This is a genomic window from Sphingopyxis sp. SCN 67-31, assembly GCF_001725095.1.
This window is the reverse complement of sequence record NZ_MEFH01000012.1, coordinates 1-57671: the sequence shown is the minus strand read 5'-3', so window position 1 is coordinate 57671 and position 57671 is coordinate 1. Positions and strand designations below refer to the sequence as shown.

The 57671-nt window shown below is 63.0% G+C and carries 51 protein-coding genes and 4 pseudogenes (1 of these 55 running past the window's edge); 35 read left to right on the top strand and 20 right to left on the bottom strand.

What is annotated here, in order from left to right:
* On the bottom strand, positions 1-218 hold the 5' end (the start) of the coding sequence (locus tag ABS88_RS01295; protein WP_039858563.1) for a site-specific integrase. It extends 925 nt beyond the left edge of the window; the window shows 218 of its 1143 coding nt (coding positions 1-218); the start codon lies at positions 216-218; the stop codon falls past the left edge of the window.
* A 117-nt stretch (positions 219-335) separates the two neighbouring features.
* Between ABS88_RS01295 and ABS88_RS01290 the strand changes: the two genes are divergently transcribed.
* A complete protein-coding gene (locus ABS88_RS01290; RefSeq protein WP_007015471.1) occupies positions 336-1397 on the top strand; it encodes a hypothetical protein in 1062 nt (353 codons plus the stop codon).
* A 2255-nt stretch (positions 1398-3652) separates the two neighbouring features.
* On the opposite strand, the gene ABS88_RS01285 is transcribed toward ABS88_RS01290, so the two are convergent.
* The 3 genes from ABS88_RS01285 to ABS88_RS01275 form a co-directional block, all read right to left on the bottom strand.
* Positions 3653-4768: a replication initiator protein A gene (locus ABS88_RS01285; RefSeq protein ID WP_007015473.1), complete on the bottom strand. Its 1116-nt coding sequence runs from the start codon at positions 4766-4768 to the stop codon at positions 3653-3655.
* Between the two features lie 80 nt (positions 4769-4848).
* Positions 4849-5928 (bottom strand): ParB/RepB/Spo0J family partition protein, encoded by a 1080-nt coding sequence (locus tag ABS88_RS01280; protein WP_039858570.1) that lies wholly within the window; start codon positions 5926-5928, stop codon positions 4849-4851.
* Entirely contained in the window at positions 5925-7121 is a 1197-nt protein-coding gene (locus ABS88_RS01275) for an AAA family ATPase (RefSeq protein ID WP_007015475.1), read from the bottom strand. Before ABS88_RS01275 ends, ABS88_RS01280 begins: the two co-directional genes overlap by 4 nt.
* Positions 7122-7649: 528 nt before the next feature.
* Here ABS88_RS01275 and ABS88_RS01270 point away from each other — a divergent pair.
* The 4 genes from ABS88_RS01270 (at position 7650) to ABS88_RS01260 (ending at position 13936) form a co-directional block, all read left to right on the top strand.
* On the top strand, positions 7650-8495 hold the full coding sequence (locus tag ABS88_RS01270; protein ID WP_007015476.1) for a DUF7146 domain-containing protein: 846 nt from the start codon (positions 7650-7652) through the stop codon (positions 8493-8495).
* A 72-nt stretch (positions 8496-8567) separates the two neighbouring features.
* The gene (locus ABS88_RS25105) at positions 8568-8957 is read left to right on the top strand and encodes an alcohol dehydrogenase catalytic domain-containing protein (protein WP_443027893.1); all 390 of its coding nucleotides are present in this window, start codon (positions 8568-8570) and stop codon (positions 8955-8957) included.
* A complete protein-coding gene (locus ABS88_RS01265) occupies positions 8852-9574 on the top strand; it encodes an NADP-dependent oxidoreductase (RefSeq protein WP_200894566.1) in 723 nt (240 codons plus the stop codon). Before ABS88_RS25105 ends, ABS88_RS01265 begins: the two co-directional genes overlap by 106 nt.
* 150 nt (positions 9575-9724) lie before the next feature.
* Entirely contained in the window at positions 9725-13936 is a 4212-nt protein-coding gene (locus tag ABS88_RS01260) for a strawberry notch family protein (RefSeq protein WP_286748714.1), read from the top strand.
* Positions 13937-14149: 213 nt separating this feature from the next.
* Here the strand turns inward: ABS88_RS01260 and ABS88_RS01255 are convergent, their stop codons facing one another.
* Together ABS88_RS01255 and ABS88_RS01250 are read right to left on the bottom strand one after the other, a co-directional pair.
* Entirely contained in the window at positions 14150-15130 is a 981-nt protein-coding gene (locus ABS88_RS01255; RefSeq protein ID WP_286748729.1) for a hypothetical protein, read from the bottom strand.
* Between the two features lie 5 nt (positions 15131-15135).
* The gene (locus ABS88_RS01250; RefSeq protein WP_007015481.1) at positions 15136-17487 is read right to left on the bottom strand and encodes a phospholipase D-like domain-containing protein; all 2352 of its coding nucleotides are present in this window, start codon (positions 17485-17487) and stop codon (positions 15136-15138) included.
* A 187-nt stretch (positions 17488-17674) separates the two neighbouring features.
* Here ABS88_RS01250 and ABS88_RS01245 point away from each other — a divergent pair, with 187 nt between their 5' ends.
* From ABS88_RS01245 to ABS88_RS01235, 3 genes and pseudogenes are all read left to right on the top strand, one after another.
* Entirely contained in the window at positions 17675-19744 is a 2070-nt protein-coding gene (locus tag ABS88_RS01245) for a ParB/RepB/Spo0J family partition protein (protein ID WP_007015482.1), read from the top strand.
* 84 nt (positions 19745-19828) lie between these two features.
* Positions 19829-20380: pseudogene (locus tag ABS88_RS01240) on the top strand (ArdC-like ssDNA-binding domain-containing protein); the annotation flags it as partial.
* A gap of 131 nt (positions 20381-20511) precedes the next feature.
* The gene (locus ABS88_RS01235) at positions 20512-21480 is read left to right on the top strand and encodes an ArdC family protein (protein ID WP_126027411.1); all 969 of its coding nucleotides are present in this window, start codon (positions 20512-20514) and stop codon (positions 21478-21480) included.
* Here the strand turns inward: ABS88_RS01235 and ABS88_RS01230 are convergent.
* From ABS88_RS01230 to ABS88_RS01215, 4 genes are all read right to left on the bottom strand, one after another.
* Positions 21415-21768 (bottom strand): HTH domain-containing protein, encoded by a 354-nt coding sequence (locus ABS88_RS01230; RefSeq protein WP_241231418.1) that lies wholly within the window; start codon positions 21766-21768, stop codon positions 21415-21417. The genes ABS88_RS01235 and ABS88_RS01230 overlap by 66 nt on opposite strands.
* Positions 21747-23882: a hypothetical protein gene (locus ABS88_RS01225; protein WP_126027409.1), complete on the bottom strand. Its 2136-nt coding sequence runs from the start codon at positions 23880-23882 to the stop codon at positions 21747-21749. Before ABS88_RS01225 ends, ABS88_RS01230 begins: the two co-directional genes overlap by 22 nt.
* Positions 23879-25555 (bottom strand): hypothetical protein, encoded by a 1677-nt coding sequence (locus ABS88_RS01220; protein ID WP_286748711.1) that lies wholly within the window; start codon positions 25553-25555, stop codon positions 23879-23881. The genes ABS88_RS01225 and ABS88_RS01220 overlap by 4 nt, the downstream gene beginning before the upstream one ends.
* Before the next feature lie 107 nt (positions 25556-25662).
* Positions 25663-27180: a tyrosine-type recombinase/integrase gene (locus ABS88_RS01215; protein ID WP_353745033.1), complete on the bottom strand. Its 1518-nt coding sequence runs from the start codon at positions 27178-27180 to the stop codon at positions 25663-25665.
* A 73-nt stretch (positions 27181-27253) separates the two neighbouring features.
* Between ABS88_RS01215 and ABS88_RS01210 the strand changes: the two are divergent.
* The 4 genes and pseudogenes from ABS88_RS01210 to ABS88_RS01195 all read left to right on the top strand — a co-directional run.
* Positions 27254-27652: pseudogene (locus ABS88_RS01210) on the top strand (zincin-like metallopeptidase domain-containing protein); the annotation flags it as partial.
* A 35-nt stretch (positions 27653-27687) separates the two neighbouring features.
* Positions 27688-28299, top strand: coding sequence for a DUF6927 domain-containing protein (locus ABS88_RS01205; protein ID WP_007015484.1), 612 nt, complete (start codon positions 27688-27690; stop codon positions 28297-28299).
* A gap of 40 nt (positions 28300-28339) precedes the next feature.
* Positions 28340-28546, top strand: a complete 207-nt coding sequence (locus ABS88_RS01200) for a hypothetical protein (RefSeq protein ID WP_041565064.1) — start codon at positions 28340-28342, stop codon at positions 28544-28546.
* Positions 28543-29049 (top strand): thermonuclease family protein, encoded by a 507-nt coding sequence (locus tag ABS88_RS01195; protein ID WP_007015486.1) that lies wholly within the window; start codon positions 28543-28545, stop codon positions 29047-29049. Before ABS88_RS01200 ends, ABS88_RS01195 begins: the two co-directional genes overlap by 4 nt.
* 358 nt (positions 29050-29407) lie before the next feature.
* Here the strand turns inward: ABS88_RS01195 and ABS88_RS01190 are convergent, their stop codons facing one another.
* Positions 29408-29866, bottom strand: a complete 459-nt coding sequence (locus ABS88_RS01190; protein WP_007015487.1) for a GNAT family N-acetyltransferase — start codon at positions 29864-29866, stop codon at positions 29408-29410.
* Positions 29867-30067: 201 nt separating this feature from the next.
* Here ABS88_RS01190 and ABS88_RS24985 point away from each other — a divergent pair, with 201 nt between their 5' ends.
* Both ABS88_RS24985 and ABS88_RS24980 read left to right on the top strand, forming a co-directional pair.
* Positions 30068-30388 (top strand): M14 family metallopeptidase, encoded by a 321-nt coding sequence (locus ABS88_RS24985; protein WP_353745032.1) that lies wholly within the window; start codon positions 30068-30070, stop codon positions 30386-30388.
* Between the two features lie 149 nt (positions 30389-30537).
* Positions 30538-31101: a hypothetical protein gene (locus ABS88_RS24980; protein ID WP_007015489.1), complete on the top strand. Its 564-nt coding sequence runs from the start codon at positions 30538-30540 to the stop codon at positions 31099-31101.
* A 706-nt stretch (positions 31102-31807) separates the two neighbouring features.
* Here the strand turns inward: ABS88_RS24980 and ABS88_RS01180 are convergent.
* Together ABS88_RS01180 and ABS88_RS01170 are read right to left on the bottom strand one after the other, a co-directional pair.
* Positions 31808-31927: pseudogene (locus ABS88_RS01180) on the bottom strand (integrase); the annotation flags it as partial.
* Between the two features lie 746 nt (positions 31928-32673).
* Positions 32674-33168: a hypothetical protein gene (locus tag ABS88_RS01170; RefSeq protein WP_007015493.1), complete on the bottom strand. Its 495-nt coding sequence runs from the start codon at positions 33166-33168 to the stop codon at positions 32674-32676.
* Between the two features lie 29 nt (positions 33169-33197).
* Here ABS88_RS01170 and ABS88_RS01165 point away from each other — a divergent pair, with 29 nt between their 5' ends.
* From ABS88_RS01165 to ABS88_RS01155, 3 genes are all read left to right on the top strand, one after another.
* On the top strand, positions 33198-34232 hold the full coding sequence (locus ABS88_RS01165; protein ID WP_039858583.1) for a deazapurine DNA modification protein DpdA family protein: 1035 nt from the start codon (positions 33198-33200) through the stop codon (positions 34230-34232).
* Positions 34233-34295: 63 nt separating this feature from the next.
* Positions 34296-34550, top strand: a complete 255-nt coding sequence (locus ABS88_RS01160) for a type II toxin-antitoxin system Phd/YefM family antitoxin (protein ID WP_039858586.1) — start codon at positions 34296-34298, stop codon at positions 34548-34550.
* Between the two features lie 167 nt (positions 34551-34717).
* Positions 34718-35023 (top strand): hypothetical protein, encoded by a 306-nt coding sequence (locus ABS88_RS01155; protein ID WP_007015495.1) that lies wholly within the window; start codon positions 34718-34720, stop codon positions 35021-35023.
* A gap of 238 nt (positions 35024-35261) precedes the next feature.
* Here the strand turns inward: ABS88_RS01155 and ABS88_RS24975 are convergent, their stop codons facing one another.
* Positions 35262-35660: a hypothetical protein gene (locus ABS88_RS24975; RefSeq protein ID WP_007015496.1), complete on the bottom strand. Its 399-nt coding sequence runs from the start codon at positions 35658-35660 to the stop codon at positions 35262-35264.
* Between the two features lie 167 nt (positions 35661-35827).
* Here ABS88_RS24975 and ABS88_RS01145 point away from each other — a divergent pair, with 167 nt between their 5' ends.
* The 12 genes from ABS88_RS01145 to ABS88_RS01090 all read left to right on the top strand — a co-directional run bounded on the left by ABS88_RS01145 (position 35828) and on the right by ABS88_RS01090 (position 45436).
* The gene (locus ABS88_RS01145) at positions 35828-36472 is read left to right on the top strand and encodes a hypothetical protein (protein ID WP_007015497.1); all 645 of its coding nucleotides are present in this window, start codon (positions 35828-35830) and stop codon (positions 36470-36472) included.
* Between the two features lie 11 nt (positions 36473-36483).
* Complete coding sequence (locus ABS88_RS01140) at positions 36484-36936, top strand: hypothetical protein (protein ID WP_007015498.1); 453 nt, start codon at positions 36484-36486, stop codon at positions 36934-36936.
* Positions 36933-38267 carry a hypothetical protein gene (locus ABS88_RS01135; protein WP_007015499.1) on the top strand — a complete coding sequence of 445 codons (1335 nt, stop codon included), beginning with the start codon at positions 36933-36935 and terminating at the stop codon, positions 38265-38267. The genes ABS88_RS01140 and ABS88_RS01135 overlap by 4 nt, the downstream gene beginning before the upstream one ends.
* 98 nt (positions 38268-38365) lie before the next feature.
* A complete protein-coding gene (locus tag ABS88_RS01130) occupies positions 38366-38902 on the top strand; it encodes a hypothetical protein (protein ID WP_007015500.1) in 537 nt (178 codons plus the stop codon).
* Between the two features lie 28 nt (positions 38903-38930).
* On the top strand, positions 38931-39365 hold the full coding sequence (locus ABS88_RS01125; protein ID WP_007015501.1) for a DUF4262 domain-containing protein: 435 nt from the start codon (positions 38931-38933) through the stop codon (positions 39363-39365).
* A gap of 80 nt (positions 39366-39445) precedes the next feature.
* Positions 39446-39772: a hypothetical protein gene (locus ABS88_RS01120; RefSeq protein ID WP_007015502.1), complete on the top strand. Its 327-nt coding sequence runs from the start codon at positions 39446-39448 to the stop codon at positions 39770-39772.
* A 91-nt stretch (positions 39773-39863) separates the two neighbouring features.
* Complete coding sequence (locus tag ABS88_RS01115) at positions 39864-40157, top strand: hypothetical protein (RefSeq protein WP_007015503.1); 294 nt, start codon at positions 39864-39866, stop codon at positions 40155-40157.
* Between the two features lie 286 nt (positions 40158-40443).
* Complete coding sequence (locus ABS88_RS01110) at positions 40444-40716, top strand: type II toxin-antitoxin system Phd/YefM family antitoxin (protein WP_286748703.1); 273 nt, start codon at positions 40444-40446, stop codon at positions 40714-40716.
* Between the two features lie 467 nt (positions 40717-41183).
* Positions 41184-42023: an NYN domain-containing protein gene (locus tag ABS88_RS01105; protein WP_007015506.1), complete on the top strand. Its 840-nt coding sequence runs from the start codon at positions 41184-41186 to the stop codon at positions 42021-42023.
* Positions 42024-42124: 101 nt separating this feature from the next.
* On the top strand, positions 42125-43336 hold the full coding sequence (locus ABS88_RS01100; RefSeq protein ID WP_007015507.1) for a helicase HerA domain-containing protein: 1212 nt from the start codon (positions 42125-42127) through the stop codon (positions 43334-43336).
* Complete coding sequence (locus ABS88_RS01095) at positions 43333-44544, top strand: hypothetical protein (protein WP_041565063.1); 1212 nt, start codon at positions 43333-43335, stop codon at positions 44542-44544. Before ABS88_RS01100 ends, ABS88_RS01095 begins: the two co-directional genes overlap by 4 nt.
* Positions 44545-44632: 88 nt before the next feature.
* Positions 44633-45436, top strand: a complete 804-nt coding sequence (locus tag ABS88_RS01090) for an N-6 DNA methylase (RefSeq protein ID WP_007015509.1) — start codon at positions 44633-44635, stop codon at positions 45434-45436.
* Between the two features lie 426 nt (positions 45437-45862).
* Here the strand turns inward: ABS88_RS01090 and ABS88_RS01085 are convergent, their stop codons facing one another.
* Entirely contained in the window at positions 45863-46360 is a 498-nt protein-coding gene (locus ABS88_RS01085; protein WP_007015511.1) for a Ros/MucR family transcriptional regulator, read from the bottom strand.
* A gap of 262 nt (positions 46361-46622) precedes the next feature.
* Between ABS88_RS01085 and ABS88_RS01080 the strand changes: the two genes are divergently transcribed.
* From ABS88_RS01080 to ABS88_RS01070, 3 genes and pseudogenes are all read left to right on the top strand, one after another.
* A complete protein-coding gene (locus ABS88_RS01080; RefSeq protein WP_041565062.1) occupies positions 46623-47402 on the top strand; it encodes a Mom family adenine methylcarbamoylation protein in 780 nt (259 codons plus the stop codon).
* A 31-nt stretch (positions 47403-47433) separates the two neighbouring features.
* Positions 47434-47676, top strand: a complete 243-nt coding sequence (locus tag ABS88_RS01075) for a hypothetical protein (protein ID WP_007015513.1) — start codon at positions 47434-47436, stop codon at positions 47674-47676.
* Positions 47677-47773: 97 nt separating this feature from the next.
* Positions 47774-48148 (top strand): annotated as a pseudogene (locus ABS88_RS01070) (hypothetical protein); the annotation flags it as partial.
* 259 nt (positions 48149-48407) lie between these two features.
* Here the strand turns inward: ABS88_RS01070 and ABS88_RS01065 are convergent.
* From ABS88_RS01065 to yhhA, 5 genes are read right to left on the bottom strand one after another with little or no spacing between them, the layout of a single operon-like run.
* Positions 48408-49505, bottom strand: a complete 1098-nt coding sequence (locus tag ABS88_RS01065; protein ID WP_007015515.1) for a glycosyltransferase family 2 protein — start codon at positions 49503-49505, stop codon at positions 48408-48410.
* A gap of 32 nt (positions 49506-49537) precedes the next feature.
* Positions 49538-50029, bottom strand: coding sequence for a GNAT family N-acetyltransferase (locus ABS88_RS01060; protein ID WP_081474088.1), 492 nt, complete (start codon positions 50027-50029; stop codon positions 49538-49540).
* A complete protein-coding gene (locus tag ABS88_RS01055; RefSeq protein WP_007015517.1) occupies positions 50019-51026 on the bottom strand; it encodes a hypothetical protein in 1008 nt (335 codons plus the stop codon). The genes ABS88_RS01060 and ABS88_RS01055 overlap by 11 nt, the downstream gene beginning before the upstream one ends.
* Entirely contained in the window at positions 51026-53161 is a 2136-nt protein-coding gene (gene yhhB, locus ABS88_RS01050; protein WP_007015518.1) for a cyclophane-forming radical SAM/SPASM peptide maturase YhhB, read from the bottom strand. The genes ABS88_RS01055 and yhhB overlap by 1 nt, the downstream gene beginning before the upstream one ends.
* A 12-nt stretch (positions 53162-53173) precedes the next feature.
* A complete protein-coding gene (gene yhhA, locus ABS88_RS01045) occupies positions 53174-53356 on the bottom strand; it encodes a YhhA family cyclophane-containing RiPP (RefSeq protein ID WP_007015519.1) in 183 nt (60 codons plus the stop codon).
* A 749-nt stretch (positions 53357-54105) separates the two neighbouring features.
* Here yhhA and ABS88_RS01040 point away from each other — a divergent pair.
* The 3 genes from ABS88_RS01040 to ABS88_RS01030 all read left to right on the top strand — a co-directional run.
* Complete coding sequence (locus tag ABS88_RS01040; RefSeq protein WP_039858603.1) at positions 54106-55551, top strand: SMEK domain-containing protein; 1446 nt, start codon at positions 54106-54108, stop codon at positions 55549-55551.
* Positions 55548-56957 (top strand): argonaute/piwi family protein, encoded by a 1410-nt coding sequence (locus ABS88_RS01035; RefSeq protein WP_007015521.1) that lies wholly within the window; start codon positions 55548-55550, stop codon positions 56955-56957. Before ABS88_RS01040 ends, ABS88_RS01035 begins: the two co-directional genes overlap by 4 nt.
* A gap of 123 nt (positions 56958-57080) precedes the next feature.
* A partial coding sequence (locus tag ABS88_RS01030) for a site-specific integrase (protein WP_286748696.1) occupies positions 57081-57671 on the top strand: 591 nt, incomplete at its 3' end.

Below are 57671 nucleotides of genomic sequence, written 5' to 3'. Positions count from 1 at the left end.
CGGCGGCACCAGTCGCCCCAAACCTTCAGGTCCGAGCAGAAGGCGCGGCGCGTATTGTTGGACCAGCCCCGCACCGCGGCCGCAACCAGTTCTTGATCGAGGCGGATGCCGGCGCCGACCAGATCGCGCACGTCCTCGACGACTTGCGCCACCGACGGATCGGGCGGCGCGGCCGCCGGCGACGGCAGCGCCAGCGGTTCGGGCGGGTCAGTGGTCATGGGGACGAGGATTAGCGCGGTCACTTTCTAAAGTATAGGGTGTTGATAATGATCTATTATCAACACTGTGCGTCCCGGCATACTTTACCGAGAGATGATTTCAGTTCACTATTGGCTATGGAAAGCCGACCCGTCACCGCCCGCTACGGACCTGATTATACCCCGAAAATGGTCGCGGCGATAGCATCGTGTTCGACGGCGATCGGGCGGCTCGACGCCCGGTTTACCGTCAGTCCTGTAGCCAAACCGTGGGCGATACGCACCGCGTGGACCGGCTACGCGAAGGCGCTGCAACTGCAATCAGCCGAGGTCGAGGAAATCGACGTATTTTCGTGGGGCTGTGGCCTCAAAGTGCCCGGACGCCCTGCCCTTCCCAGCCATCTCGACCTGTTCGACCGCTTCGACCAATGGCGCGCGGCGCTCGACGATCCGGACACGCTGGCCTGGCGCGACCAGCTCCCGACCGCGATCGGGGAACCCGCGACGGCGGCCGAGCATCCGCCCCTTGTCCGCGCGCTCGACACCGTGCGCCAGCTCGCGCGGATCGACCACAGCATCAAGCCCTGGCTTGGCCTGCCCTTCGCGCTGCGCGACCGCGGGCTTGCCGCCACCCCCCTGCCCTGTCTCGCTGGCGGCGTGAAAGCGTTTCGGTTCAAGCGGACGATCAGCGACGAAGACTGGCACGCCGCGCTACGCGGCCTCGAGCATAGCGTCACTGCAAACTTGGAACGCCTGCACGATCTCGAGCGGCTCCATCGCGATGCGCAGCGCGCGATCGTTGCCGAATATCGACCGGGAGTCCTACCCGCGCTCGCGGCGCTCCTCCATCACCGGCCCCTGCTCTCGCCCCGATCGGTATCCGAGCTGCTGAGCATGAGCGTGGCCGGCGCCAGCAAGCTCCTCACCCGCGGTGTTGCCTGTGGTCTGCTCATCGAAATCACCCAGAGGCGCACATGGCGCGTGTTCCTGAGCACCGACCTCGCCGTCGAATTTGGCTATGCAGCGCCCAAGCGCGGCCGTCCCCGCAATGAACCCCCTTCCCTTCCCGCAAACCGGGGGCTGGCGGACGTGTTCGACGCTTTCGATCAGGAGATGGCGAATATCGACGAGCTTCTTCGACGTGGCGCGGGCGTTGCTTCGGCGATCGGGCGCGCCGGCGATGACTCGATCCCTGTTTGACCTCACCCACGTACCATCCCTCCTTTCAGACTAGCGTGAGATTGCCGTTCTTTCGGTTGATGCGACTGTAAAATGGGACGGCAAGTCGCAAAGCGCTGCGACGACCAGAGGGCGCGAGGCTCTCTTTCGGTCAGCGCGGGACTGGCGATCGGCCGACCTGCTGCGCATCGCCATCAAACTTGGCTGCGCATAGCCTGTCAGCGGACTGCGCAGGCGTCCCTCCCCTTCCCAGCATCGGCTTTCCACTGCTTCGAGAAATTCGACGTGGAGGTGCCTGTGATGATAGACCGGCACCAACTATGCCTGCTGCCAATTTGTGGGAAGTGGTTGCTGCTATGCGCGATGGCTGACCCCGCTACTTGGCGTGCATGCTCAGATCCGGCCTGTGACGGGTTATAAGTGTCGTTTCAGGCAGAATGCGCTCTGGTGATGCCTTGCCAGGAAGCCCGTACAGCGCGGTCTGGGGTACTTTGCTTCCCAAGGGACGTCGGGCGCTGGCAACGCGCTCAGCGGGCTCTGGGCGGCTTTTTGCGGCATTTCGTATTTTGTTCTGGTCTCTCAGCGCTGTTTCGGCGGAAGTACCTTGCGTTGTTCCCAGTGACAACCGGATCAAAATGTCCCTAAACGTTGCCAACGGGACGAGCAGCGGTCGGTGGTGATTGACCGGGGTCAGGTGCGCGGCGACGAGGCGCCGACGACGGCGGTGCGGCTCGACGGGGTTATGCAGTTAGAGGAGGCGGTCAATCCCTGCCCTTCTTTCGTCTTAGCTTTTCAAAGACAGGAAACGCCGCAGGCGCCGTTAATCTCTTTAGAGAATAGGATAAAAAGTTAGGCTGTGGATGAACATTCCGCGACTCGCCGAGTCAGTGCGAGTCGTAACCATAAGTCCGTTCCCGTTATACCGTTTCACCGTTCCTGAAATACCCTGCAAGCCGTTCCCGATGAACCGTGATTCGGTTCCTCATGTACCGTGCGCCGTTCCTGAAATACCGTGCCGAACTCTGCAGCAGGCAGGCCTGACCAACTCGGTAAAACGTGTTTTACTCAGCCCGAATCTGCCTGTTTTCCGTGGGTTCCGGCCACTTTGATCGTCTGGCGCTGAAAGTTGAGTGGGCGACATTGGGGGCGCTCTCCCAAGCTTCGACGTGCCCAATGGCGACTGCCTTAGCAAGTGGCGAATCCTCACACGACTCAACGACGGTCCTTTAGGAACGGATCGCTGGACTGCGGCGTCGTCGGGCGGCAGTGTCGGCGCATTCTCAAGCCGAACGGTCGCGGCCCCGCCATTCCGTGGCTCGTATTGTTGAGCTTTCGGCGATGGCGGCCACTTCTTGAACGGTACATTGGGAACGCATTCCCGGCGGGGCGATGGTCGCGAGGCGTGCATTTTGCACGAGACCCGCTTCCGCCCATTTGGAGCCGACACGGTATTTCAGGAACGGCACCAAATACAGCGAGGCCAGATCCTTCCCTCCCCTACGCCGTGTTCGTAAGAAGAGCCCCCTTACCGCTCGGATCCTGACACCGAATTCCTCTGCTCAGAGCTTGTACGGATCACGACGATCCGACGACGGCTCAATAGGAAGCTTGGCGGCTGCTTTCGCTGCGCGGTGTCGATATGGTGGGTGCCGGTGACATTGACGCTGTCTCACCGACATTTCCTGCGGGTTGGATTTCCGTAGGGCGGCATGCAGGGCCGCTATGGCAAGTGGACCTGGGTCAATGTGCGGTTCTGGCGTTGGCCGGGGCAAGGCGTCTGGGATGCCATGGTGCGGGACGCTGCTCGACCTTGAGCTTGCTGCCGAATGGAAACACAAGATCGACAACACGACCGCCTGTTACGAAGACCGCATGTCCTCCGCCGACGTGTGACGCACCTTGTGGACGCGACCTCGCCTACGTCGATCATCGCGAATTCGACACACGGCGTTCCGGCAAGGCTAATGTGATCAGGAATTCCGACCGACAGCACCGTTCCTCAAGTACCGTGCGGACGAGCTGCATGTCTGCATCGCCGGGTTGAAGGGCTGGTAAACAGGTCCGAGGCGGATGCTGTGCGGGCAAGGGCGGCCGCTAAAAGTCCGCCAATGCCTGCCTCACGGTCTTCCACCGACTGCCCATAAAACCATGTGCGTTGAGATCTGAACCACAACTCGTTACTTCAGGAACGCCCAGCTGGATGTTTGGCCTGGACGTGCCGCGCATTTACGAGCGTGTTCCTGAAGGACCGTTACGCTGGCGGGCGTGTACGTTGATCAGTTTACAGGGCGCTGCTTCGCGCAAAAGGTGGCGAAAATCTGCGTGATGTTCTTCGCATCAAACGCGATCTCGCGTTGACGCAAGAAGGTCCGGAAGTCGTCTCCCACGAGGCCATGGTCGCGTTGCGGGCTCGGCAGGTTGGCGCGGGCGATCGCACCAAATGCCGAATGTGAAATATGGCCGCTCGTGGGGAAGGAGATCGAGGCCTCCTCAGGTGCTTTAGCCTTGGCGACCGGAGGCGAAACCTGGGTGAGGGCAGGGGAGGGCTTACCCTCCTCGGACAGCTCGCGATCGCGCCGAATCATACGCAACAGCGGTTCGGCATCGTCACGCTGTTCGATCTCCAGCGAATAGCCCGGCAGATCGTTTTCCCGGGCGATCTTGGTCATTTCGAACTTGAAGCGCCGATAGTCGCCTTCTGCCCCTGACTTCTCGAAGAGCGTGGGCATTGAGATGGCGAAGCCATCCCTACCGGCCCCACCGGCATGCTTGCGCGCGACCCGATAGAGCCAGCGTTCGCGGCCGCCAGTCATCGAGAAATAGGCGGGGTCGATGGCGAGCACGCCGCCGTCCATCAGGACACCGTCGTAGAACCATTTAGCGAGTGTGATCCTCATCCCGCGGACAGTGCCCGAACGATCCTTGAGCTGGCTGTAGCTGTCGATCCAGGAGAAGGTGGTCTCGACAGCATCCCCCGAACGAATGTTCGTCTTCACCGTCGTCGATTGGAGACGGTCGAGCGCATTTCCCAGGAGATCGTAAGCGCGTCCGCCGACCTCGCGCTTGAGCGTCTTCAGCATATCGTACGGAACGACGTGCAGCGTCTGAGGGATATCGTTGGTACCCCGGCGCTTGTGCTCGATCAAAACCGACGCGCAGTAGATCAGGATATCGAGATCGTAGATGGTCGCCAGGCCATATTCCGAGTTCGCGGAGACGTGGACCGTGATCTTTCGATCGGGGCTTACATAGTCGATCGGCTTGAGCCGCTTGCGCTTGGACAGCGAGAAAAAGGGCCGCTCCATCGTCTCGCGCTGATCCCGGAGAGGAAGCGCAGTCAGCTGAGGGAGAAAGAGGTCTACCTGACCGTCTTCGCGGTGATCCTGTTGCATCTCGTGTCCCGTGGCGTCGGTAAAACGCATTTTACCGGGAGCCAACTAATTGAAAATAAACACTTAAATCAGATTTCTGCCTAATTCCGACTGAACTTCGCACTTTCAATGGCAGGGCGAAGCGCTTCGAGAATCTCCTCGACCGAAGCTGCGCCCTTTGGATTGATGTTGATGGTAATACCCTTAGCCCGTGTATCGGCGAGGATCTGGCCGATCTCCTTGCCTGAAGCGGCGGTGAGGGCGGGCTTGGCTCGGGGAGGGGGCATCTTCGACACCGCAGGCGTCGCCGCGGCTGCAGCCAGGCGCTCGCAAACCTTGATCCCCTCTATCTTGTCGCTCCCGGCATCCTTCAGCGCCTGCTGCTCCGCACGCAGCGCCACAGCCGCGGCGATGATCGCGTCGCGGTACTGCTCGTTCTTCAGCAACGGGGAGAGCCGCATGCCGTGCCGGACCTTGACGTCTCCAGGCTCAGCAAACGCTGCTACAACTTCGTCCGGCAACTCCGCTAGCTGGAGGAGGTTGTGGAGGTTCTGCTTGGGGATCGCCAAGCGATCGGCCATCTGCGTGCGCACGCCGTTGTAATAGGCATCTACGGCGTGCCTGTAATTGCGCGCCCGTTCGAGATCAGTGACGTCCTCGCGCTCGCGGTTTTCAAGATCTGCGAGCCGGAATGCGGCCTCATCGTCAAGCGTCTCGATACGAGCAACGAGCTCGATTTCGCTATGGTTGTTGGCATGTAGCCATGAAACCGAGAAATGGCGGCGGGTGCCGACGATCAACTCATAGGGATTGTCGGCGTTCGGCGTCCGCCGCACAACAACCGGCTCGCGGTTGGATCCTTCCTCCCGGATGGAGTCGATGAGCGACGCACAGCGTTCGTAGCTCAGAGCTGCATGATCGCGAGCGTTCCCCGGCCAGATAGAGCATTCCGAGGGCTTCAGACGGATCGTCGGGCGTTTGACGGTGCGTGCAATCTCGTCGAACGCAATACCGCGCCGCTCCAAAAAAGAGGGTGTGGACGGCTCGTCGACGGGCTTGTCGCGATCGACCAGCACTTCGGCGTCGACCGCCTCTGGCACGGAAGTCGGGGCAGGGGTCGTCCCGATGCTCTCGATGGCGCTCGCCAGTAGACTGCGACGCCTGCCCCCAGCGCTGCTCATGCCGCCTCCGTCAGTCTGTCGGTGCCGACCTGCGCCATCCGCGACGGCCACTGTTTGCAAATATCCTTTTCGATCTCGCGAAACACCATGTTGAGGTTGTCGCGGCACCGCGTGTAGGTCTGGTGTGATCCGTATGGCTTGTTAATCTCGTAGATCGACGACATCGACAGACCGGCATTCTTGATCTCTTCCGACAGGAGGATCGGCGTCGATAGCATCTGACCGGCGTAGGTTTTCTCCATGACCTGAAGCATCTGCGCTTCGTTGGTCCTGTTGGGCTGGAACATGGTGCAGACGACACGAATGAACCCGTAGTCGATCGAAGTATCGAACTTCGAGACGAGGTCCATCGCTTCCCGACAGGTCTGCATGAAATGGATCGTCGAAAGATAGTCGAGCTGCCGGGCCGGCACGGGGATCAGCAAGCCGTCCGCAGCCGTCAACGTGTTCACACCCAAAAAGCCCATGGCCGGGGGAGGATCGAGGATCACGACATCATAATCGTGCCGCACTTCTTCCAGGCCGATCCTCAACATCCTGAACGCGCCGGCAATGGCGGTCGGGCCTTCCTCGATGGTTGCGGTCAGTTCCCATTCGGTGTCCTGCAGGCCCAGGTTCGCCGGGCAGATATCGATATTGGGCCAGGCGGTCTTCTGGATCGTCTTTCGCAGCGAATCGGCTTCGTCGATACGCGGCGAGAGGAAGTTCGAGAGCGTATGCGTCTCGTCCACCAATGCCTCGAGATTGACGTCGAACATCACACTCATCGAGGCCTGGGGATCGCAATCGACCACGAGCACTCGGTAACCCCGCAGCGCCAGATAATCTGCGAGATGCTTGCCCGTCGTCGATTTGCTGACGCCGCCCTTGAAGTTCTGCACGGCGATCACGACGGCTCGTTCCGAGGGCAATTTGCCCATCTTGATGCCCAGCTTCTCGCGGATCGCGATCAAGTCCTCGACTGTGTAAAACCGGCGTCCATTGGCTGCCGTCTTGGGAGCGGGCAGTCGGCCACGCGCCTCCGCCTTGGAAAGCGCTTCCGGCGTTCGCCCGAGCAATTCAGCGGCGACGGTTGCCCCCATTGAAATGTTCAGCGTTTTGCGATCGGATGGATCGATAGCCGCTTGCCGCAGGACCGTCTTGGCATTCTCGCACGAGGTTATCATCGCATCGAGAATCTGACCCGACAGCATGGGCATGTCCCCTTCTTGAACCCAAACCGGCCACGGTTCGTGAAAATTACCGCATAATGGCCCCTAATCCCGGACAGCTATGCCAAATACAGGGTAGTTAGTCAAATAGGGCGGCAGGATCTGCGGCACTCAGGGACAGGCCTCCTTGTCGCCGCCGAGTCCCGGACCGTTCGGGAAGTATCATTTCACCTAGAAACCCTCCCGAAAATCAAGATGAGTCGCCCACCTGCACGCCATGCTCAAGGACTTATCCGCAAATATCGTCAGACTTGCACGCCCGGCCGACGCCAATCCAAAGCAACGCGAATCGCCTCAAAGTTTCTCCGCAGACACAGCGCACAGGGGAGGAGGATCTAAATCCACACCGACTCGGCACCAGCCAGGGCTATTCTTTGTCATCAAAAGATTTTGTGACACGCCTCATTGCACGGTCCGTTGGGCTTAGCTTTTCAATAGCATCCGAAATGATGCGCTAGAGGCCGGCCGAGGAGAAGGGGAGGGGGGACGAGGTTGTGAAAGGAGCCGATCATGGCCCTCACAGCCGAACGACCTTCCCAGCAACTCATCGATCTCGTTGGCGCACTTGGTGGCACCTGGCATGGAAGAACCGCGATGTGCCTGTGCCCGTCGCATTCCGACAGCACCCCAAGCCTGTCGATCCGCCAGGGTAATCGCGGCATCCTGGTGACCTGTTTCGCCGGGTGCGATCGAGAAGACATCCTGCGCGAACTCCGGCGCGTACCGATCCGCAATCATTTCAGCTACACCGATGTTTCGGCGGTCTCGTCCGGCAATGCAAACCGGCTATGGGATGACGCCCTTTCCCTCGAAGGTACGCTGGCGGAACGCTATCTCGCGTCGCGCTACCTTGCGCCGATGACCGAGGATCTCCGTTTCCATCCGCGATGCCCGTACCGGCCAAAGCCCTGGACAAGCTTCCACCCGGCTCTTCTTGTGGCGGTGCGAGAAGGGCGGCGCCTGACAGCCGTGCAGCGAATATTCCTCGATCCGACAACGGCGCGCTATCGCATGAAGCTCATGCTCGGTCGGCCGGCGGCGGGCGCGTGGCAGGGAGGAGGGCGGGGCGCCGCCGTCCTCGCACTCGCCGAAGGCTTCGAGACCGCGCGCGCCTTCACCATTCTCAATGCGCTTCCATGCTGGGCAAGTCTCGGAGCGAGGCGCCTTCACCAGATCCGGCTGCCGGAGCAACTTCAAACCCTCATCCTCGCCCAGGATAACGATGCGGAAGGCGCCCGCGCTGCCGACCAGGCCGAGCAGTTCTACGCTCGCCCGGGCCTCACGATTGAACGAATGCCGCCGCCGCGCGGCATCAAGGATTGGGCAAGGGTGCTCGAGAGACGCATGGCAGCATGAGGGGCCGTCACCCCTCCAACCTCTTGAAGGAGGAATCTATCAACGCCGGCCGATCTCAGGCATGATACGACCATGAAGGCCTTTATGCTGACAGGCTATGGGGGCCCCGAGGCGACAGTAGTTCGCGAGATTCCGCGTCCCGAACCCGGGCCGGGTGAAATCCTGGTTCGTGTGCATGCGGCCGGCCTAAATCCCGTCGACTTCAAGACGCGTGAGGGCATGCTGAAAATCGTCCAGCGCTATCCCTTGCCGATCACGATGGGAACGAACTTGCCGGCGTCGTCGAGACGTCCCCGACAGCCAGGACACAATTCGCTCCTGGTGATCGCGTCTTCGCGCGGATGCCCAAGGAATCCATGGGCGCGTTCGCAGACTACACCGTCGTGCCGGAAGGCCTTTTGGCCAGGATGCCCGCGACGCTTGATTTCGCTGTGGCCGCAGGCGTGCCACTTGCGGGCCTGACTGCGCTTCAGGCCCTTCGTGACGAATTGCAGCTCAGGCCGGGGAGCCGCGTGTTCATCCCCGGCGGTGCCGGAGGCGTCGGCACATTTGCCATCCAGATTGCCAGATGGCTCGGCGCCGAGGTTACGACCACGGCTTCAGAGCGGGGCAGGGCACTGGTCGAGCGCCTCGGTGCCGACGTCGTGATCGACTACACGTCACAGCGTTTCGAGGATCATGTGCGCGACATGGACGGTGTCTTCGACCTGATCGGCGGGGATACCCTCATGAAGTCGTTCCAGGTCGTGAAGCCTGGCGGGAAGGTCGTTTCGATCGCCGGCATGCCCGAACCGCAGACAGCAAGACAGGATCTCGGCGGGGGCTTTTTGCTCACCGCGCTGTTCTGGGCGGTGAGCTATCGGCTCCGCGCGCAGGCAAAGAAGCACGGCGTCACCTATCGATATCTGTTCATGCATCCGAGCGGACCTGAGCTTGCCGAACTCGGCGGCCTCATCGAAGAGAAGAAGCTCGAGCCTGTGATCGACCGCGTGTTTCCCTTCGCCGACATAGCGGACGCATTCGTGCATCTCGAATCCGGGCACGCGAAGGGCAAGATCGTGGTGCAGATGCCGGCCTGACGGGCTGGGACAGATTCCGGCGCTTCACACTATGGCTGTTCCGCTTCCAAGGCCCCTGCCCCAGAACATGGCCAACACAGCGCAATGAGAAGGGGAGGGGGGTCGGAGGATTGATGCTGCCGATGGGGCAGCCAGTCCGGAGACCCCACCATGTCCGATCTCTTCGATACCGCCACCGCGGCTGAACGCCGCGCGGCCGTCATTCTTGCCGATCGCCTGCGTGCGACCGACCCGATCACCCGCGCGGATCTCAACGCGGCAATGATCGAGGGTTTCGGGGGAACGGACGCCGATGGCTTCTGGACCCAGCGTGATAGCTTCGAGATCCTCGAACACGCGCTCGCGCACCATCTCCAGTTCGGCCCCTATCCCCTCCACTCGCTCGATGATGTCGGAGCCGCCTGCGATCTCCTTGACCGGCTGCCTACCCAGACCGTTCGCAGCGAGGACCAGATCGAATGGCAGCAATTCTCGACGCCCATCGATCTCGCCGCGGTCGCGGTTCTCCTCGCCAACATCCAGAGAGACGATGTCATCCTCGAGCCGAGCGCCGGCAACGGGCTCCTCGTGGCGCATTGCCGGGACTATGGCGCGCTCCAGCTCAACGAATATGCATCGGCTCGCCGGGCCCGCCTTGCAGACATTTTCCCGGACGCGGCCGTCACCGGCCACGACGGCGCCACGATCAACTCCAGCCTGGCGGCGGCAACGCGCCCCAGTCTGATCCTCATGAACCCGCCATTCTCGCGGTCGGTCGGGCTAGGCGCCGACGCCCACGCCGCCGTCCGCCATCTCCAGGCAGCGCTTCGCCGGCTGCGCGGCGGCGGCCGTCTGGTTGCGATCATGCCCGACTGGTTCGGTCCCAATGCGCGGATGCGTGATCTCTTCGAGACCACGCTGCGCGATGTCAGCGTGCGGACCTCGGTGCGACTCGAGAAATGCTATCTGAAGCATGGCACCAGCATCGCGGTCCGGCTGTTCGTGATCGACAAGGTCCCCGGCACGACCATTCCCGCGACGATCCAGCGCACCTCCATCCGCGAGCTCATCGGCGCGCTCACGATTCACGAGCGCGGGACCCTCGCAGCGCCATCGGCACCGGCTCCCAAGCGATCGAGCAGCCCCTCACTGTTCCGCGCCATGAAGAGCAATCGCGCGCAGCCGCGGCCCTATTACGTTCCGGTCCGCAACAACGTGCTGCCCGTCGACTACGCGCCGCTCGAGACGCCCGCGCCGCTGCTCGACCAGGTCGGCGTCTATCTTCCCTATCGCCCGAGCCGGATCACCTTCGACGCGGCCGGCGAACATCCGACCGCCCTGGTCGAATCCGTCGCGATGGGCTCGATCGCGGCGCCGATCCCGGCCTATGTGCCGCGGCTCCCCGAACGCACAGTCTCCGAACGTCTGCTGTCGGCCTCGCAGCTCGAAACCGTCGTCTATGCGGGACATGCTTGGGACCAGTTTCTGCCGGGGAAGTTCAGGCCCGCCAAGGAAGGTGTCGGGCTCGAGGAAGCGCAGGATGGCCGCGCCTATCGCATGGGCTATTTCCTCGGCGACGGCACCGGGGCGGGGAAGGGGCGGCAGGTTGCCGCGTGCATCCTCGACAGCTGGCTCGCCGGGCGCCGCCGGAACATCTGGATTTCGAAGAACGAGGCGCTGCTCGAAGACGCGCGCCGTGATTGGACTGCTCTCGGCGGTCTCGCGGCCGACATCCAGCCTCTCTCCAACTGGAAAATCGACCAGGCGATACCGCTGGAGCAGGGCGTGCTCTTCGTCACCTACCCGACGCTTCGTTCGGCACGCGGCGATCATAGCCGTCTCCAGCAGGTCATCGACTGGGCAGGCGACGACTTTGAAGGCGTGATCGGCTTCGACGAGGCGCACGAGATGGGCGGCGTCGCCGGCGGCGAAGGCGCGCTCGGCAAGAAGGAGGGCTCGCAGCAGGGCATCTCCGGCGTGCTGCTCCAGAATCATCTGCCCGGCGCGCGCGTCCTCTACGCCTCGGCAACCGGCGCCTCCGACGTCAATAACCTCGCCTATGCCGTGCGGCTGGGTCTGTGGGGGCCGGAAACCGCCTTCAGCAACCGCGAGCAGTTCATCTCGGGAATCCGCAAGGGCGGCATCGCCGCGATGGAGCTCGTCGCTCGCGACCTGAAGGCGCTCGGCCTCTACACCGCCCGCGCGCTGAGCTTTGCCGGCGTCGAATATGACATCCTGCGGCATGAACTGACGCGCGAGCAGATCGCGATCTACGACGCCTATGCCGACGCCTGGGGCATCATCCACCGCAACATGGAGCATGCCCTCGAATTGACGGCCGTGGTCGACGGGCTCGAAAATGCGACCCTCAACAGCGGCGCCAAGGCGTCGGCGCGCTCGCGGTTCGAGTCAACCAAGCAGCGCTTCTTCGGCCAACTCCTTCTCAGCATGAAGCTTCCGACCGTGATCGCGGCGGCGAAAGCCCATCTGGCAGCAGGGCAATCGGTGGTCCTCCAACTCGTGACCACCGCGGAATCGATCCTCAACCGGCGGTTGGGCGATCTCTCGCCCGACGAGCGCGCGACGCTGGAAATTGATTTGAGCCCCCGTGAGTACATTATCGACTACCTCGAGCGGGCTTTTCCGACCCGGCAAATGCAGGTCTTCAAGGACGACACTGGCACGCCGCGCTCATTGCCGATGGTGGGTGACGATGGGCATCCGGTCTACAATCCCGAGGCGGAAGCCGCGCGCGATGCTCTCATCGAGAAACTTTGCGCCATGCCGCCCATCATGTCCGCGCTGGACGCTCTGCTCGAGCATTTCGGCCACGACAATGTCGCCGAGGTCACCGGCCGCACCAAGCGCCTCATCACGGCAAGCGACGGCCGGCAGAAGCTTGAGAGCCGATCGGCCCGGACGAGCCAGGCCGAAGCCGCCGCGTTCATGGCCGGCAAGAAGCGCATGCTGGTCTTCTCCGACGCCGGCGGCACGGGCCGAAGCTACCATGCCTCGCTTGATGTTCTGAACCAGGAGCAGCGCGTCCACCTGTTGCTCGAACCCGGTTGGCGCGCCGATCGCGCGATCCAGGGCCTCGGCCGGACCCACCGCACGCATCAGGCGACCACGCCGCTGTTCCGCCCGGTGACGACCGACTGCAAGGGCGAGTTGCGCTTCACCAGCACGATCGCGCGGCGCCTCGACAGTCTCGGCGCGCTCACGCGCGGCCAGCGCCAGACGGGTGGGCAGGGGCTGTTCGACCCGGCCGACAACCTCGAAAGCGAATATGCCTGCGCGGCGCTCCTCTCCTGGTTCGACCTGCTCGCGGCCGGCAAGCTCTCAAGCACCACGCTCGACGACTTCCAGCATCGTACCGGCCTCGAGCTCTGCGACAAGGATGGCGTCCTCAAGGACGAGATGCCGCCGATCCAGCGCTGGCTCAATCGAATCCTCGCGCTGCCGATCGCGCTGCAGAACAGCATCTTCGACGAATTCCTGTCGCTGATCGAAACACGCGTCTCGGCCGCGCGCGAGGCAGGACGGCTCGACGTCGGCGTCGAGACGATCCTCGTCGACAAGGCCACGCTGATCGACGACGTCGTGCTGCGTACCGATCCACGCACCGGGGCCACCTCGCATCTCCTCACCATCGAGATAGCGCGGCGGCGCAACCCCGTGTCCCTCGAGCGCATCCTGCGCATTGCCGACGGCGACGGCAGCGCCGGCTTCATGATCAACCGCAAGTCGGGGAAGGCCGCGCTTCGGACCCGGGCGCGATCGCTCATGGAGGAGAAGGAGGGGACGCCCATTGCGCGCGTCGAGATGATGCGACCGACGCGCAACGAATATATGCGCGAGGACGACCTCTACGAGTCCTCCTGGGAGGAAGTCGACCGCGTGACGTTCAGCACCGAATGGACGAGGGAAGTCGAAATAGCCCGGGAAACCGTCGACAGCGAGACGATCCGGCTCGCGACGGGCCTGTTGCTGCCGATCTGGTCAGCCCTGCCGAGCGATCATATGGCGGTCAACCGCATCGTTGATGGGGAAGGGCAGTCCTGGCTGGGGCGCCTCGTGTTCGACGATCATGTGCCCCAGCTCTTCACCAAGCTCGGGATCGATCGTTCTGATACGCTCCCGCCCGACGCCATCGCCAAGGCAGTCTCGGCGGGGCGCAGCGTCGATGTCTCGCACCCGTTCCCGCTCACCATCAAGCGCTCGGTCGTCAACGGTTCGCAGCGGATCGAGCTGGTGGGTTGCCCACACGAGCGGCTGCCTTGGCTCAAGTCGATCGGCTGCTTCACCGAAGTGATCCAGTATCGCACGCGGGTTTTCGTACCGATGCCGTCGGCAGAGGCGATCCTCGGCCAGATGCTCGGTTAAGTGTCTGCCGAAGCCCGAATCGTCATTTGCAAAACACGGAAAAACTTCCAAAAAGCGGGCCGCAACACGCGGTGGCAGCTCGCAGAGACGTTGTCGGCGGTCCGTGCTCTGCCTGACCCGCGAGTGCCTTCGCCTCGAAAGTCCCCAGGCCGCGGGGACATGAGTTCGCGGATAACGACCAATCCCTTGCACGAAGATGACACTCCCGTCGATCTATAGTCGACCGCATTCGACGAGTAGGCTTGTAGCCGTTTCGAGGCGGTCGGGTGTCGGCTCTGGAGGATTGCCCTGGCGCGTCGTGCCCGGCGTGAGCGTCCATCCGCCCTCATCCATGACAATCCGCAAACGGAGGATCGTCTTGCCCCGATTGCGAGCGTCGGCCATGCGCATTCTGATGTCCTCGTAAGTCGCCTCCTCGTCCGCGAGATCCGCATAGGCAGCCTGGATCAGAGCGACGCCTTTCTGGCGGGCGGGCGCCGCGCGTTCGCCGCCGAGCCTGGTGAACATGGCCTTCGCTTCGGCCGCGCGAGGCTTGTCCATCGTCCAGAGTTTACCCCAGCGCTCGGCGTCCGCCCGCTTCACGCTGACGCTTCCGAAGCGATGGAACGCCTCGTGATCCAATTCCGCCTCGAAGCGCTTTTCGAAAGCGTCGAGCACCGGCTCGAGGGCGGGATCGGGCTGGAATATGCCAGCGGCGCCCTCGATCGGGATCAACCATCCCATCGTGCGCAGGCTCGGGCCGTAGTTCAGAGGCGATATGAAACCGGTGGAATAGCGTCGCATGTTACGCCGGGCTTCCCATTCCTCGCCGCCAAACCGATAGCGCACGGCATCCAGCATCGGGCGCATGGCCTGTGCTCCGGGTATGTCGGCTTTGGGATCGATCAGGAACTGGGACCAGGCGTAGATCGCCTCGATCCGGTCGACGAAATCGCGCATTTCCTCGGGCTGCGCGCTCTGTCGCCTTCCGCGCTCCAGGATATGGCGGACACGCCGCCAGGCCCAGGCCATCAGCGTATAGGGCCGGATGTGGCTTGCCACGTTGTTGAGGTCAGGGAGCACCCGGTCCATCAGGCCGAAATTGATCTGGCGCAGACCGAGCGGATCCACACCCCCCATGCCGATCTTGCTTCTGTCGACCGGACGGGGTTCGCCGGCGGTGCGTGCGACGTCGAGGAGTTCGTTCAGATCCATCACGATCAGCAATCCCGATTAAGCAGGATTCGGCCACAGCAGCTCGCCAATCCCCGCAGCCGCAGATCCTCTCCGGCCGCAAGGGGAAGCCTCATATTGCAACGAGGGCACGACGCTCTGAAGGTCTCGAGTATCATCAGCTTGGCGAACGACGCGGGATCGCGCAGCGCCCGGTCAAGACTGGGCCAGTGCGGCGACGAGCGAAGGCTATCAAATCCGACATCGGGACCATGCCCATCGCTGGCGGCAAGATAGGCGTCGATCTGCTCGCCCATGGTCCTTGCCGTCAGCACTTCGCCGAGAAAGCCGTCCAGGTCGATGCCTTGGCCGAGCAACGCCATGAAAGCCGGGATCACATCTGGAGAGACGGCAATGGTGGCCGGATCGATCCCGCGACGCAGGAAATAGCGTCGCGCCCGAATGGCATTGTCGTCCCGTCGGCCGGCGGCATGATGAAGGAGGATGGAAGCGGCGGCGAGGTCGCTTTCGGGGCTGTCAAGCGCGGCGATCTGCGGCAACACCTTGTCGAGCCAGAGTTGCACCTTGGCCGGTGCCGGTCTGATCCGGTCGGCCAGGAAATGCGACAGCGACAGCGCCATGAGCGCGTTACGACCCGCGGCCTCAGGCGCCAGCATGGTCATCAGGAGTTCGTCGAAGATCTGGAGCGACCGATAGTTCGCCGCTTCTTCGGACCTCGCTCGCTTCTCGCGGTCCTTCTCATCGTCGTCGTCATCATCGTCGGTTTCGCCGCCGGCGCCCCAGGGGCCCCGCGATTGTCTAAACACGGCACGGATCAGAGCCATGGTGTGGCGCCATGCGGACGATGTTTCCTCTCCGGGCGCTGCCGACAGCAAGTTAGCGCCGAGGGCAGCCGCATTGAGGTCGGCGAGCGTCACCACGCCTTCGATCCCGTCTGGCCGGCCGCCACTACCGCCACCGCCGATGCCGAGCGATGCGGGCATGCGACTCGGATCCTCGCGAAACCACGCCAGGATGGCGGCGACGTCGGTCGGCGTTTCGGTGCCGGCGAGCATCGCCATGAGCCGCGTGGCGATCGAACCTGTGCGCCGGATCAGCTCGAGCGCCGCCGCAATCGACACGAAGCCTTCCCAGCGTCGGCCGCCCTGCTCGAGTCCGAGGATCAGACGACCGTTTTCCCAGCTTTCTAATTCGATGCCCGGCGCATCGAGCTGGAAATGGCCGTCGCCAGAGACCACGACCGGACCCAGCGCATGGGATCCCCTGGGGGTTCGCAGCACGGCGCTTGCGTTCCCGCCAAGCCTCGGTGTCAGCGCGCGGCCCGCTATCCGTTCTCCTTCCAGCGAGGCGCTCAGGATTCCGATCGCGGAGTCGCTCGTCTCGTTCTCGTCCAGCGCGTCTGCCGGGAGGCGGGCAGGGGCCGTTCCCGGGGCCGTCACCCAGTAGCTCTTGCTGCCCCGCTGGACCCGGAGCACCCCGGCCTCGACGTTTCGCCCGAACAGACCGGCATGCGTCACATTGGCGCTGCCGCTGAGAAGGAGGCGTCCCTTGCGGCAAACCAGTTCGATCGACTTGGCATGGAGCGGTCTGTCATCGTGGCCGAACGCGTCAGCCACGTCGACCGGCTGCCACTTGGGTCCGCCCTCGAAGGGCCAGGCATTCGAGCCCGGACCGCGGACCGTTCCTGCGGGATGGGCATGGAGATGCGCTTTTTCGATACCCAGCAGTGTCGCGAGCGCATCCAGCCCGTCGGCGCGTAGATCGTAATAGGGCGAGACCGCCGTAAGGCGGGTCACGCCGCCAAGGTCGTCGGCATAGAGCGCGAGCTGTTCCGCGATCGGCGCATCGAGGCTGTGCACCACATGGATATGGCCCGTCCGCGGCTGTCCCTGCGCCGATCGTCGCAGAAAGCCGGCAATCGTCTCGCAGGCAGGCCCTGCCGTCGTGATGATCTGAGCCGACGCGGCGAGCTGTTCGAAAAACGCCGCCGCATCGTCGAATGCATCCGCCGCGAAGCTTGGGTGCAGATGCTCGACCAGCTCGAGATTGCCGCCCCAGCCCGCGAAAGTCAGGTTGCCCGATCCGACGAGCAGATGAGCATCATCATCGCCGAACAGCGCGCCCACTTTTGCGTGGAACACCCCTTGATTTGCGCAGGCGACGGCTTCGATCTCATAGTCGCGGCCGACCCTGCGCGCACCTTCCTCGCTCAGGCCGGCGCGCACGCCTTCCGGATCGGCCAGGATGAGAGCATTGCGGCTACCCCCGCGAAGCAGCGCGTCGAGAAGCACTGCCTCGAAGAACGACAGCGAAAGCGCATAGGTCGTGAAGGCAGCACGCTTCCACGGCGCTGCCGAGATCAGATCGAGCGGATTCACACGTACCCCCTTGGTTCCAGCCTAATCGCTCGCCAGTTCACCGACAGTAAAAATCGAAGCTGGACCGAAAAGCGATCGCTCGGCGGCTCTGCAGCTCGCTGGTTCGCCGTAAGCCAATCGGGGAAAGGGAAGGGGGGGACGGAGCTGGTGTCCGGGATGATCCGGACGCCAGATGGAGCTCCTTCCCATGACCGCATCCGTTAAGCTCGCCAAGCTCACGCTTTCACCCATCAACGTCCGCAAGCGACCCGACGAACTGCTCGAAATCCCGCAGATGGCGGCCGATCTCGAAGCGCGCGGAGTCCTGCAGAACCTGCTTGTCACCCCCGTCCGGAAACCGCGCGGCACCTTCGAGGTGTTCGACGGCGGCCGCCGCCTGCGCGGCCTGCGCCTGCTCGCCGAGCGCGGCGTGATCGACCCCGAGACCTATGACGTTCCCGTGAAGGTCCTGGTCGGTGACGAGGCGACCCTGTCCGAGACTTCGACGGCGGCCAACTTCCACCAGCTCAAGATGACGCCGGCCGAGGAATGCCGGGCGTTCCAGTATTTCATTGGGCTGACGGGCGACATCGACGGCGTTGCCAAACGCTTCGGCCTCACCCGCCGCTTCGTCGAGGGCCGCCTGCGCCTTGCGACGCTCGCCGAGCCGATCTTCGAGGCGCTGAGCGAAGGCACGATCACGCTCGACGTCGCCAAGGCCTATGCGTCGACAGAGAACCAGGAGAAGCAGCTGCTCGTCTGGAACAGCTACGGCACCAGCTATTCCAACGCCGACACCATCCGCCGTGTTATCGCCAACGAGACCATGAACTCGACCGATCCCGTCGCCATCCTGGTCGGCGAGGACCGCTACGCGGACGCCGGCGGCAAGGTCGATCGCGACCTCTTCAGCGACAGCGGCGACAAGTGGGTCAATCCCGAGATCGCGCAGCGGCTCGCCGCGGACATCATGGAGGCAGAAGCCAAGCTTGTCGGCGAGGAGCTCGGCCTTGGCTGGATCCGTCCGATCGCGTCCAACTATACCCACAGCGCCGCCGCCGGCCTCTATCGCGTCATCCTGCCCACCGCGGACCCGACCGAGGAACAGCAGGCCCGGCTCGAGGCGATCGCGGAGCGTCAGCAGGCGATTTCCGTGGCGATGGACGACGAAGCCATCGGCGAGGACGCGTATAAGGCGCTGGACCAGGAATATGACGCGCTCAGCGCCGAGGAGCTTGCGATCCGCAAGGTCGCGCCAGTTCTGCCGGACGAACTGCGGCCGCTGGTCGGCGCCTTCCTCAAGCTGACGCCCAAGGGCGAAATGGTGCTCGACGCCGAATATTACAGCGAGGAGGCTATCCGGATCGGCGGCACCGAGGACGAGACGGGCGACACCGCGGACAAAGGTTCGCGCGGCCGGCCGAGCGGTGCCGGCAGGGAATCCGCGACCCCGGCCTCCCGGCCGGAAGCGGTGGCTCCGGGCGGCAAGCCGCTCAGCGCGCGGCTCTACGACGAGCTCGCGATGCAGCGGCGCGACGTCCTGGCGGCGACGCTCCTCAGCCACCCGGCCCTCGCGCTCGATTATGCGCTCTTCGTCATGATCGACGATCGCATGACCGCCGAAAGCGCCTATGGCTCGACCATTCGCGCTCGCTCGCCCCAGGACCCGGTCACCGGCGAGCAGCCTGCGACCCGCGCCCGTAGCTATCTCGCCGAAGCCCATGACGGGCTCGATGCCGGCTGGACCGAGTACCAGTCGCAGGTCGACCGGTTCGAGGCCTTCCGCGGTCTCGACGACGACGCCAAGGCGGCCTGGCTCGCCTATATCGTCGCGATGTCGCTCGAAGCGCCAAATTCCCGCGCCGAGCAGTCCCCGCTGCAAAACCGGCTTGCGACCATCATGGAAATCGATGTCGCAAGCTGGTGGCGGCCGACCTCGGAGAACTTCTTCGACCGGGTCAGCAAGGGTTCGATCCTGACCTTGCTCGCCGATGTCGGCGGTGCGGCGCTCACGGCGCGTCACGCGACGATGAAGAAGTCCGAAATCTCGGAATCGTGCGCCAAGCTTTTCGCCGGCGAAGCGATCGTCGAGCCGGAGGTTCGCGACGCGGCGCTCGCCTGGGTGCCGAACGCGATGAAGTTCCTCGATTCTGCGCCCGCCGACGATCTCGATGTCGACGACGAACCCGAGGACCAGGGTGGCGATCAGGACACGGTCGCGGTGAACGACGCCGATGGCGAACCTCAGCTGGACGATCAGGACGCGCTCGCGGCCTGACGCCTCTCACCTCCTGGAGTGCTGACCGCCGGCGCGCAGACACGCGTCGGCGGTTTCCCTTTCCCGCACAGCGGAGTTCTCACCATGTCAGCTTCACGTCGATCCAGCCGCGACGTCGCCGCGGAAATCACGGATCTCATCATCCGCAAGCTAGAGGAGGGCGTTCCGCCCTGGTCGAGACCCTGGCGATGCAGCGGCGCCGGCGGCCGCCCGCTCCGGCACTGCGGGACGCCTTACACCGGCATCAACACGCTCTATCTCTGGGCGCTCGGCGACGCGATGGGCTACCGTTCGCGCTTCTGGATGACCTATCGCCAGGCCGAGGCGCTCGGCGCCAATGTCCGGCGCGGCGAGACCGGCGCGATCTCGGTCTATTATTCGTCGTTCAAGAAAACCGAGGAGCATCCCGAAACCGGCAAGGAGGTCGAGAAGAACATCCGCTTCCTTCGCCACTACGTCGTCTTCAATGCCGACCAGATCGACGCGCTCCCGGCCTATTTCTACGCCCCCGAAGAACCGGAAACGCCGGTGGAACCCTCCACCCGCCAGGCGGCGATCGACGCCTTCTTCGACGCGATCCCCGCCGACGTTCGCCATGGCGGCAACCAAGCCTACTTCACGCCGACCTTTGACCATGGCCGTTATCTGAACAGTCAACCTGTCTCGCCGACGGTTCACTGACCTTCCATCCCATCGCTGAGCCCCTTGCACGCCCCTGATGCGGGCGATGCCGGCGTGCGCTCGCAGCCATTTTCCAGGAGATCAACATGGCATATCGCAAGCAGGTTGGCGACCGCGTTGACGTCTACACGCGCGTCACCGCAGAGATTATCGCGGCCATCGAGAACGGCGCCGGCGACTGGCGGGCTCCATGGCATCACCATGGCACCAGCGTCGCGCGCCCGGCCAACGTCAGTTCGGCCAAGCGCTATCGCGGCATAAACACCGTGGCGCTCTGGGTAGCGGCGATGGCGGGCGGCTACAGCGATGGGCTGTGGGGCACCTACCGCCAATGGCTCGAAGCGGGGGCGCAGGTCCGCAAGGGCGAGCACGCCACGACCGTGGTGTTCTGGAAGCAGGTGTCCTCTGCTGCCGACGGCGACAGTGACGAGGACGAGAACGGCCATCGCAAGATGTTCGCGCGCGCATTTTCCGTGTTCAACGTGGCTCAGGTTGATGGCTATGAGGCGCCGCCCGTCACGATGCTCCCGGACGCGGCACGGCATGCCGAGGCTGAAGCCTTCATTCGTAACCTGGACATCACGACCGTCTTTGGTGGTTCGGAGGCCTATTATCGTCCCTCGACGGACACTGTGTGCATGCCCCCGTTCGAGTGTTTCCGCGATGCCGCCTCGTTTTACGGTGTCTGGCTCCATGAGAACGGTCACGCCTCGGGCGCCAAGCACCGTCTCGATCGCGATCTGTCAGGCCGGTTCGGTTCCGCGGCCTATGCGGCGGAGGAGTGCTGCGTGGAGATTCTGAGCGGTCTCGTGCTCGCGGATCTCGGCATCGCCCACCATCCACGCCCCGATCACGCGGCGTATATCGCATCGTGGCTCGACGTGCTGAAGAACGATCCGCGCGCGATCTTCACGGCAGCCAGCAAGGCGCAGCAGGCCGCGGACTGGATGCACGCCCAGCAGCCGACGCCTCCGACGCAAGAGGTTGTATCATCGTCGCAGGATGGGGATGACGTTGCCGATGTCGGCATTTCGGCTGCACTCCTCGCCGCGTAGCAGAGCCCGCACCTGGGTGTGCTGAGCGAGGATATTCTCGCTCGCGGCTCGCGATTGCTCGCCGTTGTCGGCCGGCACCGGAGCGGCCCCTTGGCGCCCGGCTTTGGCCTCCCGCAGTTCGGACCGGATCGCAACCGCCCTGTTCGCGGTAGCGCGGCTCACACCCGCCTGCCGCGCCAGATTGGCGACCGACAGCCGTTCATCGGCTGCCACGAGCTGCGCCAGGGCCTCCCGTAACCGGCGTTCGGTTTCGGCGCTGACCGGTTTCATGGCGACGGGCTTGCCCACGGGGCGATCACCTTCTTCATACGGTCCCGATCCTCTCGGATGGCCGTGCGCTGGGCGGCCGACAGGCGCTTGCTCCTCAGCAGTGCATCGGCATCGTCGATGGCGGATTGCCATGCCGGAACATGGCGGCTCGTGATGCAGGAGTTCGGACAGCGATCCGGCGCGCAGTTCGAGAGCCGCGGCGCCGCACCTTCGTCGGCGTTCCGCAAGCACAGCGCGGTCGCGCGATCGAAGAAGCAGTCGTTGAGCACGCCCACATGCAGCGTTCGTGCGAGATGGGCGAGCATCGCTTTTACCCGCTTCTCGTCGGCCACTATACCGGGTAGGTCGGCGGCGGTTGCCACCCGCCTCATTTCCGCGGTGATGCGGACAGCCGCCGGGCCACCCAGCTTCTCGCCTCTTCGATGGCCCTCATATTGGGCGACGATGTCATCAAGCTGGCCGAGCGCGCGTTCCTGCTCGACCTCCTGCCGGAACCCCGATGCCGAGACCCCGGCATAGCCGTCGAACATGGCGACCGAGGCGTGCTTGTACTGGATCTTCCCAGCGACCACGCCGAACGGCCTGTTGGCTATATACCAGGCCAGCGTGCGCCGGAACTGGCGTGTGTTGAAGACCCAGTTTCGGCCGTCGACGAGGGGAACAACAGGTTCTTCGCTGGAGCCATATCGCCGGTCGAGGTGCTCGCGGTAGCGATTGATCTGTTTGACGATATGAGGGAGCGTGCGCTCGATGGCTGAGCCCCGGTCAAGCACGACCCACAGGCCGTCATGCTGGTGCGGTGCCCGGTGACGCGCGGCAAGGCGCTCGGCGACCTCAACAGCTCGTTCGACCGGTGCGATCGTCACCCATTCATCAACCTCACCGCGGGCACCGCGTCCCTTGTAGATCATGCTTTCTATCGCCAGGCGTTCTATCATTCCGTCGACGCTCTTTCGCCGCTTGATGCAGCCTGGACGCATTGCCTGGATCTCACCGTCCCGCATTCCGGTCAGATAGGAGCACAGGATGTAAGCTGCGGTCTGCAGATGACGCTCCTCCCGCACCAGGTCGAACGCGTCGAACTGCTCGCGCCATGCACGTCCGCTGTCAGGATCCTGAGCGATCGGCGTATCCATGCCGCCGCGTTCGATGCCGAGCTCTCCCACGGCTGCGGTGAGAAGATCATAGGCCTCTTCATTTTGAACCATATTGGTCGGATGAAGCCCGGCTTGGAGTGCGATCAGGCGCATGTTGATCACCTCGCCGCCATGGCGCCCAGACCGGAGGATTGCATGACAGATGCCTCCCAGGCGCCGCGGTGCATTCCATATCGGTATGCCCCGGCCTGCCTTTCTGCGGCCCTCGATCCAGCTCGTCATTTTTTCCACTACGCTGCCGCCGCGCAGAGGTCGTGGTCGCGCCGCATAGGCTGCCTCCAGCGCGTCGAGTTCCGCGCGGGCCGCGAAGATATCGGCTGCAAAGACGTCGATATACTTGATCGACCATCGTATGAGTGCCCCGATCACCGGCTCGGGTATGCGCGGCGTCAGGTTCTCCGACGGCCGACCATTGCAGCCCGCGACAGTATAGATCGCCCGCCCATGCCAAGGCACGAAGCGCAGCCCGCCATGGGTCAGGAAGGGCGCCAGACGGCGAAGTTGAACGATGGGGCGCAGACATTCCGCAACCCTGCTCGGTTGCAGGTTTCGTGCCTGGAGTCCGTGGAGATACGCATCGAGCGTCTCCTGGTTGATATAGGCGGCATCGAACCGACCGCTTCGCTCGCGAGCGAACGTCATAAAGCGGCGCAGCGTCGCCAGCGCGGTGCGGGTGGAGAGCGGGCGTAGTCGCCCTGCGCGATCGGGGAGCAACTCGTTCAACCAAGCATAGATATATTCCTTGGCCGTCAGACGCTCGAGAGGGCAGGCGATCCCGCTGAAGTCGATGGTGCGGAAGGCGTTGCGCGCGGTGACGTGGAAGATTGCGGGATCAAGATCCCAGATATCGTCGTGGAACCGCGACAGTCTGGCACGGTCGGTGCCATCCTTGAGCGCCATCGAAGCCAGCACGACATCATCATGGGCGCGTATCGCGGAGATGCCCGGTGCAGGGACAGGCTTGCTTCCGCTCATATTCGTGCCTCCACGGGCAGATAGAGCAGTTCCGGACCCGCCGTTTCAGCATCGGTGCGGGCTGCCTCGACCAGCGCCGACGGGAAGGCTGGCAGGATCTGCGTGGTGACGCGCCACCAGGCTCGCCCGAACTTGCTTGCCCACTCGTCGGTGTCCAGTGTTTCCCGCTGCGCGAGCATGAAGGATTGGAAGGCGACGAGCGCAGGCAGCTTGCGTACCGTGATCACCGCGTTCTCGCATTCAAGGCAGCCCCAGAAGGGCGTCGGGCACGCCTCGCCGGCCGATCCGAACGGGCTTTTGAAGAAGCTGCCGCAACGGGCAAGCCAGAGATCCTTGCTGGGGGCCGATCTTCGATGCGTTGAGGCGACACCCTGCTCCTGTGCAGCGGGTTGAAGTTCGTCGACGTCGGGCAACAGGATGGTCGGCCTCAGCGCCATTTCCAGCGCATCACCGATGGCCTCCGCGATGGTCCGTTCGTGGATGGGGCGGAGGGCCGGGATTTCGGCATAGTGCCGCGCCGCTACCGGTATCGAGTGCCCAACGGCGAAGTGCTCGAGCTGCCCGCCGGTCTTACGATACCACTCGGCCTTGTTGGTCTTGCGAAGGCGCGCCAGCGACAGGTGCAGCGGTGCCCCATCATCATCGAGCAGTTGATGATGGCCAACAAAGGCCTCAACGCCCTGGGGGCCATCGTCGCTGGGCAGGCGAAGCCCGGTGATGGTCCAGATCGCCCATAACCGATCGGTTCCGAGATGCCCTCGCGCCCGTTCGGTCAATGCGACCGCTAGCCTGATCAGGCCGCCGGGCGTCCCACTTCCGCCATCTCGCACACGCAGGCGTTTCCATTCCGATCCACGCGCGCGGCGCTTGTAGTATTCGATTTCGACATAACCCTTGGTGGGATTGCGCAGACAGTCCGCCTTGAGACGCAACAGGCACTCCATCTCCATGCCTGTCTCAAGAGACAGGAGAACGATGAACGCGATGAAGTCGAGCCGGGTCAGGTAGAAGCCGGCATGCAGGGCCTCCATCGTATTGTCGATCCCGCGATACCGGGCGAGCTGGACGAAGCGTCCGACGTCCCTGCGGCGCGTGCCGACCTGACCCAGGCGAACGATCGCCTCGATCACGGCGGTATAATGCTGGTGGACTCGACTGCCGATCTCCACGCGCTCCGGCAGCGCGGGTCGCGCATCGCCCAGTGCTATCCGGCGTCGCGCGTCTTCGATCTGTACCCGAGCGGCGTCTCTCAGTCGGCTTGCGATGCCGCTGCTATAGGCATCTCGAGGCTGGCTGACTCCGCCTTCGCCGTGGCCGATGAAGGTCAGGCGTGCGACGGTCTCCTGCGAGAGGACGCCCTCACGCATTTCCGGCGCGAGGCGCAGGAGACCGATCAGCGTTGCGAGAAGGTGACGCTGGTGGAAGCGCCCACCGCCATTGCGCTCCAGCCAGAGTTCATAGTCGTTGATCAGCTTCGTATCGATGTCGCCGAGCCGGCGCACCGACAGGTGATCCCTATCGAGGAACGTCCAGAACAGCCCCAGCTGCTTGACCTTCCGCCGAACCGACCGGGCAATGGGGCTTGGTCCCATCCGGCGTATATATTCCTCGAGGAACACCGCCATTTCGGCCGCCAGCTTGGGGCGTTTCCAGTCTCGCAGGTCCACCAGCACTTGGCTGCCGTCATCGCAGTGGACAGCGAACCGCCGGGGATCCAGCACTGTTGCGCCCACGGGCGGCGCTGGCACAGCTTCCGGGAAGCGAGCATGGTGCCCGCGCTTCACGCCGCCTCATCCGGTGTGAGATCGAGCCCCCACTGATCGACCGCCGCATCGACGATCGCCTGACTTTCGTCGAGATGATCCAGATAGATATAGGTGCTTTCGATCCGGCTATGTCCCATCAGCCGCTGCAGCTTGAGCAGGGGATCGCCGATCAGGCGCCGATAGACCGAGCCGCCTTGCCCGGCACCCCCGCCGGCGACCCAGCTGACCTGCTCGCGCAGAAGCAGGGCAAGCATATGGACGGCAAAGGCGTGCCTCAGCATGTGCGGGGTCACGTCGATCTCCAGTCCCAGCGCCTGGCAGCGGGCGCTCGCGCGCATGAAGACCGCCTCCCACGCCGGCATCGTCATTGGTCGTCCGGTTTCGGTGAGCCACAGGCTCAACGGTGCGAACGTGTCCGCATCGACGAGCCTGGCGCGTTCGGTCGGAGACAGGCGATCGACGCTGACGACGGCTTCACGATCACCGTCGACGACGCGAAGGGATCTGCGCCCATTTGGCGCCGCGAGGATCGGCCGCGCATTCGATGGTATGACGCGACCGCCTCGCTTGCCGACGGCATTTTCCCTTTCGATGCGCGCATAGTCGTAGAGTTGAGCAAGCAGCCGCACGGGCAGGCGGATATCTCGGCCACGTCCTCCCTTCGCCGTGGCTGCGGCAAGCCGATACGTCACCGATCGGATCGAGGGGACGTGGAGCTTATGGTGTGGCAGTTCGCCGAGTAGCAGGCTCGATGCTTCCTGCAGCCTCAGCCCCGTCGTGATCAGGAGCTCGGCGAACAAGGCGTTGCGCTCACCATGGCGCCCACGCCAGTGCGGATCCTCACGTCCATCCGGCAGTCGGCCTCGCAGGCCGACATCCCGGAACAGCATATAGCGCTCCAGATCGACGAAGCGCATATCACCCTTGCGCGCCCCAGGCTCGCGCGCGCAGTTTGCAGCTACGGACTGAAGCGGTCCGCCCGGTGCCGAACGGGTCCAGCTCTGGCGATAGGTGAACGGCATCTCGGCGATCAGATTCTGATCGCGCGCCCAGTGATAGAGCTTGTCGAGGGCCGCTACCGCGCGGTTCCACGACGCGGCCGAGATGCGATGGGGCGGCTCCGATAGCCGTCGAGCATGGTGGAAGGCGGCGACGTCATCGCGATCTGCCTCCCAAAGGGATTTCCCATTTCGGCGTTCGCCCAGGAACCGCATCCAGACCACGATATCGCGCGCATAGGCCCGAAGGCTGTTCAGCGAGCGCACGCCCATCATGGGACAGGAACGGAAGAACCGATTGAGCTGATGATCATAGCTTCCGTCGTCGTGCAGGATGAACGGCATCCCCTCGACAAGTCCGCAACTGTTGGCCGCCGAGATTTCGTCAGGCGTCAGCCCGTGAACCTGCCCATCGATCGCGACGGTGGAGGGGAGGGAGGAGAGATCGGTGAAGAAGAGCTTGGGGATGGGAAGTCTCCGGGCGCCGATGTTTTGCCGGGGTGGGCTCGAGCCCACCCCGGCAAAACATCGCACCTCAAACAGGAAGGCGATCGATCATGAACCTGTCCCATCATCATTGCGACTGTGAGACGGTCCGAAGAGTCGGGATAATATCCAGATGCCCAGCCGAACCTCGTTTCGCAGCATGGATCTGTACGCGTCGACGAGATGTCACGAGACCGTCCATTGGTCGGGCCACTCCGACAGGCTGGCCCGCACGTTCGGCAAGCGCTTCGGCGACAAGGCGTATGCGTTCGAAGAGCTCGTCGCCGAAATCGGGGCGGGGCTCTGCTGCGCGGATCTGGGTCTGCCGAATGTGCTGCACGATCGCCATGCGAGCTATGTCGGGCATTGGCTCGGGATCCTGCGCGGCGACAAGACCGCGATCATCCATGCGGCCGCCAAGGCAGAGCAGGCCTTCGCCTACCTCAAGAGCTTCGGCAGCGCGGCAGCTGAAGGCGAATGCCACGAGGATGACGCGCCGGCACCCGCGCTCGCAGCCTGACGTCGGCTTCTCACCATCAGAAAGGACAATCAACCATGGGATGGCTTTTCATGCCCTTCACGTCGATGGGAGGCCACAAGAGCGCCAAATCCTATCTCGACGCGCAACTGACTTACGAATGCACGCTCGACGACGGCACCACCCGCGGGCTCCGGGTGCTGGCGTCCTCTTGTCCCGGGAACCGGACCTATTACGCCGCGGCCCAGGAACTGGTCGGCGGCGTTCCCGGAAGCGTCTTTGCCGTCGTTTGCCTGGTGCGCTGGAACCCGCGTTCGCGCGATGGCCACCAATTTGGATACAAGGACATGAGCGAAAACATGGGACCGTGCGAGGCCGACTGCCCTGCTTCGATCCTCGACCTCCTCTCGCCGACCGACAACAAGCATGCTCTCGACTGGCGCGAACGGTGCCGCGCCAACATCGCCCGGCGCGCGCGCAAGCTCTCGGACGGCGACCGCATCCGGCTCGAGCAGCCGGTCACCTTCAGCGACGGCCACGTCGCGCAGGAGTTCGTGGTCTGCAAGCGCCAACGCAGCCTCATGTTGCGCGACCCGGCCAACGGCTGCTTCTATCGGATCAGCCGGCTCATGGAGCGGGCCTGGTCGATCGTGCCCGTCACCAAAATCCACAAGACGGTGTTCGCCTGAGCATCAATCCGTATATCCTCGTGATGAAGTGGATCATGTCATGACAATCGCCATCGAAAGGAACGGCCTCTCCTCCAAGCGCGGACTGCTCTGCAGTCGCGAGAACGCCATGCGCGTCGCGGGCCGGATCTTCGATCATTCCCAGGAACGGGTCAGCATCCTGCGCACCGCGGACCCGCTGCAACCCTTCCGTGTATCAACCGACCCGGCGACGCCGGGCCTCATCGTGCTCGAAATGGTCGCATGAACCGCCTTGTCGTCCTGGCGCTTCTGCTGGCGGCCGCCAGCACGCCTAGCGATGCCGCCGAGGACACCTCGTTCAGCGCCAAGGCGCGCGCCCTCGACGGCGATACGGTCGCCACCGACTTCCGTCTGCTCGGCGTCGATGCGTTCGAACGGCGTCAGCTATGCGAACGCGCCGGCGCCTGCTGGGAATGCGGCAAGGCCGCGCAGGATCTCGCCGCGCGCACCTTACGAGGCGGCGACGCGCAGATCCGCCTGTCTTCGCGCTCGAGCTATGGCCGCCCGGTGGCCACCGTCTCGATAGATGGTAGAGACCTCGGCGAAGTCATGATCTCCGCCGGACTCGCCATTCCGCAGCCGCAATATCTGCGGTCCGATCCCGCACGCTCCGCGCGCTACACGGCCGCGTTCGCCCAGGCGCAGCGGCAACGCGCCGGAGCCTTCGCCGGAAGCTGGCTGGAACCCGCCCGGTGGCGGCGCGGCGAGCGGCTAACCTGCGAACGGTGAGGGCGGGGACAAGACAACCGGCTCGATCGCCACATAGGGCCGAACAAGGCGCCGAGCGGGAATCGCCTGACTTTCGCACACTGCGGAATGACCGGCTCGGGCCGATAGGCGAATGTCCGGATTGGAGCCGGGTCGCGGGGACAACCGACGCTCGCGCGGGGGTCGGCAGCCGACCAGACCCGGTCGTTCAAATCGACCATCTTCTACGTCTGCTCCTAACAGAAGCTGCCGATGGAATGCTTCGGAGCGGGCTGCCAGGAAGCTGCAGGCCCTGTGAGCATGTTCGCTCTCCGTTCTTGAGAGGCATGTCGGCGCCGGTAGCGCTCTCGCAAACGCGGCACGCGAACGCGCTGCTCAGTCAGATATAGAGCTTATAACCTATATGCGTGGGTTGAAATCCCAATCGATCATAGAAACGATGTGCATCCGGCCGGGCCTTATCTGTGGTCAGTTGGACGAGGGTGCAGCCACGCTCCTGACAGGTTTCGATCGCCCATGTGAACATGGCCTCACCGATATGTTCGCTCCGTCGCTCCTTTGCGACGCGCACGGCCTCAATCTGGCCTCGCATCGAACCACCGCGTGACAATCCGGGAATGAAGGAAAGCTGGAGCGTGCCGATAACGGCACCTTCGTCGTCGGCGACGACGAGAAGCTGGTTCGGATCAGCCTCGATCTGCGCGAACGCAGATGTGTACTGAGGTGATACTCCGTTACCCGCGCTTTCCCGCCCTGCGCCCAAGATGTCATCGGCTAGAAGATCGATTATTGCGGGAAGATCGACAGAGGTTGCTCGTCGGTAGATAATTTCAGCCACGAGAAACCCTCAAAACTGGCTACGATTATGATTGCTGTCCGCCCAGCTTAGCGGACGAAAAGCCGATGACCACCCCTTCGACGCCACGACCCGGGAAGTGTTTCGTAACACCTCCCCTGTTGTGGGAAGATATGTAATATCGCAATCTCGATCTGAACCGCGACTATGCCAAGCTCGATGCGCCGGAAAACGCGCGCGATCGTGAGGCTGCTGCGCGATCTTGATCCCGCGCTCGACATGGATTTCCACGTTAGCGATGGCTTCGACCACCAGTATGATATCACCTTCACCTATGCGGGTTGGGAAAAATATGCCCGGCACCGCGCTACGGCTGATTGGCTGGAGCAGCGCTTCGACCCAGTCGTCAGAGATGACCTTCGGCGCGCCGGGCACATCCCCGGCGTTTATCCCAGCGCGGTCGATGCCCATGATCCCGCCAAGGGCATTCGGTTCAGCCCGGAAGGGCCGCGCTATTCCACCGGCTATGGCGACTTCATCGGCGTGCCGACCGTGTTGGTCTAGAACCATGCGCTGAAGCCGTATCGCCAGCGTGTATTGGGCAGCTACGTATTGATGGAGGCAGCATTGCGCCTCGCGGGCGAGGACGCACAGCGCATCGCCGACGCCAAGGCGACGGATCGCTCCGCTCGCCAGGCCGAACTGATGACCCGGTGGCAGCCGGCGCAGCAGCCGTCGGCTTCATCGACGCATTCAAGAGCGTGGCGTTCGAAACCTATCGCTTCCCCGCGTCAGGCCGGCTTGAACAGCGCTGGCTCGGCCGCCCGATCCACTTCAGAATGCCGATCATCGGCCAGACCGCGACCGAACAGGCGAAGTTGCCCACGGCATGGTGGGTGCTCGCGGGACAGACCGAGGTCGTCGAACGGCTCACGCTGCACGGCATCCGCTTCGAGGTGATCCCAAGGCCGCGCACATTGACGCTCGACCATGTCCGGATCCTCGATCCGAAACTGAAGCTAACGAGCGAAGGGCGGATACCGGTTGAAGCCCGCCTTGTGCACGAAGATCGCACCACGACACTTCCGGCCGGCACCTTACGGGTGCCCAGCGATCAGCCGCTTGACCTCCTTGCGGCCGTACTTCTGGAACCGAAAGTCAGGATTCGCTGTTTGCATGGGGCCTCTTCCATGCTGCGCTGCAGCCGGGGCCGGGCATCGAGGATTCTGTTCTCGCGCCAATGGCAGACCGGCTTCTGGAACAAGATGTCAAGGTGAAAGCCGAGTTTGAAGAAAAGCTGGCAACCAATCGCGCGTTTGCCAATGATCCGGATGCACGTCTCGCTTGATTGGCTCACCGGCTTTTACCGACAGATCCGTATTCCGCACGCTATCCAGTCATGCGCGAAAGATGGTGAGCAGTTTGGCGACTGTTGCCATCCGGAGTGGGATGAAACGGCGACAGGAGCTTGAGCAACCAAGCCAACAAGGTCACCCTTCAAATGGCGAAGGGCACGCCGAAAAGCCGGCCTTAGGCATTGGGTGTGGTTTCAGGCATCTCCATGGTCATTCTCCTATCGCGACATTGGCATCTGCGAGAGGATTGCCGACGAGAACGCGCAGGAGTGGCTTCTGGAGCTCTTGCCGATCTGACGCAGACGTTCGCATCCGAGGAGGCGATGTTTGGCCCCGACAAGAGCTGCCGGTTGATATGGTCAAGGGCACCTTTCGGTTACGCGCCCCATTCTGGTCATGGTCGGAACCACCACGAGCACCCCAATCCCGTCATGGCTAGGCGATCAGTGGTGCGACAGTGTCGACCTGCGCTTGATACGCGATTGAAGGCCCAAATTCCTGGGTCATGTTCGTTGGAGCGAAACGTCACATAACACCATAAGCCGCCGTTACGCCTTACATTTACGAACGACTGCTTCGTTCCAGACGCCCGTGTTCGGCTCTTTCCCGAAAACGGGCGCGATTGGGCTCAGATCTCAGTGTTTTCGGCAAGGGCAAGCACGTTCTCTACGTCGATCCCGAGATAGCGCACCGTATTTTCTATCTTGTTATGACCGAGAAGGATTTGGACCGCCCGCAGATTTCCCGTCAATGGCCGTAATTCTTGACTACAAGCTTGAATGACGGCTTTGTCCCACCACTCGTTATTCGGGACGGTGAGATGGTATTCAACCTCTCCCAAATATGCGCGCAAATGTGGAGCGACAAACATTTGTCGAACGGCGGCCCGTTCATTTCCGACGAACTGGCGAATGTGCTTAAGCAGTCAGGCCTTACTTGATTGAGCCTGAGCGAACATGGCGTGGAAACCGTCGCGTGATGGCTGCTTCGCAATCAGTATGACGACACACACATGAATCGCGCCGCTGATGGTCCATCTCGATCACTGGCACACCGTTGCCTCAATCCGGTTGCGCGAAAAACACTGTCGGATTGGGAAAGTGTCCGGCAACCCGATTTCGAGGGATTTCCGTCACCCTAGATCAACACCCGCTACACCTTGTCCAGCGTAACGTCGTCGGGCCGGTGATCATGGAGCTCGGCAGTGCTGGGAGAACTGTGGTTCGCCATCGCCACGGCCGTCTCGATCCCGGCTGCGCCGGCATGCCAACGCACCGTGAACGCGCTTCGCTGAGGAGAATGGATGTCAATCGTCCGCAACATATGAGGTCCCATCACGAAGGCTCGGCGCACTACACCGACGCGTTCGCCGAGGCGCAGTAACGACGCGCCGAGAGGCTAACCTGCGAACGCTGAAGGCGGGCACCAGACAGCCGGCACCGGACAAGGGATAAACCAAGAGGGCGCGCGACCGAGGCGCCTGCCGCGCGTGCTTCAGGCGCTCAGCCCGGGATCGGCCCACCAGGACTGACCCTGCTGAAAATCCTCCGACATGGAGACCACCGGGCCATCGGGTTCATCCGCCACATAGGGACGTACGAGAGCCCGGGCCTTGAGCTTGCGCCGGCGCATCTCGCCCGCGATCCGGCCGCGCGCCTCGAGCAGCTCTTCCAGCCACATCAGATCGTCGATCATCTCGACCACGCCGCGGCCCGCGAGGCAGAAATAGATACAGCGCTGGAAGTCATCGCCGGCCGGATTGCTGAGGATCGAGGCCAGCTTGCGCTTGCCGCCCTGTTCGCCCTCGTGGATCCAGCTCACCGCCTCGCGAAGTTCGCGGACCGAATAAAAGGCGTCCTCGACATGCATACCGATCGCCGCATTGGCGATCATCCGCCGGGTCGGGCGGTTCTGCTCGTCCAGGGCCGCATCGCGCAGCGTCACGTCCAGATCGAAATGGTCAAGATAGCGGGCGGCGGAATCGGTCATCGGGTATCTCCTTTCGTAGGGAACGTAATATGAACACGGGTAGGGTCAAGCCGAGTACGATCGCGGTCATGATAGGGCTGCCCCATCTGTCCGAGGGCAAGCTGCTCGATCGGGCGAGGCGGCTCCAGCAGCCCGTCCTCATTTCGGCGAACGCTCTGTCGCGCTGGTCGAGGCGCCGCGGCTGGCGGGAATGGACCGGCTGGTCGTTTCGCCCGCTCGGCAACGCGGCGGGCCTCCACAGCCTCTGCCTCGACAGCGCCGGGTTCAGTGCGATGGTCACCTACGGCGGATATCCGTGGACCGTGGACGATTATATCCGCCTTGCGGCGGCTTATCCGTTCGGCTGGTGGGCCAGCCTCGACTATTGCGTCGAGCATCAGGTCGCCGGCGACCGCGACGAGGTGCTCGACCGAATTTCGCGCACGATCCGGGCCAATATCGAGTGCCGCCTGCGCGGCGACGACCAAGGGATTCTCGACACCTTCATGCCAGTCATCCAGGGGCGCCTGCCGTCCGACTATGAGCGCTGCGCCGAGGCCCTGTCCTTGACGATTGAGCGGGCAGGACTGGTCGGCGTCGGATCCATGTGCAGGCGCCCTATCCACGGGCCCGAAGGTCTGATGGCAGTCGTCGATCATCTCGACCGCGTGCTCCCGCGCCTTACGCGGTTGCACCTTTTCGGCGTGAAAGGGGAAGCGCTCCCCTATCTTTCAGCCTTCCGCCACCGTGTCGCCTCGATCGACAGCCAGGCTTACGGGGTCGCAGCCAGGACCGCGGCAAGGCGCCATAACCTCGCGAAGACCGACGCCGTCGTCGCCGATCATATGGAGCACTGGGTCCACACCCAGCATGCGCGCCTGCGCCAGCCGCAGCGCCAGCTTCCCATGCAGCCGCTGACGCCGGATGCCGGGCCGCCCGACGATCCCTGGGAGGCCGCGATTGCCGAAGCGCGGCAGCAAATCCGCGAACTCATCGAATCCGGGGAACTCGATCATGACGAGACCACCGCCCAGTGGATCGAGCAATGGGCTGCCGACATCTATCGCGAGCGCATGACGGGCTGAGCCTCGGTTGGGACTGAAAAAAGCTGGAGAACGCGTTAGAGGACCAATGCGGAAGAAAACATTATGCAGGCTTGGACGATTCAGGACGCAAGGGCGCGCTTCAACGAGATGCTTCAAGCATGCACGGTGAACGGACCCCAGATGATCACCAAGCGAGGTATCGAGGCGGCGGTTCTGGTGCCTGCCGCCGAGTGGCATCGGTCTCAACGCCGCGTGCGGCCGACACTCAAGGAACTCCTTCTGGCGCCCAGCGGACGTGGCGATCTCGTTATTCCGCCAAGGGGGCGGGGGACACGCCGCCCGACTTCCTCCTACTGATGTTCCTCCTCATCACCGATATCGTTTACGTCACCATGTCGCTTCTAGCTGTCGTCGACAGCGCCCCGCTGACGAGACCAGCGCGTCTTGGCCCGCAGCCAGAGAAGAGAGGGGATGCGAGGGCAACCTGACGGGAGTTAGAGCTCCTGCAGATCGAGGAGCCCCCCATGCCCCACTCCTTCATCGTCACCGAGCGGATACCCGTACGCTCGAATCGCGCGGAGGTCCGCAATCCGATCCTCACATTGCCTGCGGTTGCCAAGCTGCGGGCGCTCGACCCTAATACGCGCGCACTGCTGCAGGACTTGCTCCTCGAATTGCAGCAGGATGCGAGGCAGCGCGCAGAAACGAGCTGGCGCAGCCGCAAGCCGCCCCTCGCCTCGTACTGGGCGGCCTGCGGTGTCTATGCGGGTCACATTGCCCGCGCCATCGGACCCGGCGCGGGCCGAATCCGATCAGCCAGGCGGGGATGATCGCAAGGGCGCTTCGATTGCACACCTTAAGCGCTCTGCAGGCTGCCGTCAGTGGTTGACACCATCCGGGGCGCCTCCGCGGGCCAATCTCCTGTTTCGAGGACGGGTGGCCCCTCGAAACCCGCGAGATCGATCGTGAGGGAGAGTCGCTGCGCGCCGAAGCAGACGACGTCACAAGGAACGGCGCGCAGCGTCTCGTCGATCCCGCCAATTCCGCCCCGAGAGATGACCACATAGCTTATCCTCGCCGAGGAGGACTCGACCAAGGCTTCGACCGCGCGTCCGAGACGCCGTCCGTGGCAGTCATCGATCTCCATGCCGGCAAGACCGGTCGCGGTGAAAAGCTCATCGCTCGACAGCGGCGGCTGGCCCTATCGGCGGACTTGCCGCCCTCTTCATATCTGCGCTGCTCACCCAGCCATCGCCACGCGCCCACCATGTTCACGACGGTTAGGAAGCCGTTCGTCGCGAGCAGATTGGTTTGCCCGGTCGAGAGACCCACCAGCGACCAGCAGATCGATCCGATCGTGAATACGAGGAACCCCGAGCCCGTGACCTTCGCCCCGAGATTGGCCGCGGTCATCATCGCGGCGATCATCGTTGCGATCGAAGCGATCCAACCCGCGATATCTTCCATCCATTTCCTCCGTCGCCCCGGCTCCTCGCTTCGCGAGGACGCAATACACTCTCGATCGCTTGCTGTCGTCTTTCGGCGACGTGCCCTTCCATCCCGCCGGGCAGAAAAGAGGGAAGCGGGGCTGGGAGCGCGAGCGGAATGACCGCTCGAGATTCCCGGAGGACCCCATGAGCTATGATGTGGCATTTCGCTACGGCCAGGCGCTCGACCCCAGCGCTCTGATCACCATCGGCACGACGCTCCATGCCATTCAGGCAGCGATCACCGATTGCCGCAACGCAGGCATCGAGGTCGAAACCGACCCCGCCGTCATTCTGCTCGTGCGCCATTTCTCGCAGGTCTGTGCCGATCGGCCAGCTGATGCGGAGCTACGCCGCGACTGCATGGCGCGGATCGCGGACCTCAGAAACCGGCCAATGCTCAAGACGCTCGCCCTGCGCGGCGTCGCCTATGACGAACCTGCCAAGCGCCTCTTCCATTCCGAAGGCCGCGCCGCGATGCGCCGCCTTGCCGACGCGCTCGGCCTTGAGGAGGGAAGCTTTGACATCCGCTCCAACAAGGCGGGGCCGGCGGTGTCGGGCGAGATCACGCTGCATGCCGACATGCTCTGGGTCCAGTTCTCGCTAGGACCGTTCGGGCCCGACCGCGAGGTCTGCTTTCGCAAAGTCCGCAATCGCCAGGATCATATCGGCGAACGCAACCATTGGGCGTCGGTCCGGGAACTGGTCGAGCCCGATCGTTTCGCCGCGCGCATCCGCCGCGATCTCAATCTCGCCGCCGCCACCCCCGCCGCGCCGCGGCTGGTCGCCTGAGGAAGGCGCGGATGCGTATCCTCCTCACCCGCACCCGGATCGGCACGGAACCACCCAGCTACTCCTTCCGGGTCTATGTCCCCTTCACAGAGATTTCGCTCGAGCGCCAAGCGCTGATCTCGATGCACTCAGACTACGGCATGGGTGCCGGCCTCCTTGCCCGGCTTCCGGACGTCATCGCGCCGATGTCGCATCTCGGATCCGCGCCGGGCCTCGACAAGCACAACCTTGGCAAGCGCATCGACGGCGTTGCCGATCGCCTGGGGGCGATCCTGCTCGGACAGGTCTTTCCCGAGATGGCGGAGCAACCCGTTCAGTTTCGTCTCAGCGTGCCGGCCGCCCCCGCCAATGCACGGCTCTTTGCAACGATCGACAACCTGTCGGGACGCTACGAGCCGCTCTCGCGTGCGCTGGAGAACCTCACCGCTGAGGGCCTCGGATTTCACCGGGAGAGCGACCGATGATCTCAGAGCCGTTCGATCCGGCCGATGAGGCCACCTGGATCGCTCGTGGCCGCCGGCCGGACCACGCCGCCATCCTGGCCGATGCCTGGCGGCGTTTCCCGGACCTGCCCAACGACGCCGATCGGGAAGCCAGGCGCGCGCGGATGCGGCAGCGGGCGCTCGCGCTGCGTCCGGTCATGGACGCCATGTCCAAAGCCGCCGATGCGGAGCGGCAGGCCCGCAATTTCGCCTTCACCGAAACGCGGATTGCCAGCGGCAAGGGCGACGATCGCGATCGCGCCATCCTGCGCGCGCGCAACCTTCATCGCTACGACTGGGACCGGGCCGTCCGCTACGCGTCGGGATGGTTTGCCGCCACCGCCGGGTGGGAGCCGGAGGCACGGCGAGGGCAAGGCGAGACGCCCGCGACCCTGGCCTACGAGGAGGGCTTCGCCGATGGCGGCGGCAATCGCGACGACCTCTTCGATACCGCGCGCCGCGCCTACGACGCAGCTTCGTTGCCCGAGGCGCAGCCGGTTCCCACCACAGGGCGGCCGCTGCCGAGCACCTGGCCCAAGCCGACCGACGATCCGGTCCCCGCGCGGTGGGCGCGTCGCCTCCTTATCCTCGGCGCGCCCGAAGCGGGATGGATCCGCGAAAGCGCGGCCGCGAAGATCGAGTCCCCGCTCCTGCTCCCAGCTCTCCAGGCGAGCGAGGGGCAAGACGAACTCGCCATCGTCGTGATTTCGAGCACAGGCTTCCATGCGCTCCAGAATTCCATGCCGGACGCGGCCGCGATCGAGTCCTTGAGCGGCGACGCTGTCTCGTTCGATCCCCGACTGGAAGACCAGCTTCGCAGCCTTCTCGCTGGCCGAGATTTTGACGATATCCTGATCGCCGCCCAAGGCGACTATCTTGCGCTCCTCGACCTGCATGCGGTGGCGCTGCCGCTCTGCCGGACCATGGAGCGCACCCGCAACACCTTGCTGCAGCAGCGCGCCCACTTCCGCATCTGGCTGGATCGCGGGCTCATGCCGGGAGAAAGCCTGGGCGCCGGCCACATCCGCTGGGGCAAGGCGGTGAAGGGTCTCACCGGCAAGCTCGGCGAATTCACGGCCCGTTATGCCGGGAAGCAGCCCGGCGGCGGCCACCGCATCACCGTCGAGACGCCGGACGGGCAGCTTGCAAGCGGCTATGTATCAGCCCGCGGCGAACCGCTGTCCCCCGAGACCGTCATCGGCAACCGGGCTCATCTGCGCAAGGCGATGGCTTCCCGCCTGCGCGCCTTCGGTGGAGCCACGCGGCTTGTCGCAAATCGCGCGCCTGATCTCCTCGACCTTGCCACGGCCTGATCCCGCGCGCGTGCAAGGGGGAGGGGGTGTCCGGGAAATGTGCCGGCGGATTGAGCGGCCGGTGCCCGCATTTTCGTCCACTTACAGGAACCCGATCCATGCCCGAAACCAATGTCGTCTCACTCCCTGCCGCCAGCGCCGCCGCCAAGCTCCTCCCGCAACTCGAGCACCTCTTCGTCGCACTCAGCGAGAGCGAATATCATGCGGCCACAATTTTCGCGTTCGATCCCGACGCGCATCTGTCAGCAGGCCAATTGGCGGCGGATGATCACGAGCCGCGCGACCGCCCTCTCGCCGGCGATGCGATGAGCCTGCGCGGCTGGATCATCCTTGCCCGCGCCTGCTGCGAGGCCAAAGACCAACATGACGACAGGGCGCGTCTAGAAATCTTTCTCGCCGAGCGCGCGACGCCCGTCGAAACAATCCTCAAGCCCGAGATCGGTGCGCGTGTGCGTCTCCGCCGACGTCCGCGCGTCGGGGGGGACCGCTATGCCGGCCGCGACGGCGTTATCGTGAAGACGCATTTCGCGGGCTTCTACGTGAAGCTCGACATGACGCCGCGTGAGCGCAGCCAGAAGACCGAGCTGGTCGAGACAGACTATCTCGAAGTCCTGACTCACCCCGCGACCGCCTGAATTCGCTCCCATCGCGGAGGAGGATTTCATGATCGATGCTTCAGACTTCTACGCCGCCATCGAGCGCAACATCACGCGGAGCGGTCAGCATCTCTTCCTGATCTTCGCCGACGGCGAGACGCCCGCCTTCGCCTACACCATCGGAAACGCGCTGCAGGGCCTGCCGGAACTCCTGCTCATCGGCAACTACTCGCCCCGCGTCGCCGGCTCGATCATCAACGAGCTCGGCCGGAAAATGCGCGGCGCGCGCCGGCCGCTCGAAGGCGACATCGACGTTGGCGGCCGCTTTCCTGCCCGCGTTCGGCAAGCCTCGGCCCAGGCGCGCCAGCGCTTTACGCTCCAGGCGGGGCGCTACCTTCGCCACGAGGAATATGACGTGCTGCAGGTGCTACTGTGCGATCCGGACGGGGTCTATCCAGGCGAACCGGGCTGCGCGGCCGCCTACGACGTGCCGCTGGCCTGAGGTTCGCCGCTCGGCACCCCCAAACGATTGGCCGAGGACCTACAGGAATCCGTCGGTGCAAATGCGAAGGAGCTTCGCTCATGAACCCCGCTCTCGCCAATGAACTGGCCGCCCGCGCCGCCGATGGCTGGCATCCCGTCACGCTCAGCGAAATCAAAGCGCAATTGCGCGGTCTGGGCTATGCGCTCGATCGCACGCTGGACTGCCGGTCCACGGCCCAGATCATGACCGGTCCACGTGCCGGCAAGACCTACCCCACGCTCTCGACCGGCATCAAGGAGGCCGACACCGGCCGCAGCGCGTTCCATGTCGAGGCTCGGCGCGACGCCAAGTTTCGAGCGCTGCAGAAACTTCGCTTTGACGTCGGCCTCTATGCCGTCCTGGGCGCCGCGATCATGGATCTCTAATCCTAGGCCGATCAGTGCAGCATTCCCGGGACAAGGGTCGTCGAACGCTTCGACCCTGGCCCACACCCCCCAATTCCTCATCTGGAGACCGATGATGTCGGAGCCCACCCATTTCGTTCAAGTCTATGCGACCGTTCGCGTCAAGCTCGCCGTCACGGCCGCCAGCCACGAAGACGCCATGCGTGCCGCCGACGCGGCCCTGTTCGCCAGAAGGTTCGGCGTGCGGTTGATCCCCACCGCCGAGGGCGCGCTCGACGCCGACTATGCCGAGGAAGTGACCGGCTATCTCGTCGACGAGGCCGGCGACACGGAATACCTGCGCAGCGCGAACTATGGCCAGGACTATGCGCCCGACTGGGGCATGCGTAGCCGCTCGAGCGAATGACCAGAAAGCTGCAACATTCTCCCGCCAAAGCGGCAGGCAGGTTCTACAAACCCGCATCTTGACGATTTCCCGGGTTTTCCCTATGTTCCATATTATCGGGCAAATACGAGCCCTCATGATCCGGGAAAATCGTAAAATATAGTCGGGACGGTAAAATCAGTACGAAGGCGCGACAGATATCCCAAGCGGTGGATTAGAAAATTCGGCCTAAATCGTTGGTAGTTATATCCGAACCTATTTTCGCACAGGCATCACTTCCGGACGTAGAGATTGGAGCCCAAAGCTCATGGCGAAGAGCATGGAAATCGTTCCTTCAGGTGAATTGCAGAAACAATTCGGCCGCTACTCTGACGAGGCGATGATCCGTCCCGTCGGCGTCAGCAGGAACGGGCGGTTGCGTTTCGTCATGGTTCCTATTGACGACTATGAGCGCCTGCGTCGCCGTGAACGAGTTGCAGGCCGTGCGGAGGATTTGGATGAAGAAACCCTCGACGCGATCCGGGCCGTCGAGCCCGCGCCCGAGTGCGACGAAGCGGAAGCTCGACATAGCGCTTCCTAAGCCGGGCGAGGTTATCAATTACAGCTATCTTTGGGAGTACGAATACAAGGACGGTCGCGACGAGGGCGTCAAAGATCGCCCCGTTGCCGTCGTGCTAGTCACCCAATCCGATGATGGGTTCGATCAAGTTCATGTCGTGCCCATGACGACCCGGCCTCCCACCCGTGGTCAGCAAGCGGTGGAAGTCCCCCAGGCAGTAAGACGTCAGCTTGGTCTCTCGGGCGAACGCTCATGGGTCATCGTCACCGAATGGAACAGGTTCACTTGGCCTGGTTACGACATACGGCCGGTGCGCGGCCGAGAGCCGTCGATAAGTCATGGCTTTCTCCCCTCGGGACTCTTTCGACAGATCCGCGATGCCCTGATCGCTGCGGCGATCGGACGACCTGTCGATCGAGATCTCTGAGACCCTGCGCCGCGCACGACGATGAAAGGCTGCAAAGAAACAAATTGGGGAGGTACTGAACGTGGACAATGAGGATCGTGGACGCGGCACATCGGATCGGCGCATCGCGCTTCTCATCGATGCGGATAATGTCTCCCACACGAAGATCGCGGCAATGCTCGCGGAACTCTCCAAATACGGCACGGCGAACATTCGGCGTGCCTATGGCGATTGGGCCAAGCCGGGCCTCAAAGGCTGGACCGACAAGCTCCACGACTTCGCCATCAGGCCGATCCAGCATTTCAGCTATTCGACGGGCAAGAACGCGACCGACATCGCGCTCGTCATCGACGCGATGGAACTGCTCTATACGCAAAGGCCCGACGCGTTCTGCATCGCATCGAGCGATGGCGACTTCACGCCGCTGGTCATGCAGCTCAAGGCCAATGGTCATGAGGTCTATGGCTTCGGCGAGCGCAAGACGCCCACGCCCTTCGTCAACGCCTGCACCACGTTCCTCTATCTCGATGGTCTCGAGGATCCGAGCCAGCCAGCGGCACCTGGCGAAGCTCCCGACACGCCTGTCGCGGCCAAGACCGAAACCAAGGCCGAGGCAAAGGCAAAGCCCAAGCATTCGGCCGCCAAGGCCGCGGAAAAGACCCTGGCACAGAACACCAAGCTCGTGACGATCCTGCGCGGTGCCGTCGAAGCCTCCGCGCGCGAGGACGGCTGGGCGCTCATGTCCGCGGCGGGCAGCGCTGCGAAGCGCCAGGCCCCCATCGATCCTCGCAACTACGGCGTGAAGAACTTCACGGCGCTCTTCACCGCGACCGGGCTGTTCGAGATCCTCAAAGGCGAGAACGGACAGAGCTACGTCGCCGACAAGCGCAACAAGGATCGCACCCCGCGTCCCGGCGGGTGATGCTCCCGGCGCGCCGATAGCGAACACAGGGGCCGGACGAGCAAAGGGAAGGGGGATCGAGTGGGCGGTGGCCAGACAGGCCGAGCCCAGGAGATCCCATCATGGCAACAGTCGTTTCGATCGACCCTTCCGCCGATCAATGGTCCGTGCCGATCGGCAAGCACAGCCGCGGCGCGCTCATGCTCAATCTCGAGCGCCTGCTCGCCGGCCGCCTGCTGATCCAGGGCAGCAGCGGCGCGGGCAAGAGCCGAACCTTGCGCAAGATCATCGAGGAGGCCTTCGACTTCACGACCATCGTGCTCGTCGATCCCGAGGGCGAATTCGGCAATCTCGCCGCGCATATCGGCGCGACGTCGCTCAAGGGCTGCGAACTGACGTCGGACGGCCTGACGGCGGCCGCCGCGCGCGCCCGGCAATACCGGCTCTCGCTCCACGTAGATCTCACCGATCTCGACCCCGACCAGCGCATCATCAAGGCGGCCGCCCTGTTCGCCGGGCTGATCGGCGCGCCGCGCGAGCATTGGAGCCACACCGTCCTCGTCTGCATCGACGAGGGCCATCTGCTCGCCCCCCATCACGCAGGATCGGCCCGTGACGCGGAGACCCGCCGCCTCGGCGTCGCAACCCTCACCGACCTCTGCGCCCGCGGCCGCAAGCGCGGGATCGCGCCGGTCATCGCCACCCAGCGCCTCGCCAAGCTCTCCTCCTCGGTGATTTCCGAGCTGCAAAACTTCCTGGTCGGCCTCAACGTCTTCGACCGCGACATCGCGCGCGCCGCCGACCTGCTCGGATTTTCCGCCAAGGAAGCCGACCGGCTGCGCAAACTCGCGCCCGGTGAATTCTTCGCCATGGGGCCGGCCATGTCGCCGCTCCCCGTCCTGGCCCACATGGAAGAGACGATCACCGAGCATCTCGGTGCGACACCCCGGCTGACCGCCGCCGCCGCGATCGACAGCGACGAAGCCGAAAGACTGCTCGATCTCTCCGCCCTGCGCGAGGTTTCGAGCGGCGGCCGGGACACCACGCTGACCCTCAAGGGCACGCGGGCGCTCGACGCGTTCCTCCTCGATCCGTCCGCGCCGCACGCGGCCTCGATCATCGGCGCGCTCAAGCGCATCGCCCCCAACGCAACCACGGCCGACGATCTTGCCGGCCACCTCGGTTGCCCACGCGAGGCCATCGACAATGCGCTCGACATGCTGGCTGCGATCGCGGCGGTCGATACCATGCCGCGCGGGGAGGACCGCATCGCCCGGCTGCATGCACGGCTCAGGGCCAAGATTAGCGACATACCCGTGGTGGCGCTCGCATGAAGCCGCTCGATCTGGGCGCAGATGTCGTCGAGCTCGCCCCCGCACCGGGCCCATTCCCCCGACCCCAGCCGCTGCGCGAAATGGCCTTTCGTGCCGATGCCTGGACGCCGGCCGAGAGTGAACGGCTCCGGACGCTCTTTCTCGACGATACCGCGATCGCCGACATGGCGCTTGCGCTCGGCCGGGGCAGGGCGGCGGTCGCCGAACGGATCGCTCTGCTCGGGCTTCGTCGCAACTCGGCAAGGGCCTGGACCGAACTCGACGATGCCGAGCTGACCCGCCGCTATGGCGGCGAACCGACCGCGACCATCGCTTCCGATCTCGGCCGATCCTGCTCGGCCGTCTATGCCCGTGCCCGGATTCTCGACCTGACCGAGGGCAATCCTCCCGAATGGTCGCCTTGGGAAGATGCCCAGCTCGTCGAAGGGTATCGCCGCGGCGTGCCGCTTGCCCAGATCGCGACGCTGATCGGCCGACCCTTTGGCGGCCTGTCGAGCCGGGCTGGCACTCTCGGCATCGTCCACGCGAACCATCCGCCCGACTGGTCCGCGCAGGAAACGGCACGCGCGCTTGAGCTCGCCGAAGCAGGCCACCGCTATACCGCGATCGTTGACATGCTCGCCAGGGAGGGGTTTCCGCAGCGCACCATCCGGGGCTTCGGGCTCGCGATCCGCAAACTCGGATACGGCCGGGGCTGGGGCCGGGCCTGGACGCCCGAAGAAGACGCCCTCCTCCAGAAAGCCTATGGCGAGGGCACCAGCCTGACGCCGCTGCGGCGGCAGCTCGGCCGCACATCCGGCTCGCTGCGCCACCGCGCCGAATATCTGGAGCTGCGCGGTCGTCATGCCAACCGCAACGGATGGCGCATTGGTCCGGACTGGACCGAGGCCGAGGAGGCGCGGCTGCGCGCGGACTATGGCCGTGTTCCGACCAAGCTTCTTGCCGCGCGCATGGGCCGGACCAAGGCTGCGCTCACCTCGCGGGCAAACAGCCTCGGCCTCGTCCACGGCTACATCCGGCCGTTCAGCGACGAGGAAACGCGCGCCCTCGAGATCGCTTTCCGCACCGGGGTTTCGATCGCGGATCTCGCCGTCGCTCTCGACCGCAAAGCCATGTCGCTCAGCAAATATGCGACCAACCACGGCTACCAGTTCGGGCGCAGGCCGAGACGCACCGTGACGCTGGAGGCCCTGCTCGCCGCGGCGTGATTCCGCCGCCGCCAGCCGGCTTTCTCGAACCATTCACTCAGACAAAGCGCGTCAGCTTGCCCAGCCGGCCTGCGCTCGGGAAACCCTCATGCCGCCCCAGGATCGATACATCAGGAACGTCCTCAAGCTGTTCGAGGCCCATGGCCATCGCCATGATCGCTACACGCTGTTCTCCGATTGCATGGAGCTCATCGCGATCAGCATCTCGAACAGCGTCGACATCCGTTCGCGCGACCATCGGGAGGCACGCTATCTCCAGATCGTCGGCCGCTATGATCGCCCTACGATCGAGATGTTCCCGCGTATCCTGGGCGAGATCACCATGGCGCTGGAAACCGCGCCGGGCGATGTTCTGGGCAGCATCTTCACCGCGCTTGAGATCCACAACAAAAGCCGGGGCCAGTTCTTCACGCCCTATCCGGTCTGCCAGATGATGGCCGAGGTCACGCTCGGCGATGCCCAGAGCGCCCGGGCGCTGATCGCCGACAAGGGCTATGTCCGCGCGATGGAGCCCGCCTGCGGCGCCGGCGCCATGGTCATCGCGCTTGCCCAGGCAATGCTCGCAGCCGACATCAACTACCAACGCCATCTCCACGTGACAGCGGTCGATATAGACCCGCGCGCGGTGCACATGGCCTATATCCAGTTCTCGCTATTGCACATCCCGGCCCATCTCATGGTCGGCAACTCCCTGAGCAACGACGTTCGCGAACATTGGTTCACCCCGGCTCACATTCTGGGAGGTTGGAGTGCGAAGCTTGCAAATCAGCCTCGCGTAGTCGAGCCGCCGCCGCGTTCCGCGCCACAGAGGGCCGGGGATCGCTCATCTCCTTGCACGCCACCGCCGGACGCAAAGCCCCGAACGATTGGAGAACAGTTTACCCTGTTTTGATTGGCTGCAGGGCCTTCGCGGCTCGCTTTCAAACATCTCACCGCAAGATGAGTTCCTAGTCACCAATAGACCTTAAACTTTGGGTCGGAGAGCTGTTCGGGACTATGTCTCACCACTAGATAGTCACATTGATCACTCAACCTGATCAAATGCTCCGCGGTGCATCGACAGAAGGAAAGCCCTTTTTCGACCGCCAGTCGGGTGCGTTAGGCAAGATCATGCTGCAATCCGCCCAACAATTTTCGATCGATTGAAGGGTGCACAGCGGGGTCATCACGATGCCAACGGTTGTTTCGGCACCAAGATAGGGCAGGGTGCTCGCCTCGATTTGCTAGGCAAATATTGTCAAGCGACGCGACGACGCACTTTGATCTGACTGTCCCTGTTCCAAGCCCGCCTTCTTCGAGAGGAATTGCCTAGATGATTTTATTGGGCAGGCGGCCCTTCGGTTGATTTTGCGCGTCCGCGACGAGCGGGGGCGGCTTTCGCCGTCTTTGCCGGCGCGGCTGCGCTGGCCGTCTTGGGCCTGCGGCCGAGACCGATGCTTTTTGCGAGCGTACGGCGCTGCTCGGCATAATTGGGCGCGACCATCGGATAGTCGGCCGGAAGATTCCACTTCGAACGATAGTCAGCCGGCGTCATCTGATAGTGTGTCATCAGGTGACGCTTGAGCATCTTGAGCTTTTTACCGTCCTCGAGGCAGACGATATAGTCCGGCTTCACCGAGGCGCGAACCGAAACGGCCGGTTCATGCTTCACTACCGCTGCGGCCTCGGTTTTGCCGAGATTGCTCAGCGCCGCATGAACATTCTGAATCAATAGCGGCAGATCCGAGACCGCGACGCTGTTGTTCGTCACATGAGCCGCGACGATGTCGGCGGTCAGGGTAATCAGCGTGCTATCGCCTTCCGACAAGTCGCTCATGATGATCTGCTTTCCTTCGATTTTCAGAGGAGTCCCGAAAACTGCTCGCTACCGGGAACGGAGCGGCTTGTGAAGCTTCCGGCGCGTCGAAAACGCAGTTGCCAGTTGCGCACGGCTTGCCCCGCGCCACTCCTATCGCCGTAAAGCAAATATTCCATGAACTGCCACCAGTTCAATCCATGTCACAAGAAGAGGGGAATGGGCCGAAAGGACAAGTCGGAGGGGCTAGAGCCGCCGACGTCCCTTCAACCCGAGGCCGGACATGGAAACCTCACGCAGCCAGCGCTGGCGGGAAAGACGCGCCTTGTGGGCAACAGACTTCCGCACCATCAACCCCAGAGCCTATTCGGTCGATCTCATCGAGCACCGCATGGCGCGCGCTTTCATCGCCGAGCATCACTATCTGCCCAACTATCCAGCTGCGCAAGTCGCCATCGGTCTTTTCGGACGCCGCGCCGTTCTCGAGGGCGTCTGCGTCTTCGCGGTGCCGGCGACTGACGCCGTCATCACCCGACACACCGGCTTTCTGGACCCTACCAAAGGCACTGTCCTCGCTCGCCTGATCCTTCTCGACAGCGTCCCCCAGAACGGCGAGAGCTTTTTTTGCGCGCGCGCGTTCCGGCTTCTTCGAGAGGCCCGCCCCGCGATCGAGGCTGTCGTCTCCTATAGCGACCCCGAGGCTGGCCATATTGGCCGGGTTTACGCCGCCTTGTCGGGAGCGCACCGCGGAACTACGCGTCCGCGTATCGTCCTTCGGACTGGCGATCGCACGATTTCCGACCGTACGCTGTCGAAAATCCGCCTCCGCGAGCGCGGAATGGACGGAGCCATCGACCAGATTGTCCGGCTCGGTCTTCCCGCTCCCGCTCTTCGCGAAAGACCGGAAGCCTGGCTCCAACGCCTCCAGACTGAAGGTCTCCTCACGCGCCATCGGCATTCGGGCCTCTTCACTTATTGTTTCGAACTCACGCGCGCCGCGCGCCGTCAGGGCCGTGACCTCCCGCGGCTGCCCTATCCGAAGCTTCTGCCCATCGCCACCTGAGCGCGCATCCGTCCCAATAAGGAGTATAGTCATGTACGTTGCATTCAAAATCAGCGGCAGTTTCGCCGTTCCGGTTGGAACCCAGGCGGTTGAAGGCCTGGCGAACCTTTTCCGACTTCCTTCGGGCGAGGTGGTCTCGGTCCATCCGGTTATCGAAATGGCGAGCGCGCTGGAGAGCGATGATCATCGCGACCTGACCATTGCCGAGGGAACCGAACTCGGAATCCACCTCGACCTCGACGACCGCGACTCCAGTCTGCAAGACAGGGCCTGACGCGAGCCGGCGCGCTCGCGGCCGATGCTGCCGAGAAAGAAGGTGGAGTGGGATTGGTTCGGTGCGCAGACTGGCTGCGCGAGACCGGAGTACTTCCATGCTGGCGACCGATCGTTCCGCGTTGACCGCGGAGTCCCGTGAAATCGATTATATCCGCGTGTCCGAACCGCCGCCGATCGTGCTCGCCTATGGCATCGGCGTCGACAGCACCGCCTTGCTCATCGAGCTGGATGCACGAGGAACGCCGCCCGACCTCGTGATCACTGGCGACCCCGGTGTCGAGAAGCCAGAGACCTACGCCTATCAGGAGATGATGGCCGCCTGGATGGGCGCGCGGGGCATCCGTTACGAGACTGTGCGCTACACGCCGCGGCGGTTCAAGCACTGGCCGCCTTATTACGACCTCCTGGCGAACGTCCTTACAAATGCGACGCTGCCGAGCATCTCGCTGGGGCGCCATAGCTGCAGCTTAGGTCTGGGCTTAGCTAGTGTCCTGTTAGTTCGCCGTGAAGGGAGGACAGGCCGGGCGACGCGCTAATCCAAAAAGCTGGCGGCGCCCGGCCTGTCCTCCCTTCACTTAAGCACTAAGGTATCGGATCGGCGATCCGTGAGGCGAGCGCCGGCAGTTGATCTCAAAAGCTGCGTTTTGATCAAAGAGGGCACGCGTAGCGACGACAGCGAGCCACTGCCTTTCGCCCTATTCTGAGAAGCGGAACGGCCGCCAGGCACCATCAGCCAAGGTTTGTATTTTCCGCCAGATAGCTCTTCAGTTGCGGCAATTGTGTATCGATCAATTGCAATGCTGTGTGGAGAACAAGCCCGGGTGTGTGGCGTAGCTGGTCGCGCGTCAATGGCGGCAAGAGCCTCAATAAAGGTGCGAACCTTGCTCTCAGTGCATCGGTCGTAGCCAGGGTCCCAAGCGCGTGACCGACCCATAGCGGCAAGACACCAAATAGGATCAGGTCATGGCATTGGCGGAGCAATATCGCTTCGTGCACTGGGGAATGTGATTGATGCAATGCTTCGAAACTGTCGATCCCGGCATAGTCGCGGCGCCACCGCGCCACCCAATCAGCACCGTGTGGGAACCCAGAGGTCGCGAAATAGAGCCCAGGGCTCTCGTATAACTTTCGGCGCGAAGGCTGGGCTGTCGCCCTCTCAACTATGATCTTTCTGGCGTTGTAGGACTTGGCCCGCAGAAACAGGCGCGAGGTTTCGGCGTGGATCTCCTCACCATGGGGATCATACTCCCGCTCGTGTCCGCCCCACACGCGATAGTCGGCGAGACGGAAGGCGCAGATTTTGTCGTCGACGATGACATCATCCGCTTCGGCGACGCAGAGCGCGCGAACCGAGGCACTCACTTGTTCGCAAAGCGCCTGATATGCCGAATGCTCGAGGGCGAACTCGGGAGCGGCCTCCGCTCGTCCTTCGAGCAGCGTCTGCGGGCCCGCCGTCTCACCCGCCGCGCGCATCTCGGCAACATAGCCGGGCTGATATTGTGTGTCGGCGTCCGCTTGCAGGATCAGGACATCCTCGGCGACCACCCCTTCCTCGAGCGCCAACTGTGCGACGAGATCGATGCCGCGCCGGCGCGGGGGAACGTATCCGCGCTCGGGTTCGTACGTGAGTTCCACGGTACCGGGTGGCGAGGTTTGCTGGATATCGCGCGAGAGTTCGAACGTGCGATCCGTCGATCCATTGTCGACAAGGACCAGCGTGCCGTCCGGCTTATCCGTAGCCGCGCCCGGGCCAAAGCCGAGCGAAGCGCAGGTCGCCACTAGCTCTCGTTGCTCATTAAGGCAGGGCATGACGATATAGGCGCGCATTCGGACCTTTCAGAATTCCGGTGCGGTCGCGCTCAGCCTCCGGTCGACGACCCTTCACGACGAACATGCTTCATAATCAACTGAGAGTGACCTGCTGGCGTCACGTCCGCAAAGCCGGCTTCTTCGGCGGCGCGCCGCGAAGCGATGTTGGATTTGCGCATATGGGCGTAGACGACATTATATTCGCTTGCATCGCACGCGGCACGATAGGCGAGACGGCCGATCTGACGCCCCTGGCTTTCCCGGTTCAGAAAAATCTGGAGCGAGGCATGTTTTCCGATCGGGGGTTCTTCAATCAGGTTGATGAAGACGGTTCCCGCGCGCTCGCCGTCGGCCTCGATAGCCCAGGCCTCGCCACCTGGGCCTCCGCCGCGTTTGGGCGTGCCTTTGCTCGGGACCAATCGTACTTTCTCCGGATCGATCGGCCCGAGCGGCGAATGCGCAACGACAGGAGGCGGCTTCGGCGTCGGGCTGGCCCTTCGGCGCCGTTGCCTCTGCTTGGCGGATGAGGGCTTAACGGACATCTAGCCGCGCAAAGGCCGCGCGCAAACGCTCGTCCGCCGCCTGCCAATATTCGCTGGGGAAGAAGCCCGGCGAATAGGCAATTACGACATCTTCGAGCCGCGATGCGAGCCTGGCGCCGTGCAGCGCATCGGCAAGGGCATCGACCTTATCAAGCACCGATGCCAGCGAAGGGTCGAGCTTTCGGCGCCGGTCGAGCCAGTCGCTGTCGCCATCATAGCGATTGTTGAAATAGTCCATGTCGATGTGAAGCAGGATCGGTCCAGGGCCGATCCCTTGCAGCCAATCTCCAAGGTCAGGCGTGATGCGATATCGCCCCGGACCGGTCTCGCGCGCGACCGGAACGAGATCGACAGCGGGGCGCAATGCGCCAGGGTCGAGCAGCGTGTCCTGCTCCTCGGTCAGCTCGACACGAAAGTCTCTAGTATCGACCGCTTTCGGCGGCTGGCAAAGATGGCGAACCTCGGTGGTCGGGAATGCGTGGAGGAACGGCGTTAGAAAGCTGCCCATGCCGATGGCACCACTTCGTATCGCGCTTGCAACGCTATTAGGCTGGGCAAGGTCGACGAGATGGCCAGTCATAGGATCGCGCCAACCCGCCTGCTCCACGAACAGCCGCGGCGCGCCCAGATCGCGGTGATCGTCAACATGGAGCACCACGATCGGCGCAGCCTGTAGGCCGGCCCGCTCCAGCCATTCGCTCCAGCTGAGAAGCGTCCAACTGTCGTAGAGCGTACTGAGAATGCGACCGCTACGGCGCATCGAGAGCGCCATATCGGAACGCTCAAGGCCCTCACCCCACCACGCGAGTCCGGCGGACAATTTGGGATCGACATGCCGCGCGGCATCATTGGGCCAACCGAGCGTCAGCTCCCAGCCCCCGGTAGTCCGTTTAACGCAGGCATCCTTGTCACAAAAATAGTCGCGCAGCGTAGCATGACGCTCGGCTGCTGTTCCCGGAAGCCGATCGAAAGGAAGGGTGATCACATTGTCGGGCATCAGGCCAATTCGCGTTCGGCGGAGGCTTTGAGGACAGCAACCAGTTCGCGTCCCAGTGGGGTCAGCGGACAGCTATCGAGGGTCACGAATGCGTCGCGAAGATTCTCCTCGGTGTCACGGAGCTGATTGATCGCCCGATTGTGGAGGCGGGCAGGCCCTTCGTCCCTGACATGAAGCCAGAAACGCCGCAATTCGACAAAGACGAACACGGCGTGAAGCAGGCCTGAAGGTGGGCGAAGATCCTCTCTCCACGGCGAGGAGACCAGCGCCGCGGTGGAAGCCACGGTCGGCGCAAGCCGCTCCAGGAGATAGAGTTTCTGGTGCCGGTGCTCGTGCAACAACGAGTCGGCGAGATCGTAGGCGTCGATCGGATCGTCGCCCTGCAGGACCGACACATAGAGAGCACCTGGGACCGAGTTGTCGCTGAACGAAACGATCTTGTCGGGATGCGCAAGCGGATCGCGGATAAATTGGATTGCGCCGCAAGCCATTCTCATCTCGCGCGCCATTGCCGGGCGCCAGCGCTCAATGATCTGCAGCGCCTCCTCAACGATCGGCTTGACCTTAGCGGTGGTCGCCTCATCCTCAAAATAGATTGCCTCGCCAAAGGGAATGCGAAGCCAGGGATCGGGGAAACCGATCTGAAAGCCGGAACCGTCGCGTGATGGCTGGGCAAGCAAGTCCTGCAGATAGGATGCGTCGGCTTGGATTGCTGCGCCGTCGACGGCCTGAACTTCATAGGCGGCGGTCTGAATGTCGAGTGTGTGCCGCCACGCGATGGCGCCCGGAGCACTCGCCAGTTCTTCCTGCTCGGAAACGGACAGCGCATCGAACGCCGTGATCGCCGGACCGAGTTCGGGGTGGGTGGCACGCAACTCGCGGACCGTCCCCAGCAGCGCGTCACGCGCGGCTGACCGCGCACCGGCGCAGAGATCGTCCATCATCGCCGTGGCACTCTCCGCGAGATCGAACGCTGCTAGGTCGGTGCCAGTGGGCAGGGCCGAATCCAGCGCATCATCCGAGGGCAAGAGCAGTTCCGCGAGGCGGACCCGCGCATGTTCGACCAGCGCGAGCATCTCACGACAATAAACGGTCGGATGATTGAAGCCGTCGGTGCCAAAGCGGTGGGGGAGCGATCCGCCCCCGCAGATTTCGACAATCGGACAGGCTTGGCACTCGCGGCATAGTCCTGCTTTGCTGAGCAGCGCGCGATGCGCTGCGATCCGGGGCGAGGTCGCTATGTCTGCGATCGGCGTATCCCGTACCGAACCGCCAAGGCTGGTCGCTCCGTCCTGGGTCACCTTGAGCACGTCGAGATCGTGATAGCTTCCGTCGGTCTCAATCGAGATAAGGCTGACGTCCCCGAAGCCAAATGCGTCAGTCCGGGAAGGCAGCCCGGAAACGGCATCGAGCAAAGCTTCAAAGGTTCGCACCGGCAAATGCGGATAATGGTCGAGCCACAGATCGAATGCGCCGATCAGCCAGCGCTCATAGAGCGAGGGATCGAGCGCGCGGCCTGGCGGGAGGCGCAAATGGTGGGCGTCGGGTAGCAGGAAATCGAGATTCGGCGGATGATGCGCGTCGAAGAAGGCGAAGAGATCCTCCGGCGAGGTCGCGGTATCGATGACGGCGATGACGCCTGCAAATAGCCTGGGGCGCTTCTTGAGCCGCTCCAGCGCAGCGAGAACCTTATCGAAGCTCGAGCGCCCCTTGCGCGTCGTTCGATGCTTGTCTTGTGCCGCGCGCGGCCCATCCAAGCTCAGCGAGACACCGATGTCCGCTGCCTCAAGTTGATCGAGCGCGGCATCGTCAAGCAGCAGCCCGTTGGTCTGGAGCCCGACATCAACCTTCGCGGTTGTCGCGGCACGGATTTGGGCGGCAAACGCCGCCAGCTTATCCGCACCAGCAAGCAAAGGTTCGCCGCCGTGGAATACGACCGCGCAGTGCGTGATCTCCGCTTGCGCGGTATAGGCACCTAGTCGGGTCGCGAAACAAGACCGGTCCTCCGCCGACAAGAGCTTCGGCATGGCGCGCCAGCTCTGGTCGGCGTGGTGGTAGACGTAGCAATAATCGCAATCGAGATTGCAACGCGACGCGACCTTGACCAGGAACGAGGTGATCCTGGCGGGGGTCATGCGAGGAAGTCCTTAGGAGCGATTGTGCCGGTGATGCATCCGGTCGTAGCTCGTGATGACTTCGCTTGCTTCCGCTTCGGCGAGAACGCGACCCTTCAGCCGGCGCAGCGCCGGATTCAGAGGCTGTTCACGCAGGAGGGCGGTGCGGATTTCGGGGCTAGCTTCCGGCGCCCGAACTTCGGTATCGATCGACATAGGGATACTCCTTTCGATGCATCGCCATAATACACGCTATTTTGAAGGAGTCCATCATGCCATCAACCGCGATGAATTTGGATAAATATTTGCCAACACACTGTAAATATTGGGATGTTCATTTCACGCATAAGTAAAATCGGCGTAATTTGGTAATTACGAATGGATGTATTGAAATCAAAATAAGATTTTATTGCATAAATTAATTTTATCACATATTCGTGGGAATATTCATCCATTATGGATGAGATTATTTGGAAATAATTCGCATTCTGGGCCGATCGCGTCGAGGGGGAGAGAATTAATACTTCCGCAACATCGACTTATAAAAGGATGATTTTTTTCTAAATAATAACAGTGTGTTACGAGCCTTCTGAAAAAGAGGCGCGCGCGTCGATTCGATCCCGCTACCCATGCCCATGCCCATGCCCATACACATACCTGTTCTGAGTTGTAATAGGCGATGGCTTTTTGGGCACAGTCGCCCCGCCAAAGTGCTGGCGCATGCTGAAATCTGCAGAGGTCACCCATCTGATTTGTTACCTTTCGTTCCATATGAGGTGGCCTGCCTCCCAGCGATCCCGGTTTATTCCCCACCGCTCAGCACTCGGAGGCATCTGAGCTTAGCGGAGAGCGGGCGTTGAAGGCTCTTCAGGCTTCAAAGGCCCGTCATCAGCTATCGCCCGCTTGCAATGTTCTTGGTGCGTTCCCATACTCCATGGAGGCCATCTTGGGAGGAGCGCGGCGGTATGAGGCAGCTTGAGGTTGAGAATCAGCTCCGCGACGTAGTGAGCCGTATTGTCGTACAGGTAGAACTGGCGACCGCGCAGGGGCGGACCGACATCAACCTCGCGCTCGAAGATGCATTCATCCCGATCCTGAAGTCGGTCTTCAACCTGCCGCACCTCATCAATCTCAACCGGAAGCAGAAGAACTTCCCCGGCATCGACCTCGGCGACGACCATGACCGTGTCGCTTTCCAAGTCACTTCTACCATCGGGCTGGAGAAGGTGAAGTTCACGATCGGGCAATTCATGAGCCGGTCGTATTATAACACCTTCGATGAGCTATACGTACTCATGCTGGGCAAGAAGCAGGCATCCTACAGTCAGAGCGCCGTAAATGCCCTGCTGACGGAGGATTTCTCGTTCAACTGCGCAAAGCACATCATCGACCTTAGCGACATCCTCCGCATGGTGACCGGACTGCGTCTGACAGCGCAAGAGCGCGTGCTCTCGGAGCTTAAGCACATCCTCGGCGAGGTGGATGCCTTCATCAGCATGAGATCGGAGACGGTTGAGGCGCCAACTGCGATCACAACCAACCTACAGGAGATCCGGCTGCCCGAGGCAGTCTACGTTGCGGAGCTGACGATCGACGACAAGGCGGTGATCGCGCAGGCCAAGGCGGAACTGAACTACAAGGGCTACGCAAAGAGTCGAAGGTCTGTCGTGAAGATGGCGCTCCTTCTGAACGATGTGTCGACGGACGCATGGGTTTGTTACAACAACAAGCTGTTCTCATTCACCGATATTGAGGCCAGCGGCCTGATCAGCATCGTGGACGAGGGCACGATCGAACGGCTGGAGATATCCGATCTGGCCGACTCTGACGAGCCGGACAACGTGAACATTCTCAAGCAACTCATGTGGGCCGAGACGCGGCAGATGCTGAAGGCGCGCAACGTGCGCTCCCATCCAAAGGACGGCTTCTTCTTCTTCGTGCCCGGCGAGGATGGGCAGGAGCTTCGCAAGGAGGCCTGGGTCGGCAAGGCCAGCGCGACACGCACCGTGTACGTAGTGAAGTATCAGAAGAAGGACCCTGACAAGATCGCGCATCACCAGCACTTATCGTTTGATCTGACGTTTTCAAATCTAGGCGGGACCTGGTTCTCGCAGATCGTGCCGAGCTGGTATTATTCCTATGACGGTTTCAAGCGCTCGAACTGGCACGACAAGTTGCTCTCGAAGCAGAAGCGGCTTGAACTGAATCTCAGCGTCAGGAACGCGGTTCGTTTCGTCGCCTACTTCCTCTCCAACACCAGCAGTGAGGAAGGCTTGGACGAGGCGCCGTTGAGCTTCGGGACGCTCCTCGAATTCGACGTTGGCGACGAGGTCGATGACGATCTTGACGAAGGCGACGTCTCTATCGCCGACTATGATGACGATGCGACCGACGAAGGGATGGCGGCATGAGGCTGACGACTCTCGCGGAGCCGATGCTCGAGTTCGGCACCGGCACCCACATATGCCCGCGTACGGGGATCGAGCACATGGGCGTGTATGACAAGCGCGATGAACTGCGCAGGACGGAACTAAGGGTCGGGGTCGTCGGTCGAGGCGAGGGCATTGATCTGCTGGACGAGTGGCTCGAGAGGTGCCGGGACGGCATCGAACGGAAGAAGGAATCGCAACTTCTCAACCTGTTCCGTGGCTTCGGCGGGGTGAACCAGAGCTACGGCTTCCTAACCCGGCTGATCAACTCGCCCCAGTATACGCGGACACTAAAGAAGTCGGATATCACCGGAATCGTGAAACTTGCCTCCCGCGCCGACCGGGTAGAGAGGGCTGTTGAGCTCTACTATGAGCAGATCCGCTTCCTGGCGGAGAACAGGTCGGTTGACGTCATCGTCTGCGTATTGCCGAACGAGATGTTTGATTCCGTGACCATCTCGGCCACTGGCGACGCGAAGGATGAGAGCGAGCTCGAGCATAATTTCCGGCGGATATTGAAAGCCAAGTGCATGCACCTCGGCACGCCGCTTCAGCTGGTGCGGGAGAAAACCATCCTGATCACCAAGTTCGCCGGGGAACAGCAGGACCCAGCGACGAAGGCATGGAACTTCTGCACGGCGCTTTACTACAAGGGCAACCGAACAATTCCTTGGCGGCTCGTCGAGGACACAGCCAAGCTCCGCTCGTGCTACATCGGTATTGGTTTCTACAAGAGCCGTGACGGTGAGACCGTGTCGTCCAGCTTGGCACAGGTCTTTGACGAGTTCGGGCATGGGATCATCCTGCGCGGGACCCCAGTGTCGATCGATAAGAAGAACCGTCATCCATATCTGAGCGAGGATCAGGCCTACGAACTCCTGCGTGACGCTCTTGATGAGTACGACCGGGCATTGGAACACATGCCGGCCAGGATCGTGATTCACAAGTCGAGCCGTTTCCGCGACGGCGAGCGCAAGGGCTTCCTGCGGGCGCTGGAGGAGAAGGGCATCCGTTCGAAGGATTTCGTCGCGATCACGGACACTGACGTCCGTTTGTTCAGCGACAAGAAGTATCCGCCGAAGCGGGGGACACTGCTGACGATCTCGGAGACGGAGGGCGTTCTATATACCCGCGGGACGGTCGACTTCTACAAGACCTATCCTGGGCAGTATGTGCCGAGCCCTCTGAAAATCACCGTATATGAACAGGACTCTTCGCTCGAAAGCCTCTGCGACGAGATCCTCGGTCTGACGAAGATGAACTGGAACAACACCCAGATGGACGGGCGCCTCCCGATCACGCTCGAATGCGCGAAGAAGATCGGCGACATCATGAAATATGTGAGCGTCAGCGAGAAACCACAGGTCAGTTACAGCTTCTACATGTGATCCGCGCCGACGGCGGGCGGCGATGCATCCCGGAAAGACACCGATCCGCCGAACCGTTTGCCTGCCGGCTCCCAAATAGCGCTATTGTTCGCCGGAATCTCAGCGCGAGGGGATTCCGACAGCATGGTATCGATCATTCGGGCTTTGGCGGGTGAGCCAGGCATTCCCGCCGGCTTCCCGATCCTGTTTGACGCCGACATGGCGATCATCGAGCCGGCGTTCCTCTGGCTCATGGGGCACTCAGAGCTAAGCGGTCGCGCCCAGGCCAATGACACCGTGCGGACCTACGGCGAGCATCTCCACGACTGGTTCGACTCGCTCGAACAATCAGGGATCGAATGGCGCGAAGCCGACGAACGTGTCATCGCCGCTTATCGCAACCGGATGCTGGAGAATCCCAGCACGCATACCGGGCGGCCCTACGCCCGGACCACGATCAATGCGCGTGTCTCGACCGTCTGCCGCTTTTATAGCTGGGCCCTAGATCGAAAGCTGATCGACCATTGCCCGTTCCGGTTGACCGAGAAGATGACGCTGATGTTGGACGGCGCCTATCGTCCCGGACTACAACGGCGCCAGGTCAACGAGCTGATCGTCTCGCTTCCCGAGAAGCTTCCGCGACCGTTGCGCGCCGACGAACTGTCTCGGCTGTTCGCGCATCTCAGGCCTACTGCTCGACTTGCCGCGCAATGGGCGCTTGGGGCGGGGCTGCGC

Coding starts and splice junctions, on each gene's coding strand:
- ABS88_RS01165 (WP_039858583.1), top strand. CDS start 33,198: ATGAACACGGGTAGGGTCAAGCCGAGTACGATCGCGGTCATGATAGGG.
- yhhA (WP_007015519.1), bottom strand. CDS start 53,356: ATGTCGATCGATACCGAAGTTCGGGCGCCGGAAGCTAGCCCCGAAATC.
- ABS88_RS01255 (WP_286748729.1), bottom strand. CDS start 15,130: ATGGATCTGAACGAACTCCTCGACGTCGCACGCACCGCCGGCGAACCC.
- ABS88_RS01110 (WP_286748703.1), top strand. CDS start 40,444: ATGGCGAAGAGCATGGAAATCGTTCCTTCAGGTGAATTGCAGAAACAA.
- ABS88_RS01095 (WP_041565063.1), top strand. CDS start 43,333: ATGAAGCCGCTCGATCTGGGCGCAGATGTCGTCGAGCTCGCCCCCGCA.
- ABS88_RS01205 (WP_007015484.1), top strand. CDS start 27,688: ATGGGATGGCTTTTCATGCCCTTCACGTCGATGGGAGGCCACAAGAGC.
- ABS88_RS25105 (WP_443027893.1), top strand. CDS start 8,568: ATGAAGGCCTTTATGCTGACAGGCTATGGGGGCCCCGAGGCGACAGTA.
- ABS88_RS01130 (WP_007015500.1), top strand. CDS start 38,366: ATGCCCGAAACCAATGTCGTCTCACTCCCTGCCGCCAGCGCCGCCGCC.
- ABS88_RS01290 (WP_007015471.1), top strand. CDS start 336: ATGGAAAGCCGACCCGTCACCGCCCGCTACGGACCTGATTATACCCCG.
- ABS88_RS01275 (WP_007015475.1), bottom strand. CDS start 7,121: ATGCTGTCGGGTCAGATTCTCGATGCGATGATAACCTCGTGCGAGAAT.
- ABS88_RS01160 (WP_039858586.1), top strand. CDS start 34,296: ATGCAGGCTTGGACGATTCAGGACGCAAGGGCGCGCTTCAACGAGATG.
- ABS88_RS01225 (WP_126027409.1), bottom strand. CDS start 23,882: ATGAGCGGAAGCAAGCCTGTCCCTGCACCGGGCATCTCCGCGATACGC.
- ABS88_RS01035 (WP_007015521.1), top strand. CDS start 55,548: ATGAGGCTGACGACTCTCGCGGAGCCGATGCTCGAGTTCGGCACCGGC.
- ABS88_RS01145 (WP_007015497.1), top strand. CDS start 35,828: ATGAGCTATGATGTGGCATTTCGCTACGGCCAGGCGCTCGACCCCAGC.
- ABS88_RS01125 (WP_007015501.1), top strand. CDS start 38,931: ATGATCGATGCTTCAGACTTCTACGCCGCCATCGAGCGCAACATCACG.
- ABS88_RS01100 (WP_007015507.1), top strand. CDS start 42,125: ATGGCAACAGTCGTTTCGATCGACCCTTCCGCCGATCAATGGTCCGTG.
- ABS88_RS01285 (WP_007015473.1), bottom strand. CDS start 4,768: ATGCAACAGGATCACCGCGAAGACGGTCAGGTAGACCTCTTTCTCCCT.
- ABS88_RS01090 (WP_007015509.1), top strand. CDS start 44,633: ATGCCGCCCCAGGATCGATACATCAGGAACGTCCTCAAGCTGTTCGAG.
- ABS88_RS01080 (WP_041565062.1), top strand. CDS start 46,623: ATGGAAACCTCACGCAGCCAGCGCTGGCGGGAAAGACGCGCCTTGTGG.
- ABS88_RS24975 (WP_007015496.1), bottom strand. CDS start 35,660: ATGGAAGATATCGCGGGTTGGATCGCTTCGATCGCAACGATGATCGCC.
- ABS88_RS01235 (WP_126027411.1), top strand. CDS start 20,512: ATGGCATATCGCAAGCAGGTTGGCGACCGCGTTGACGTCTACACGCGC.
- ABS88_RS01140 (WP_007015498.1), top strand. CDS start 36,484: ATGCGTATCCTCCTCACCCGCACCCGGATCGGCACGGAACCACCCAGC.
- ABS88_RS01260 (WP_286748714.1), top strand. CDS start 9,725: ATGTCCGATCTCTTCGATACCGCCACCGCGGCTGAACGCCGCGCGGCC.
- ABS88_RS01115 (WP_007015503.1), top strand. CDS start 39,864: ATGATGTCGGAGCCCACCCATTTCGTTCAAGTCTATGCGACCGTTCGC.
- ABS88_RS01200 (WP_041565064.1), top strand. CDS start 28,340: ATGACAATCGCCATCGAAAGGAACGGCCTCTCCTCCAAGCGCGGACTG.
- ABS88_RS01075 (WP_007015513.1), top strand. CDS start 47,434: ATGTACGTTGCATTCAAAATCAGCGGCAGTTTCGCCGTTCCGGTTGGA.
- ABS88_RS01270 (WP_007015476.1), top strand. CDS start 7,650: ATGGCCCTCACAGCCGAACGACCTTCCCAGCAACTCATCGATCTCGTT.
- ABS88_RS01245 (WP_007015482.1), top strand. CDS start 17,675: ATGACCGCATCCGTTAAGCTCGCCAAGCTCACGCTTTCACCCATCAAC.
- ABS88_RS01060 (WP_081474088.1), bottom strand. CDS start 50,029: ATGTCCGTTAAGCCCTCATCCGCCAAGCAGAGGCAACGGCGCCGAAGG.
- ABS88_RS01155 (WP_007015495.1), top strand. CDS start 34,718: ATGCCCCACTCCTTCATCGTCACCGAGCGGATACCCGTACGCTCGAAT.
- ABS88_RS01085 (WP_007015511.1), bottom strand. CDS start 46,360: ATGAGCGACTTGTCGGAAGGCGATAGCACGCTGATTACCCTGACCGCC.
- ABS88_RS01135 (WP_007015499.1), top strand. CDS start 36,933: ATGATCTCAGAGCCGTTCGATCCGGCCGATGAGGCCACCTGGATCGCT.
- ABS88_RS01195 (WP_007015486.1), top strand. CDS start 28,543: ATGAACCGCCTTGTCGTCCTGGCGCTTCTGCTGGCGGCCGCCAGCACG.
- ABS88_RS01055 (WP_007015517.1), bottom strand. CDS start 51,026: ATGCCCGACAATGTGATCACCCTTCCTTTCGATCGGCTTCCGGGAACA.
- yhhB (WP_007015518.1), bottom strand. CDS start 53,161: ATGACCCCCGCCAGGATCACCTCGTTCCTGGTCAAGGTCGCGTCGCGT.
- ABS88_RS01265 (WP_200894566.1), top strand. CDS start 8,852: ATGGGCGCGTTCGCAGACTACACCGTCGTGCCGGAAGGCCTTTTGGCC.
- ABS88_RS01280 (WP_039858570.1), bottom strand. CDS start 5,928: ATGAGCAGCGCTGGGGGCAGGCGTCGCAGTCTACTGGCGAGCGCCATC.
- ABS88_RS01170 (WP_007015493.1), bottom strand. CDS start 33,168: ATGACCGATTCCGCCGCCCGCTATCTTGACCATTTCGATCTGGACGTG.
- ABS88_RS01040 (WP_039858603.1), top strand. CDS start 54,106: ATGAGGCAGCTTGAGGTTGAGAATCAGCTCCGCGACGTAGTGAGCCGT.
- ABS88_RS01065 (WP_007015515.1), bottom strand. CDS start 49,505: ATGCGCGCCTATATCGTCATGCCCTGCCTTAATGAGCAACGAGAGCTA.
- ABS88_RS01120 (WP_007015502.1), top strand. CDS start 39,446: ATGAACCCCGCTCTCGCCAATGAACTGGCCGCCCGCGCCGCCGATGGC.